Source organism: Cypionkella sp., assembly GCF_030652235.1.
Classification (GTDB): Bacteria; Pseudomonadota; Alphaproteobacteria; order Rhodobacterales; family Rhodobacteraceae; genus Cypionkella.
In genome coordinates this window covers 1-41,642 of sequence record NZ_JAUSBA010000073.1, presented here as the reverse complement: position 1 = coordinate 41,642, position 41,642 = coordinate 1, and the positions used below count along the sequence as shown (strand labels likewise).

The 41,642-nt window shown below is 58.9% G+C and carries 58 protein-coding genes, 1 tRNA gene and 2 pseudogenes; 14 read left to right on the top strand and 47 right to left on the bottom strand.

The features are described 5' to 3' along the window. Nucleotides 1-140: pseudogene (locus tag Q7V03_RS23425) on the top strand (ATP-binding protein); the annotation flags it as partial. Further along, on the top strand, nt 139-450 hold the full coding sequence (locus Q7V03_RS23420; protein ID WP_304927978.1) for a hypothetical protein: 312 nt from the start codon (nt 139-141) through the stop codon (nt 448-450). The pseudogene Q7V03_RS23425 and the gene Q7V03_RS23420, both read left to right, overlap by 2 nt. A 123-nt stretch (nt 451-573) precedes the next feature. On the opposite strand, the gene Q7V03_RS23415 is transcribed toward Q7V03_RS23420, so the two are convergent. The 4 genes from Q7V03_RS23415 to Q7V03_RS23400 all read right to left on the bottom strand — a co-directional run bounded on the left by Q7V03_RS23415 (nt 574) and on the right by Q7V03_RS23400 (nt 4,353). Next, nucleotides 574-650 (bottom strand) — tRNA-Arg (locus tag Q7V03_RS23415). 107 nt (nt 651-757) lie between these two features. Then, nucleotides 758-2,179: a HAMP domain-containing sensor histidine kinase gene (locus Q7V03_RS23410; protein WP_304927976.1), complete on the bottom strand. Its 1,422-nt coding sequence runs from the start codon at nt 2,177-2,179 to the stop codon at nt 758-760. A gap of 68 nt (nt 2,180-2,247) precedes the next feature. Next, entirely contained in the window at nt 2,248-3,657 is a 1,410-nt protein-coding gene (locus tag Q7V03_RS23405; RefSeq protein ID WP_304927975.1) for an NAD(P)/FAD-dependent oxidoreductase, read from the bottom strand. Continuing rightward, nucleotides 3,658-4,353 (bottom strand): TVP38/TMEM64 family protein, encoded by a 696-nt coding sequence (locus tag Q7V03_RS23400; RefSeq protein ID WP_304927974.1) that lies wholly within the window; start codon nt 4,351-4,353, stop codon nt 3,658-3,660. Between the two features lie 262 nt (nt 4,354-4,615). Here Q7V03_RS23400 and rpmH point away from each other — a divergent pair, with 262 nt between their 5' ends. The 7 genes from rpmH to yihA all read left to right on the top strand — a co-directional run bounded on the left by rpmH (nt 4,616) and on the right by yihA (nt 10,496). After that, nucleotides 4,616-4,750: a 50S ribosomal protein L34 gene (gene rpmH, locus Q7V03_RS23395; RefSeq protein ID WP_008032609.1), complete on the top strand. Its 135-nt coding sequence runs from the start codon at nt 4,616-4,618 to the stop codon at nt 4,748-4,750. A 40-nt stretch (nt 4,751-4,790) separates the two neighbouring features. Next, nucleotides 4,791-5,204: a ribonuclease P protein component gene (rnpA, locus tag Q7V03_RS23390; protein ID WP_304927973.1), complete on the top strand. Its 414-nt coding sequence runs from the start codon at nt 4,791-4,793 to the stop codon at nt 5,202-5,204. Then, on the top strand, nt 5,201-5,449 hold the full coding sequence (gene yidD, locus Q7V03_RS23385) for a membrane protein insertion efficiency factor YidD (RefSeq protein WP_304927972.1): 249 nt from the start codon (nt 5,201-5,203) through the stop codon (nt 5,447-5,449). The genes rnpA and yidD overlap by 4 nt, the downstream gene beginning before the upstream one ends. Before the next feature lie 163 nt (nt 5,450-5,612). Next, a complete protein-coding gene (locus Q7V03_RS23380) occupies nt 5,613-7,157 on the top strand; it encodes a bifunctional diguanylate cyclase/phosphodiesterase (protein ID WP_304927971.1) in 1,545 nt (514 codons plus the stop codon). A gap of 137 nt (nt 7,158-7,294) precedes the next feature. Further along, nucleotides 7,295-9,100 carry a membrane protein insertase YidC gene (gene yidC / locus Q7V03_RS23375; protein WP_304927970.1) on the top strand — a complete coding sequence of 602 codons (1,806 nt, stop codon included), beginning with the start codon at nt 7,295-7,297 and terminating at the stop codon, nt 9,098-9,100. Beyond that, complete coding sequence (locus Q7V03_RS23370) at nt 9,097-9,843, top strand: MOSC domain-containing protein (protein WP_304927969.1); 747 nt, start codon at nt 9,097-9,099, stop codon at nt 9,841-9,843. Before yidC ends, Q7V03_RS23370 begins: the two co-directional genes overlap by 4 nt. Beyond that, nucleotides 9,840-10,496 (top strand): ribosome biogenesis GTP-binding protein YihA/YsxC, encoded by a 657-nt coding sequence (yihA, locus tag Q7V03_RS23365; RefSeq protein ID WP_304927968.1) that lies wholly within the window; start codon nt 9,840-9,842, stop codon nt 10,494-10,496. The genes Q7V03_RS23370 and yihA overlap by 4 nt, the downstream gene beginning before the upstream one ends. Before the next feature lie 50 nt (nt 10,497-10,546). Here yihA and Q7V03_RS23360 read toward each other — a convergent pair whose 3' ends face one another. Beyond that, on the bottom strand, nt 10,547-11,278 hold the full coding sequence (locus Q7V03_RS23360; protein WP_304927967.1) for an SDR family NAD(P)-dependent oxidoreductase: 732 nt from the start codon (nt 11,276-11,278) through the stop codon (nt 10,547-10,549). 226 nt (nt 11,279-11,504) lie between these two features. On the opposite strand from Q7V03_RS23360, the gene argB reads away from it, so the two are divergent. The 4 genes from argB (at nt 11,505) to Q7V03_RS23340 (ending at nt 14,458) form a co-directional block, all read left to right on the top strand. Next, nucleotides 11,505-12,383, top strand: a complete 879-nt coding sequence (gene argB, locus Q7V03_RS23355; RefSeq protein WP_304927977.1) for an acetylglutamate kinase — start codon at nt 11,505-11,507, stop codon at nt 12,381-12,383. A 139-nt stretch (nt 12,384-12,522) separates the two neighbouring features. Then, on the top strand, nt 12,523-13,311 hold the full coding sequence (locus Q7V03_RS23350) for a sterol desaturase family protein (protein WP_304927966.1): 789 nt from the start codon (nt 12,523-12,525) through the stop codon (nt 13,309-13,311). After that, a complete protein-coding gene (locus tag Q7V03_RS23345) occupies nt 13,254-13,958 on the top strand; it encodes a ferredoxin (RefSeq protein ID WP_304927965.1) in 705 nt (234 codons plus the stop codon). The genes Q7V03_RS23350 and Q7V03_RS23345 overlap by 58 nt, the downstream gene beginning before the upstream one ends. Continuing rightward, on the top strand, nt 13,955-14,458 hold the full coding sequence (locus tag Q7V03_RS23340) for a histidine phosphatase family protein (RefSeq protein ID WP_304927964.1): 504 nt from the start codon (nt 13,955-13,957) through the stop codon (nt 14,456-14,458). The genes Q7V03_RS23345 and Q7V03_RS23340 overlap by 4 nt, the downstream gene beginning before the upstream one ends. Before the next feature lie 149 nt (nt 14,459-14,607). Here the strand turns inward: Q7V03_RS23340 and Q7V03_RS23335 are convergent, their stop codons facing one another. The 18 genes from Q7V03_RS23335 to Q7V03_RS23250 form a co-directional block, all read right to left on the bottom strand. Further along, complete coding sequence (locus Q7V03_RS23335; RefSeq protein ID WP_304927963.1) at nt 14,608-15,387, bottom strand: amino acid ABC transporter ATP-binding protein; 780 nt, start codon at nt 15,385-15,387, stop codon at nt 14,608-14,610. A gap of 15 nt (nt 15,388-15,402) precedes the next feature. Next, the gene (locus Q7V03_RS23330) at nt 15,403-16,845 is read right to left on the bottom strand and encodes an amino acid ABC transporter permease (RefSeq protein WP_304927962.1); all 1,443 of its coding nucleotides are present in this window, start codon (nt 16,843-16,845) and stop codon (nt 15,403-15,405) included. Between the two features lies 1 nt (nt 16,846). Continuing rightward, nucleotides 16,847-18,109: an amino acid ABC transporter permease gene (locus tag Q7V03_RS23325; RefSeq protein ID WP_304927961.1), complete on the bottom strand. Its 1,263-nt coding sequence runs from the start codon at nt 18,107-18,109 to the stop codon at nt 16,847-16,849. Nucleotides 18,110-18,253: 144 nt separating this feature from the next. Then, nucleotides 18,254-19,270: an amino acid ABC transporter substrate-binding protein gene (locus Q7V03_RS23320; protein WP_304927960.1), complete on the bottom strand. Its 1,017-nt coding sequence runs from the start codon at nt 19,268-19,270 to the stop codon at nt 18,254-18,256. A 231-nt stretch (nt 19,271-19,501) separates the two neighbouring features. Continuing rightward, nucleotides 19,502-20,209, bottom strand: a complete 708-nt coding sequence (locus Q7V03_RS23315; RefSeq protein WP_304927959.1) for an ATP12 family chaperone protein — start codon at nt 20,207-20,209, stop codon at nt 19,502-19,504. Nucleotides 20,210-20,222: 13 nt separating this feature from the next. Continuing rightward, complete coding sequence (locus tag Q7V03_RS23310; protein ID WP_304927958.1) at nt 20,223-21,263, bottom strand: RluA family pseudouridine synthase; 1,041 nt, start codon at nt 21,261-21,263, stop codon at nt 20,223-20,225. Further along, nucleotides 21,260-21,610 (bottom strand): CrcB family protein, encoded by a 351-nt coding sequence (locus tag Q7V03_RS23305; protein WP_304927957.1) that lies wholly within the window; start codon nt 21,608-21,610, stop codon nt 21,260-21,262. The genes Q7V03_RS23310 and Q7V03_RS23305 overlap by 4 nt, the downstream gene beginning before the upstream one ends. Before the next feature lie 124 nt (nt 21,611-21,734). Then, entirely contained in the window at nt 21,735-23,045 is a 1,311-nt protein-coding gene (locus Q7V03_RS23300) for a replication-associated recombination protein A (RefSeq protein WP_304927956.1), read from the bottom strand. Nucleotides 23,046-23,175: 130 nt separating this feature from the next. Beyond that, nucleotides 23,176-23,766: an acyl-homoserine-lactone synthase gene (locus Q7V03_RS23295; RefSeq protein WP_304927955.1), complete on the bottom strand. Its 591-nt coding sequence runs from the start codon at nt 23,764-23,766 to the stop codon at nt 23,176-23,178. Between the two features lie 51 nt (nt 23,767-23,817). Beyond that, nucleotides 23,818-24,429, bottom strand: a complete 612-nt coding sequence (locus Q7V03_RS23290) for an autoinducer binding domain-containing protein (RefSeq protein ID WP_304927954.1) — start codon at nt 24,427-24,429, stop codon at nt 23,818-23,820. 248 nt (nt 24,430-24,677) lie between these two features. After that, entirely contained in the window at nt 24,678-25,097 is a 420-nt protein-coding gene (gene rplQ / locus Q7V03_RS23285) for a 50S ribosomal protein L17 (protein WP_054006343.1), read from the bottom strand. Nucleotides 25,098-25,234: 137 nt separating this feature from the next. Then, a complete protein-coding gene (locus Q7V03_RS23280) occupies nt 25,235-26,251 on the bottom strand; it encodes a DNA-directed RNA polymerase subunit alpha (RefSeq protein WP_054006342.1) in 1,017 nt (338 codons plus the stop codon). A gap of 114 nt (nt 26,252-26,365) precedes the next feature. After that, nucleotides 26,366-26,761 carry a 30S ribosomal protein S11 gene (gene rpsK, locus Q7V03_RS23275; protein ID WP_054006341.1) on the bottom strand — a complete coding sequence of 132 codons (396 nt, stop codon included), beginning with the start codon at nt 26,759-26,761 and terminating at the stop codon, nt 26,366-26,368. A 15-nt stretch (nt 26,762-26,776) separates the two neighbouring features. Next, the gene (rpsM, locus tag Q7V03_RS23270; RefSeq protein WP_299480831.1) at nt 26,777-27,145 is read right to left on the bottom strand and encodes a 30S ribosomal protein S13; all 369 of its coding nucleotides are present in this window, start codon (nt 27,143-27,145) and stop codon (nt 26,777-26,779) included. A gap of 185 nt (nt 27,146-27,330) precedes the next feature. Then, complete coding sequence (locus Q7V03_RS23265) at nt 27,331-27,915, bottom strand: adenylate kinase (protein ID WP_304927953.1); 585 nt, start codon at nt 27,913-27,915, stop codon at nt 27,331-27,333. A gap of 63 nt (nt 27,916-27,978) precedes the next feature. After that, nucleotides 27,979-29,340, bottom strand: a complete 1,362-nt coding sequence (gene secY, locus Q7V03_RS23260) for a preprotein translocase subunit SecY (RefSeq protein WP_304927952.1) — start codon at nt 29,338-29,340, stop codon at nt 27,979-27,981. A 116-nt stretch (nt 29,341-29,456) separates the two neighbouring features. Further along, nucleotides 29,457-29,951, bottom strand: coding sequence for a 50S ribosomal protein L15 (gene rplO, locus Q7V03_RS23255; protein ID WP_304927951.1), 495 nt, complete (start codon nt 29,949-29,951; stop codon nt 29,457-29,459). 119 nt (nt 29,952-30,070) lie between these two features. Then, a complete protein-coding gene (locus Q7V03_RS23250; RefSeq protein WP_304927950.1) occupies nt 30,071-30,391 on the bottom strand; it encodes a hypothetical protein in 321 nt (106 codons plus the stop codon). A gap of 134 nt (nt 30,392-30,525) precedes the next feature. Here Q7V03_RS23250 and Q7V03_RS23245 point away from each other — a divergent pair, with 134 nt between their 5' ends. Continuing rightward, nucleotides 30,526-31,029 (top strand): hypothetical protein, encoded by a 504-nt coding sequence (locus Q7V03_RS23245; RefSeq protein WP_304927949.1) that lies wholly within the window; start codon nt 30,526-30,528, stop codon nt 31,027-31,029. 143 nt (nt 31,030-31,172) lie between these two features. Here Q7V03_RS23245 and rpmD read toward each other — a convergent pair whose 3' ends face one another. The 24 genes and pseudogenes from rpmD to tuf all read right to left on the bottom strand — a co-directional run. Further along, nucleotides 31,173-31,361: a 50S ribosomal protein L30 gene (gene rpmD, locus Q7V03_RS23240; protein WP_299480910.1), complete on the bottom strand. Its 189-nt coding sequence runs from the start codon at nt 31,359-31,361 to the stop codon at nt 31,173-31,175. Nucleotides 31,362-31,375: 14 nt separating this feature from the next. Further along, a complete protein-coding gene (rpsE, locus tag Q7V03_RS23235; protein WP_054006334.1) occupies nt 31,376-31,954 on the bottom strand; it encodes a 30S ribosomal protein S5 in 579 nt (192 codons plus the stop codon). A gap of 11 nt (nt 31,955-31,965) precedes the next feature. Next, nucleotides 31,966-32,325 (bottom strand): 50S ribosomal protein L18, encoded by a 360-nt coding sequence (rplR, locus tag Q7V03_RS23230; RefSeq protein ID WP_304927948.1) that lies wholly within the window; start codon nt 32,323-32,325, stop codon nt 31,966-31,968. A gap of 11 nt (nt 32,326-32,336) precedes the next feature. Then, complete coding sequence (gene rplF, locus Q7V03_RS23225) at nt 32,337-32,870, bottom strand: 50S ribosomal protein L6 (protein ID WP_304927947.1); 534 nt, start codon at nt 32,868-32,870, stop codon at nt 32,337-32,339. A gap of 10 nt (nt 32,871-32,880) precedes the next feature. After that, a complete protein-coding gene (gene rpsH / locus Q7V03_RS23220) occupies nt 32,881-33,279 on the bottom strand; it encodes a 30S ribosomal protein S8 (RefSeq protein ID WP_304927946.1) in 399 nt (132 codons plus the stop codon). A 12-nt stretch (nt 33,280-33,291) separates the two neighbouring features. Further along, complete coding sequence (rpsN, locus tag Q7V03_RS23215) at nt 33,292-33,597, bottom strand: 30S ribosomal protein S14 (protein ID WP_284326654.1); 306 nt, start codon at nt 33,595-33,597, stop codon at nt 33,292-33,294. A 19-nt stretch (nt 33,598-33,616) separates the two neighbouring features. Continuing rightward, the gene (gene rplE, locus Q7V03_RS23210; RefSeq protein ID WP_304927945.1) at nt 33,617-34,177 is read right to left on the bottom strand and encodes a 50S ribosomal protein L5; all 561 of its coding nucleotides are present in this window, start codon (nt 34,175-34,177) and stop codon (nt 33,617-33,619) included. Beyond that, complete coding sequence (rplX, locus tag Q7V03_RS23205; RefSeq protein ID WP_054006327.1) at nt 34,177-34,482, bottom strand: 50S ribosomal protein L24; 306 nt, start codon at nt 34,480-34,482, stop codon at nt 34,177-34,179. The genes rplE and rplX overlap by 1 nt, the downstream gene beginning before the upstream one ends. Then, nucleotides 34,482-34,850 (bottom strand): 50S ribosomal protein L14, encoded by a 369-nt coding sequence (gene rplN, locus Q7V03_RS23200; protein ID WP_013066055.1) that lies wholly within the window; start codon nt 34,848-34,850, stop codon nt 34,482-34,484. Before rplN ends, rplX begins: the two co-directional genes overlap by 1 nt. Before the next feature lie 69 nt (nt 34,851-34,919). Then, on the bottom strand, nt 34,920-35,153 hold the full coding sequence (gene rpsQ / locus Q7V03_RS23195) for a 30S ribosomal protein S17 (protein WP_054006326.1): 234 nt from the start codon (nt 35,151-35,153) through the stop codon (nt 34,920-34,922). A 12-nt stretch (nt 35,154-35,165) separates the two neighbouring features. Beyond that, nucleotides 35,166-35,369, bottom strand: coding sequence for a 50S ribosomal protein L29 (gene rpmC, locus Q7V03_RS23190; protein WP_299480763.1), 204 nt, complete (start codon nt 35,367-35,369; stop codon nt 35,166-35,168). Between the two features lie 174 nt (nt 35,370-35,543). Then, nucleotides 35,544-35,876 carry a hypothetical protein gene (locus Q7V03_RS23185; protein WP_304927944.1) on the bottom strand — a complete coding sequence of 111 codons (333 nt, stop codon included), beginning with the start codon at nt 35,874-35,876 and terminating at the stop codon, nt 35,544-35,546. 25 nt (nt 35,877-35,901) lie between these two features. Further along, nucleotides 35,902-36,117: a type II toxin-antitoxin system BrnA family antitoxin gene (brnA, locus tag Q7V03_RS23180; RefSeq protein WP_304927943.1), complete on the bottom strand. Its 216-nt coding sequence runs from the start codon at nt 36,115-36,117 to the stop codon at nt 35,902-35,904. Further along, nucleotides 36,104-36,367, bottom strand: coding sequence for a BrnT family toxin (locus Q7V03_RS23175; RefSeq protein ID WP_304927942.1), 264 nt, complete (start codon nt 36,365-36,367; stop codon nt 36,104-36,106). The genes brnA and Q7V03_RS23175 overlap by 14 nt, the downstream gene beginning before the upstream one ends. A 173-nt stretch (nt 36,368-36,540) precedes the next feature. Next, nucleotides 36,541-36,954, bottom strand: coding sequence for a 50S ribosomal protein L16 (gene rplP / locus Q7V03_RS23170; RefSeq protein WP_054006322.1), 414 nt, complete (start codon nt 36,952-36,954; stop codon nt 36,541-36,543). Nucleotides 36,955-36,966: 12 nt separating this feature from the next. Next, a complete protein-coding gene (rpsC, locus tag Q7V03_RS23165) occupies nt 36,967-37,683 on the bottom strand; it encodes a 30S ribosomal protein S3 (protein WP_054006321.1) in 717 nt (238 codons plus the stop codon). Further along, entirely contained in the window at nt 37,683-38,063 is a 381-nt protein-coding gene (rplV, locus tag Q7V03_RS23160; protein WP_054006320.1) for a 50S ribosomal protein L22, read from the bottom strand. Before rplV ends, rpsC begins: the two co-directional genes overlap by 1 nt. 3 nt (nt 38,064-38,066) lie before the next feature. After that, complete coding sequence (gene rpsS / locus Q7V03_RS23155; RefSeq protein ID WP_054006319.1) at nt 38,067-38,345, bottom strand: 30S ribosomal protein S19; 279 nt, start codon at nt 38,343-38,345, stop codon at nt 38,067-38,069. A gap of 3 nt (nt 38,346-38,348) precedes the next feature. Further along, nucleotides 38,349-39,185, bottom strand: coding sequence for a 50S ribosomal protein L2 (gene rplB / locus Q7V03_RS23150; RefSeq protein WP_054006318.1), 837 nt, complete (start codon nt 39,183-39,185; stop codon nt 38,349-38,351). Between the two features lie 163 nt (nt 39,186-39,348). Then, entirely contained in the window at nt 39,349-39,645 is a 297-nt protein-coding gene (locus Q7V03_RS23145) for a 50S ribosomal protein L23 (protein WP_054006317.1), read from the bottom strand. Next, entirely contained in the window at nt 39,642-40,262 is a 621-nt protein-coding gene (gene rplD / locus Q7V03_RS23140; RefSeq protein ID WP_299509890.1) for a 50S ribosomal protein L4, read from the bottom strand. The genes Q7V03_RS23145 and rplD overlap by 4 nt, the downstream gene beginning before the upstream one ends. Beyond that, nucleotides 40,259-40,987: a 50S ribosomal protein L3 gene (gene rplC / locus Q7V03_RS23135; RefSeq protein ID WP_304927941.1), complete on the bottom strand. Its 729-nt coding sequence runs from the start codon at nt 40,985-40,987 to the stop codon at nt 40,259-40,261. The genes rplD and rplC overlap by 4 nt, the downstream gene beginning before the upstream one ends. Before the next feature lie 14 nt (nt 40,988-41,001). Continuing rightward, a complete protein-coding gene (rpsJ, locus tag Q7V03_RS23130) occupies nt 41,002-41,310 on the bottom strand; it encodes a 30S ribosomal protein S10 (RefSeq protein WP_054006329.1) in 309 nt (102 codons plus the stop codon). A 163-nt stretch (nt 41,311-41,473) separates the two neighbouring features. Further along, nucleotides 41,474-41,642 (bottom strand): annotated as a pseudogene (gene tuf, locus Q7V03_RS23125) (elongation factor Tu); the annotation flags it as partial.

Below are 41,642 nucleotides of genomic sequence, written 5' to 3'. Positions count from 1 at the left end.
CCTACAAGGATCTTTCGGGTTTTGACTTCGCCGCCAGCGAGATCAATGAGGCCACCGTCCGGACCCTGCACCGCTGCGAGTTCATGGACGGAGCGCAGAACGTGGTCCTCATCGGCGGTCCCGGAACCGGCAAGACCCATGCTCGATGCGACGCCGCGCGTAGGGCCGTTTATCCTGACCCGTGCAGATGGCCGACCGTGGCACACAGACAAGGATAATAAACAGTTGGCGAAGGAATGGCATCGCCGCATGGCATCCGCTGGCTTCTACCCCGCTGGATCGGAAAACATGACCAAAGAGGAGAAGAAAGAGTGCCTGCGGTTCAATGATCAGCGCGGCACTGCGGTAACGCTCTTGTCTGATGCCGGTGCAACTATTCCACAGATTTGCTCGATCACGGGCCATACCCTGCAATCGGCAACCCGCATTTTGACCAAGATATGGCAATGACGGAGGCGCTTTCGGTGGCTGCAATTCGGCTATTTGAGAACGCACCGGAAACAGCTTTTGCAAACCACACCTGTGCCCGCAGGCGGCGTCACTAAGATAATGAAAGGATAACAGGATGTTAAGTGGTGGACCCAGAGCGATTCGAACGCCCGACCCTCAGATTCGTAGTCTGATGCTCTATCCAGCTGAGCTATGGATCCACTCTTGCGGCTGGATTTAGCCTCCCCTGCCGGGCATTGCAAGGGCGAATACGCAGCGAAATGCAACTTGATGCACAATCCCCTGTATTCCTCTGAGCAGAGCGGGATCAGACCGCAGAGCCGATGGTTTTCGGCAAATGCACCAGAAACTCGGTGCCATCGGCATCACTGCGTGCCAGTTCCAGCCGCCCGCCATGACCGCGGATCAGCTCGGCGGCAATCGCCAGACCCAAGCCGATGCCGCCTTTGCGCGCGCCACCCTGAAACGCCTCAAACAGATGCTCACGGGCCTTTTCTGGCAGGCCGGGTCCGGTGTCACCCACCCTGATCCACCATTCCGAAGCACTTTCCCCGGCGGAGATTTCGATGCTGCCCTCGGCCCCCGTCGCCTCGATCGCTTGCCGCGCGTTGCGCACAAGGTTGGACAGCACGCGGAACAACTGGTCATAATCGGCATGGATCACCAGCGCCTCGGGCACTTCGATCAGGCAGGTCACCGGGCCTTCGCCGGCCAAGCCCTCACCCTCGGCGACATCCTCGGCCAAGGTCGCCAAGGCCACCTCGCGCAACTGCGGCGCAGGTTCCTCGGCCTTGCCAAACGCCAAAGTCGATTCGCACAACGCCACGGCGCGGGCGATGGAGCCGACCAGTTTGGGCGCCGCGCGCGCCACCATCGGATCGGTGCTGCCCTCGATCCGGTCGGCAAACAGCTGCGCCGTGGTCAGAATGTTGCGCAGATCGTGGCTGATTTTGGCGACTGCCCCACCCAGCTGTGCAAGGCGTTCCTTTTGCCGCAACGAACCCGTCAGCTGGGTTTGCATCGCATGCATGGCTTCCTCGGCATCGCGCAGCTCCACCACCGAGGCGGTGGGCTCGATCACCCGGCGGGCATCCTCGGGTGCTTCGGCATAGGCGGTCATATGGTTGACCACCCGGCGGATCGGCAACACGATCAAACGCTGCACCGCGAGGAACAGAAAGAATGCGGTGACGCCCGAGATCAGCGCCGACAGCAGCAAAATCCGCCCACCGTAATCCAGCATAGCGTCGCGCATTGGCGCGGAATCCATTGTGATTTCAATCAGAAGCCCCGCCGATTGCACCGGATACCCGATCACCCGGATGATCTGGTCATCGGGATCGAAAAGGCAGGCAAAGGCATCACGAATAAGCGTCCAAGGCCCGGCCTCACGCAGATCGAAAGTGTCCGAAATCGGCGTTGGCAGCGGCGAGGACAGCACCAGTTGGCGCACCTCATTGCGGCGCAGCACGACGTTATAGACCTCGGCATTGGCCAGCAGTTCTTTTTCCAGAGCGGGCGTCACCATATCTTCGGCGGCCAACTGCGCTAGCGAGGCGATCTGAGCTTTCTCCAACCGCAGGGTCAGGAAATCGGCGCGGAATCGGGCGATGGAAGGCACAAAGATCAACACTTCGGCCAGCATGACAAAAGCCACGGTCAGTAGCAGAAACCGCCCCGACAGGGTGTTTATGAATCCGCCCCGCCTTGCTGCCACGCTTTTGGTCATCCTCTGTGTAGAAATACTCTGCGGGGTCCAGCGGTGCAAAACCCCCGGCGTGTCATGCCGCAGACGCCTTAAGGCAGGAGGCGCTGCACCAGCCGCACCACCCGCTTCACGACCATGTTATCAAAGAGTTTCGGTGAGAAATAGGCCCCAGCTGCACGCTTGGAAATCTCGCCACGCGTCGGATAAGGCGCAATCATCCCAGCCAGCGCGCCGACCTTCAGGCCCGAGGTCATGGCCAGTGCCCAAAGCCCGATCAACTCGCCCGCCCCAGCACCAACAAGGGTAACGCCCACCGGACGGTCTTTCAGCAGCATCAGCTTGAGAAAGCCTGCGGTTTTGCCATCGGTTACTGCGCGGTCGTTGTGCGAAAATTCTTGCCGGATCACCTGAACGCCCGGATATTTGGCGCGCGCTTCTGCCTCGGTCAGCCCGATCTGCGCCAGTTCGGGGTCTGTGTAGGTGACCATTGGTACCACAGAAGCCTGCTTTGCGGGCAGACAGAACAGCATTTGCTTGATCACCACCCCCGCATGAGCCCCGGCAACATGGGTGAATTGCAGGCCGCCTGCGACATCGCCCACCGCATAAATCCGGCGGTTGCTGCTGCGCAGATTGGCGCCCACCGTCACCCCCTTATCGCTGTAAGCCACGCCTGCGGCAGGCAAATTCAGCTTTGCGATGGCAGGCGTGCGCCCGGTGGCAATCAGCAGATGCGATCCGGTCAGCGTGGTGCCATCATTCAGAACCGCTTCCAGCCCCTGCGGCGTGGGCAGCAGACGGGCGATGTCGCGGCCCTCCAGCACCTCGACGCCCTCGGCGCGCAGGGTGGTGAGGACGACCGCAACCGCCTCGGGGTCGGCACGGCTGAGCACACGGCTGCGCGCGATCACCGTCACAGCGCAACCCAAGCGCCGATGCGCCTGCGCCATTTCGATCGCAATCGGGCCGCCGCCGAGGATCAACAGATGATCCGGCCGCTCGGTCTGCGCAAAAATCGTCTCATTGGTCAGGTAGGGGATCGCCTCTAGCCCCGGCAGCTGTGGGATCGTCGGATGCGAACCGGTGGCGATCACAAACCGCCGGGCGCGGATGACCTTACCGCCCGCCTCCACCTCGCGCGGAGAGGTAAAGCGGGCATAAGCGCGGATCACTTGCACGCCAAAACCCTCAAAGCGTTCCTGACTGTCCAACGGAGCAATCTGCGCGATCACGACGGCAACCTGTGCTTTGACGGCGGCGAAGTCGATCTGCGGCGCGGCGCCCTGCACGCCCGGTGCGCCCATACGGATCACCTGCGCCGCGCGGCCCGCCGCCAGCAGCGCCTTTGACGGCACGCAGCCATAGTTCAGACAATCGCCGCCCATCGCGGCGCCCTCGATCAGCACCACGCGCGCGCCCATCTGCGCCGCCCCTGCCGCGACAGAAAGCCCGCCCGAACCTGCACCAATAATGCAGATATCCGTCGAAATCCGCTGCATTCAACCGCCTTTCTTGCGTTTTTTCAACAGGATAGGCAAAGCCGACAAAGCCGCAAGCCCCAGCAAGGGCAGCAGCACGGGGGCAGAGAAAATCACCCCCAAATCGGGCCGCTCGCCGCGCTCAAACACCTCACTCAGCCCTGCTCCGACCGAGGTGAACACCAAGGCCGCCGGAATAATGCCGAAAAATGTCGTCACTGCAAACGGCAAAAGCCGCACCCCCACCATCGCGGGCAGCAAATTGGCCAGCACGAAGGGCAGCGCAGGCACCAGCCGCATGATCAACAAAGCCGACCATTGGTTTTCGCGCAACGCGGTTTGCAGACGCGAGGCTGACCCGCTTTGCAGACGCTCGGCCAAGCTCGCGCCAAAACCCGCCCGGGCCGCCAGAAAGATGCACACCGCACCGATGCTCGCCGCCAGTACGTTATAGAATGTGCCGGGGAACATGCCGAACAAGAAGCCGCCCGTCAGCGAGGCGATCGTCGCACCGGGCAGGCTGAGGCCGACAATCACAATATAGACCGCGATAAAACCAAGGCTTGCCCACAGGAAATGCGCGTCGCGGTAGGCCAGCAGCGCCTCGCGGTTCTCGGCCAACGTCTCAAACGACAACCGCTCACGCAGAAACATCGCCCCGGCAATCGCGGCGCAGAGAATCAGCACAATCGGGATCAGGCGGGCGCATCGTGTCATTGTCTTCCTTTACGCCATGATGGTCGGATTGGCCCGGCCATGCCAGCCGTCTCACGCCAGCTTGATCAGGTTCGGCAAATCGGCGATCTAAAGGCGCGGATTTGTAACAGTTTGCCCTGTCCGACGCGCGATGATCGGCAAATGTTGCAGAAATCGCGCAGGACCCGCGTTGACTTACCGCTGATCCGCCCCTAAAGACCGGGCTTCAAGTTTACGCCGTCGAATCTTTAGGGTTCGCCGTGCCCGTCTGATGGAGACCGCGATGAAGCGCACTTTTCAACCGTCGAACCTGGTTCGCGCCCGCCGCCACGGCTTCCGCGCTCGTATGGCAACCAAGGGTGGCCGTCTTGTGCTGGCAGCCCGCCGCGCCAAGGGCCGCAAGAAGTTGTCGGCTTAATTTCTGACTGACCCTGCGGGGTCGGATGCAGGAGTAGACTATGACACCGCCGAAGGGATCGGACGTTGGCACCACCGCCGAAGCGCCCGAAACGCCTCCGGCGGTTTGTGTTTGTGTTGAGACCATGAAGAACCGCCCGGATTATCTGCGAACCGCGCAGGGTCGTAGGCAGGGCACCGGCAGCTTTTTGTTGCAGGGCCGTGCACGCGGCGATGAACAGGCCCTGGTGCGGATCGGCTTTACCGCCTCAAAGAAAATCGGCAACGCAGTGGCGCGCAATCGGGCCAAACGGCGGATGCGGGCCTTGGCGCGCGAGGTGCTGCCGGAACTGGCGCGGCCCGGTTGGGATTATGTGCTGGTCGCCAAGCCAGAGGCCACAATAGCGCGCGATTACAAAGATATGCTGGCCGATCTCGCCACCGCTTTGGCCTCGGTACACAAGGCGCGACCGTGACACCGCTGGCGCGCATCGTGGCCCTGCCCGTGCGCGCCTATCGGTTGGTGCTGTCGCCGTGGCTTGGCCACGGCTGCCGCTTTCAACCCACCTGCTCGGCCTACGCAATGGAGGCGTTAGAGCGGCATGGGGCTGCGAAAGGGGGCTATTTGATGGTGCATCGGATTTGCCGCTGCCACCCTTGGGGGGGGCAAGGCTATGATCCGGTGCCGGGTGCTGACCCTGATTTTGACGCCAAGCTCTAGAGCATGGCGCTGGCCGCTTTGGCATCGGATGGTTAACAAACCATGGAACAAATCATGAAAATCCTCTGCAACTTTGGCGTGAGAATTAACTTTCCGATCAGAGTGTTTGCCTAGTCTTGTCGCATCGGGGTCGCGTTGCCCCGCAGCAGATAAGGCTGATCCGATGGTTTCACGTTTTTTCACCGCAGTCTCCGCCGCGTTCTCCCACATCGGCGCGCTGATGCGCAGGCCAGAGGCGTTCGTGTTCCTGCCCGCTCTGACCCTCGCCGCATTCTGGCTGGGCGGTGAGCGGGATTTGATCCTGACCGCCCTTGGCGCGCCGCTGCTGTTTGCAATCTCGGGCGCAGTGCGGCACCAAAAAACCCCGCCCGATCCATCGCTGGTGCTGGAAGGTCTGTCGCTGCGCGCCCAGATCGTCGGCACTTTGGACGCGACTTTAAGCGAATCACATCTTAGCGGGCGCTCAACTGCATGTCTGGTGCTGCAATTCGATCTGGCAGAGCGGATGGTCGAACAACACGGTCGCGCGGCCCAGACCGAGGTGTTGGCGCGCTCGGCAGAACGGATTTGCGCTGCGTTGCGCGCGGGAGATGTGGTGGCACGTTTGGAAGGCGGTGGCTTTGCGGTGGCGCTGGCCCCGGTGCGGCGGCTGGATATTGAAACGGTGGTGCAGGTGGCGGCCCGACTGCAGTCAGCGCTGTCGGCGCCGATCAGCCTGAACGCGGCGCGCATTTATGCCACATGCTCGATCGGCTTTTGTCTCGGCAGCCGCGCGCCAGAACCCAGCGGGGCAAGCCTGCTGAACGCAGCACAGATTGCCGCCGACGATGCTTTGCGCCACGGTCCCAGCGCCATTCGCAGCTTTTCCGAAGATATGGCCGCCACCCGCGCCGACCGTGACGCGCTGCGTGATGAGTTGGAACATGCACTCGACGAAGGCCAGATCCGCCCGCATTTTCAGCCGCAAATCTCGACCCATACCGGGGCAATCACCGGGTTTGAGGCTTTGGCGCGCTGGTATCACCCCGATAAGGGATTGATTCCGCCTGCTGAATTCCTGCCGATGATCGAGGATGCGGGGTTAAGCGAGCGTCTCGGTGAGGTGATTTTGTACCACGCCCTCTCGGCCCTCGCCCGCTGGGATCGCGCCGGGCTGAATGTGCCAACGGTGGCGGTGAATTTCTCCTCACCAGAACTGCGCAACCCGCGTCTGGCCGAAAAGTTAAAATGGGAGCTCGACCGCTTTGATCTAGACCCCAAGCGGCTGTCGGTTGAGGTGCTGGAAAACGTCGTAGCCCAAACCGACAATGACATCATCGTCTCAAACATCGCGGCACTGGCGGCCTTGGGCTGCGGCATTGATCTGGACGATTTCGGCACCGGCAACGCCTCGATCACTTCGATCCGCCGCTTTGCGGTGCGGCGTATCAAAATCGACCGCAGCTTTGTCACTCGGCTGGATGAGGACCGCGAACAGCAAAAGATGGTGGCCGCGATCTTGTCGATGGCCGAGCGGTTGGGGCTGGAAACCTTGGCTGAAGGGGTTGAGACACCCGGTGAACACGCCATGCTGTCACAATTGGGTTGCGGAGATGTGCAAGGGTTCGGCATCTCCCGGCCTATGCCGGTGGATGAGACGATGGACTGGATCGACCGTCATCGCGCCAAGGTCGGGGCGATTCCGCGAATCGGCTCACGCGGCCGATAGGGGTGAATCGATGCGCACACCGCGAATTGCGCGGCAATCCCCGTGCGAGCCCTGCGAAAAGGGGAAAACCGCTTGACCTTTGCGCCCCCCTATCGTTGAACCACGCCTGACCCTGAACAGGAATGGTGCTTGTCCCGATGGACGATCAAAACAAGAATCTCATCCTCGCAACCGTGCTTAGCTTTCTGGTGATCCTTGGCTGGTTCGTCGCAGGCCCGATGCTTTTTCCGCAATGGTTTCCCGCCGAAACCCAAGCACCGCTGACCCCGGTTGCAGTCACGCCCGACGCTCCGGCCACTGCGGCCCCGGCTGGCGCTGTCGCCTCAACCCAGCCTTTGCCGGAAGCGCCGCGCCTCACCATCGACACCCCGAAACTCTCGGGCTCGATCTCGATGCTGGGTGGTCGGTTCGACGATCTGTCGTTGAAAACCTACCATGAGACGATCGAGCCGAACTCGCCGACCGTCAAATTGCTCTCCCCTGTCGGCCAGACCACGCCCTATTACGCGGTGTTTGGCTGGGCTCCGGGTGTGGGTTTGACCGCCGAAGACGTGCCGGGTGCTACGACTGAGTGGAAAATCGCTTCGGGCGGGACCCTTTCCGCAGGCAAGCCTGTGGCATTGCAATGGGAAAACACCAAGGGCCTGAAGTTCCTGCGCACTATCGCGGTGGACGAGGATTTCATGTTCACCGTGACAGATTCGGTGCAAAATACCGGAACTTCTGCGGCAAACCTCTACTCTTACGGTCAGATCATCCGTCAAGGCCTGCCTGCGTTGCAAGGCATCTATGTCGTGCATGAAGGCTTGGTGCGGCGCACAGACGGTGGCCTTGAAGAACTTAACTACTCCAAGTTTGCGTCGATGACGCCGAATGAACGCGAGGGCTACCCGGCGCAAGTGACCGAGGCCACGCAGGATGGTTGGATCGGCTTCACCGATCACTACTGGATGACCACTCTCGTCCCCGAGCAAGGCAAGCCCTACACGGCTGTTGCAAAGTATCTGCCCGGATCGGACATCTATCAGGCCGAAGTGCGGCAGCCGCTGATGACCGTCGCCCCCGGTGCGACGATGGAAACCACCACCCGGATGTTCGCCGGTGCCAAAGAATGGGAAGCCATTCGCGGCTATCAGGACAAAGCGGGTATCCCCGGATTCATTGACTCGATCGACTGGGGCTGGTTCTACTTTCTGACCAAACCGATTTTCGCCGTACTGCACTGGCTGCATGGGCTGATCGGCAACATGGGTCTTGCGATCATCGGCCTGACCTTCTTTTTGAAACTTCTGGTGCTGCCGCTGGCCTATAAATCCTATGTCTCAATGGCACGGATGAAGGAATTGCAGCCCGAGATGGAGGCGCTGAAAGAGCGCGCCGGCGACGATAAGCAAAAGCTGCAAAAGGAAATGATGGCGCTATACAAAGAGCGCAAAGTCAATCCGGCAGCGGGCTGTTTGCCAATCCTGATCCAGATCCCGATCTTTTTCTCGCTTTATAAAGTGATTTTCGTCACGATTGAGTTGCGGCAATCGCCGTTCTTCGGCTGGATTCGCGACCTTTCCGCGCCGGACACCTCGTCGATCTACAACCTGTTCGGCCTACTGCCTTGGTCCTCCCCCGAGCCGCACACCCTGCTCGCCACGATCTTCATCGGTGTGTTGCCGATTCTGTTGGGCATCACCATGTGGCTTCAGCAAAAACTGAACCCGGCTCCCGCCGATCCGGTGCAGCAACAACTGTTCGCTTGGATGCCGTTCGTGTTCATGTTTATGCTGGGCGGCTTCGCCAGTGGTCTGGTGATTTACTGGATCACCAACAACACGATCACTTTCGCACAGCAATATCTGATCATGCGCAGCCACGGCCATAAACCGGATCTGTTCGGCAATATCAAATCAGGCTTCAGCAAGAAAAAACCCGTCGAGGTCGGCAAAAAATGACCAAGCGGCTGGCGCAAATTTGCCGCCACCCAATTAAGGGACACGGACGCGAAGCCCTCGCGTCCGTTCGTCTTTTGGCAGGAGAGTGTCTGGCGTGGGATCGGCATTGGGCGGTGGCGCATGAAGCGGCGCAACTCGTACCCGGCTGGAATCGCTGCGTGAATTTCGCGCGTGGGGCCAAGGCTCCAGCGCTGATGGCGATCACCTCTTGCTTAGATGAGACGACCGCCACTGTCACCCTAAACCATCCAGAGCGCGGGGAGATCAGCTTTCGCCCGGATGAACCCGCCGATCTGCCTCGGTTTCTAGACTGGGTGACGCCGCTGAACCCAGCCGGCCGCGCGCAGCCCGTGGCGATTGTCACAGCAGGGCGCGGCATGACGGATACCGCCCTGCCCGCGTTGTCGATCCTATCCACCGCATCGCTGGCCGATCTGTCAGCGCGGATGGGGATTGCAATGTCGAAAGATCGCTGGCGTGGCAATCTTTGGCTGGATGGGGCGGAACCTTGGGCCGAATTGAACTGGATCGGCAAACACTTAGCCATCGGCGGCGCGGTTTTGAAGATTGAAGAACGCATAGAGCGGTGCAGCGCCACCACCGTTGATCCTGAAACTGGCCGCCCGAACGCACCGACGCTGGTGGCGTTGAACCAGCATTTCGGCCATCAGGATTTCGGCGTCTATGCCGTGGTTGTGGAAAGCGGGCCGATTGCGGTCGGCGATGAATGGAGATTGGCATGACGAGCCTAGAGTTCACCTTGGCCCCCGAGCCGGAATTTTCCTCGCGTGAGGCCGGCCGCTTGCTGTTCGCAGGCCCGGTTGATTTCGTCAAAGGCGTGGTCGCAATGTCGGGTCTGCCCGAACCGGATCGGTTGGAGGTTTGCTTTGCAGGCCGCTCGAATGTCGGAAAATCCAGCCTGATCAATGCTCTGACGGGGCGTAAAAACCTCGCCCGCGCCTCAAACACGCCGGGACGGACGCAAGAGATTAACTATTTCGCCTTGGGCGAGATGAACCGTTTCCTCGTCGATTTGCCCGGCTATGGCTATGCTGAAGCGCCGAAGCCCATTGTTGCGAAGTGGCAGGCGCTGCTGAAGGCCTATCTGGCAGGACGGCAAACCCTGCGCAGGGCGTTTGTTTTGATCGACACAAGGCATGGCGTGAAGGCTGTGGATGAGGAGATCATGGATCTGCTCGACCGCTCGGCTGTAACGTTTCAGGTCGTGATGACGAAGATGGACAAAGTCTCGGCTGCCGAGCGCGACGCCAATATCGAGCAGGTCAAAGGCGCATTGGCTAAGCACCCGGCGGCCTATCCTGAGTTGGTGGTGACCAGTTCGGAAAAGGGCGATGGCATTGAGACTTTGCGGGCGATTATCGCAACCTTGGTCTAACAAGCGGTTTCTGCGAAGAAATCGTGCCGGAATTCGCGCGAACTCCGGTTTCAGACGTGCTGGCCGCCGTTGATTTGAATCTCGGTGCCAGAGATATAGCTCGACTGTTCGGAACACAGAAACCAGATCGCGTCGGCAACCTCTTTCGGCTGGCCCAAGCGGCGCATTGGCAGTTGATTGACGATCTTATCGGTGCCCGGCGACAGGATCGCGGTTTCCACCTCTCCAGGCGCTATCGCGTTCACCCGCACGCCGAGCGGGCCGAAATCATGCGCCATCTCACGGGTCAGCGCCGCTAACGCAGCTTTTGAGGTCGAATACGCGGCCCCGGCGAAGGGATGCACCCGGCTTCCAGCGATCGAGGTGACGTTGACGACCGAGCCCCTTGCGGCGACAAGTTCGGTTTGCAGGCCGCGGGCGAGGATGACTGACGCGAAGAAGTTGACGTGGAACACCTGCCCCCAGGTCCGCAAGTCGGTCTCTAGCGTGTTCAGCCGCTTGCCGCCCTCGCCCTTCGGAGAGATTCCGGCGTTGTTGACCAAAGCGTGGAGTTTTCCGTTCAACTTGGCCTTGATTGTCTCCATCGCAGCGATGGTTTTGTTGGGGTCAGCCAGATCGATCTGGATGTGGTTTTCCTCGCCCCCGGGCCACGGGCAGCGCGGATCAAAGGGGTGGCGCGAGCAGGTCAGCACGCGCCAGCCTTCGCCCCCGAACCGTTTGACGGTGGCGTGGCCGATTCCCCGGCTTGCTCCGGTCAGGACGAGGGTTTTCTGCTCGGACATCGTGAACTCCTGCTTTGGGGTCAAGCTACGGCATTGGGGGACGAATGCAAGGGTGTCCACGCGTGGCACCTTGCAGCGTCTTAGGGATTTCAAGCACTTAGCTTGCGGTGATTTGCCGAAAATTAAGCTCTGCCCCGACACAAAAGCTTTGCTTGGCAGGGGGGGGCAAAGGGGCTATCAGGCAAAAAATCCTGGAGTCTTCCCCATGCAAAAGCAGACCCTGACCATGAGTGATGCGATCAACACCGCAAAGATGCTGTCCGAGGCCCTGCCCTATCTGCAACGCTTTGAAGGCGCAGTGGTGGTGGTGAAATTCGGTGGCAATGCGATGGGCGACGATGCCGCGATGGCGGAATTTGCCCGCGATGTGGTGCTGATGCGGCAGGTCGGGGTGAATCCGGTGGTGGTGCATGGCGGCGGGCCGATGATCAACGAAATGCTGGCCAAACTGGGCATCAAATCGGAATTCGTGAGCGGCAAACGGGTGACCGACAAGGCAACGGTGCAGGTTGTCGAAATGGTGCTGTCGGGCCTGGTCAACAAGCGCATCGTGCAGGCGATCATGGATGCCGGTGGCCGCGCGGTGGGGATTTCCGGCAAGGATGATGACCTGATGGTCTGCGTCGCTGATGACCCGGAATTGGGATTTGTCGGCCGCCCGGTGGAGATGAATGTGCAGGTTTTGCGCGATTTGTACAACGCCGGGATCATTCCGGTGGTCGCGCCAGTGGCGACCGGCATGGCCGATAATGAGACGTTCAACGTCAATGGCGACACCGCAGCGGGCGCGATTGCGGGGGCGTTGCAGGCGGATCGTTTGCTGTTGTTGACCGACGTGCCGGGGGTGAAAAACGCGGCTGGAGAGGTGATGACGCAGATCACTCCGGAAGAAATTCGGCAGATGACGGCGGATGGGGTGATCTCGGGCGGGATGATTCCGAAGACCGAGACGGCGCTGATGGCGATTGAGGCGGGGACACGGGCGGTGACGATTCTGGATGGGCGGATTCCGAATGCCTGTCTGTTGGAACTGTTCACCGATCACGGCGCGGGCTCGCAAATTCGATCCAGCACGCCGCGCGTCAAGCCGCATGTAAAGCGCTAAGGCATTTCATACTGGCTTAAATACTCCCGCCGGGGGCATCTGTTGCCAGCCAAAGGAGCCTCCGGCGGGAGCATTTCAACCAAGATGAAATTGCTTGTCTTCATGATTTGTCGACTTAAGCTGATGCGTGGAGGCTGCGATGAAATATGAAGTTTTGCTGCGCTTGTCGGTGTTTTTGAGCCTGTTTGTGGTGTTTGCGGGGCTGGAGGGTTTGGCGCCAAAACGCACGCGGGTGCTGGGGCGCGGGCGGCGCTGGTTTACCAATCTGTCGATAACGGTGTTGAACACGCTGGCTTTGCGGGCGCTGGCGATTGTGTTGCCATTTCTGGCGGTTGGCGCGGCGGTGGATGCGTGGTCAATGGGCTGGGGCGTGCTGAATCGGGTGGCGTGGCCGCTGTGGGTTGAGGTGTTGATCGCGCTGCTGGTTTTGGATTTTGCGATCTGGGCGCAGCATTGGTTGACGCATAAGGTGCCGCTGTTCTGGCGGTTTCACCGGATGCACCACGCCGACCGCGATATGGATGTGACAACGGCTTTGCGGTTTCATCCGGTGGAGATTTTGGCCTCGATGGGCCTGAAGATTGGGCTGATTTACGCTTTGGGGCCGCAGGCAGTGGCGGTGGTTTTGTTTGAGATTTTGCTCAATGGGACGGCTTTGTTCAACCATGCCAATTTGCGATTGCCGCTTTGGCTGGATCGGGTGTTGCGGTTGGTTTTGGTGACGCCAGACATGCACCGGGTGCATCATTCGGTTGTGCGCGCCGAGCATGACAGTAATTTTGGCTTTGCCTTGTCGGTCTGGGACCGGATTTTTCGCACCTATTGCGCGCAACCTGCGGCGGGGCATCAGGACATGGTGGTGGGGCTGCAATGGCAAGACGAGAAACCGGCGCGATTGGGGTGGAGCCTGTGGCTGCCGTTTCGTTAGGCGCGATTGAGGGCTTGGCGGCGCGGCATCATCTGGCAGTGTTGGGCGGGTTTTGTTGTGAGGATGAGGTTGGGTTGCCTGCGGGCACACGCTCGGTTTTGCTGCTTGGGCCTTTAGAGCCGGGGTATTGGGCGCATGTGAAGGGCCAGGCGGAATGGTTGGAATATATTGTTGCAGGTAAGACCGATCCGATTGATCGCTGGTCGCGGCGGGTGATTGGCGGGATGGCGTGTGACTTGGGCGCGAAGGCGCTGTTTCCGTTTGGCGGAGCACCTTATCATCCGTTTTATCAATGGGCTTTGCGAACCGGGCGGGTTTGGGACAGCCCGGTGCGGTTGTTGGTGCAGGCGGAACAGGGGTTGATGGTGTCGTTTCGCGGGGCGCTGGCGATGAAGCAACGGGTGGAGGTTCCGGTTGCGGTGTCGCCTTGCGAGGGTTGCGCGCGGCCTTGTTTGGCGGCCTGTCCGGTGGGGGCGTTAGGGGAATCGGGCTATGATGTGCCTGCCTGTCGCGGCTATTTGAGCGGGCCAAGTGGCGGGGATTGTCTGAATTTTGGTTGCGCTGTGAGACGGGCTTGCCCGGTGTCGCAAGGCTATGCAAGACTGGCGGAACACTCGGCCTATCACATGGGAACATTCCACACATGAAACGCCTTATTTTGACCCGCCACGCCAAGTCTGCTTGGGACGATCCGCTTAGCCCTGACCATGACCGACCTTTGAATGACCGAGGCCGTGCTGCGGCGGCGGATCTGGGGCAGTGGCTAGCCTCGCGCGGGTATGTGCCGCAGAAGGTGTTGTGTTCTGATGCGGTCAGGACTCGGCAAACTTGGTCGGGGATTGCGCCTGCATTGCCTGCAACGCCGTTGATGGAGTTGAAGCCCGCTTTGTATCATGCCGGAGTCGATGTGATGCTGGCGGTTTTGCGGCATGCGCAGGCGGATGTGGTGATGATGATCGGGCACAATCCGGGCATCGCCGAGTTTGCCGAAAAATTGGTAGCGACAGCGCCGCTGAATGCGGAGTTTGGGCGCTATCCTACGGGTGCGACTTTGGTGGTCGATTTCGCGATCGATGCTTGGGATGAGGTTGGATTTGGGCAGGGTGTGACGGTGGATTTTGTCATCCCGCGTGAGATGGCGGTTTAGGGGCGGTCCCGCGCTGGGGCTGCCTGAGGAATGCCATTAGATCAATATGTTAGATTTTAGTAGTAAGGAATTGTTAATGAAAAAGGCGCCCAGCGAGGGGCGCCTTTTTTTGTTTTTGGGGGTGGCGTGGTGGGGTTTCACCCCACCCTTCAATGCCCGAGGATTTGGCTGAGGAACAGCTTGGTCCGTTCCGATTGCGGGTTGTTGAAGAACTCGCGCGGCTCATTTTGCTCGACGATCTGACCTTGGTCCATGAAGATCACCCGGTTGGCGACAGCTTGCGCAAAGCCCATTTCGTGGGTGACGCAGAGCATGGTCATGCCTTCTTCGGCCAGCGAAATCATGGTGTCGAGCACCTCTTTGATCATCTCGGGGTCCAGGGCCGAGGTTGGCTCGTCAAACAGCATGATGCGGGGTTTCATGCACAAAGACCGCGCGATGGCGACGCGCTGTTGTTGGCCGCCGGAGAGCTGGCCGGGGTATTTGTGCGCCTGCTCGGGGATTTTCACCTTGTGCAGGAAATACATCGCGGTTTCTTCAGCCTCGCGCTTGGGCACCTTACGGACCCAGATCGGGGCCAGCGTCAGGTTTTCAAGGATCGTCAGATGCGGGAACAGGTTGAAGTGCTGGAACACCATGCCAACTTCCGAGCGCACCTTGTCGATGTTCTTGAGGTCTGAGGTCAGCTCGGTGCCGTCGACGATGATCTGGCCCTGCTGGTGTTCTTCCAGCCGATTGATGCAGCGGATCAGGGTGGATTTGCCCGAGCCAGAAGGGCCGCAGATGACGATACGTTCGCCCTTGTTCACCGTCATGTTGATGTCGCGCAGCACGTGGAAGGTGCCGTACCACTTGTTCATATTGGTGATCTGGATGGCGATTTCATCCGAGACTTGCATTTTGCTGCGGTCGATTGCGGGTTCTGCCATGATGTAAGTCCCTTATTAACTGTGATCGGTCTTCAGCTTGTTCTCCAGATACATCGAGTATCGGGACATGCCGAAGCAGACGATGAAGAAGATGCCGCCGACGAAAATGTAAGGCTCCCAGTAGATGCCTTTCCACGCGATGTCGGCGCGCACGATGGTGGTGATGCCGCGCAGCGGATCGGCAAGGCCGACAAAGGACACCAGCGTGGTGTCTTTGAACAGACCGATGAAGGTGGACACAATGCCGGGGATCGAGATTTTCAACGCTTGCGGCATGATGATCAGCCGCTGCGCCTGCCAGTAATCCAGCCCCAAAGCGTCGGCGGCTTCATACTGACCACGCGGTAGGGCTGCGAGGCCGCCACGCACCACTTCGGCATTATAGGCGGCCGAGAAGATGGTGACGAGGATCACGACGCGCAGGATCAAATCGAAATTGGTCTGCGGTGGCAGGAAGTATTGCAGCAGCAAAGACGCGGTGAACAGCATGGTGATCAGCGGCACGCCCCGCACGAACTCGATGAAACCAACCGAGAGGGTTTTGATCAACAACATGTCAGACCGCCGACCAAGCGCCAGCAGGATGCCCAGCGGCAGCGAGATCGATATCGAGGCCACACCGATCACGAAGGCCAACAGGAAACCGCCGAATTTGTCGGAGTCGACTTCGATAAGTTCAAACGGCAGCAGGGCTTGCCACGCCTCAGAGACATAGGATTGCAGCAACAACCACCACAAGCAGGCGGCGATAAAGCCGATACTGGCCCCCATCACCGGGCCAAGTTTTGGTGCGACAAACCCGTAGACCACAGCCAGAACCATGAAGCCGATCAGCGCCACGATTGGCCCCCAGACCGCGCCGCCCCAAAGTAGCCAAAGGGCCACGAACGGGAACAGCAGGGTAACGATCAGCAGTAGGCGTGGCTTGGTTGCGGCGATGGCGGTCAGCGCGGCCATGACAGCAGCCGCGAAAACGGTGTGGGCCGAAAATCCGTCTGCGCCGATCAGGCACAGCACCATCAGCACGCCAACCACGCCGCACATTTTTGCCACAGCGCCTTTGTTGTCAGAATAAAGCACCGGGGCCAATGCGACGAACAGCAACGCGAAGGTCAAGATCGGACGCCACCACAGCTCTGGCGGGTAAAAGCCGAAGATGAACTGATGCCACCGCTCGCGGATCATCGCCCAGCAAGCACCCGAAGCGTCGGGGCCAGCATTTGCGGCGACAACGGCGCGGCAATCGGCCATTGAGTTGGCATCGCTCCACACGCCATTGGCCAGCCACGGCCATGACAGGGCGATGAGTTGGTAGAGGGTCCAGATCGCCAGCAGCGTCAGGATGGTGTTGAACGGGCCGGAGAACAGGTTCTCGCGTATCCAGCGGATTGCGCCGGTTTGCGAGGCGGGCGGGGCTTGCGGGGCAAGCATGTCGCGGCGGACGTAGAGCAGGGACATCCTAACGCTCCTTCAGTTTGACAGAGGCGTTATAGGCGTTCATCACCGCAGAGATGATCAGGCTGATGATCAAATAGATCAACATCATCAAGGTCATACATTCCAACTCGCGCCCGGTTTGGTTCAGGGTGATGCCGCCCAGAGTGCCGCGCAGATCAAGGTAGCTGACGGCGATGCCCAGCGAGGTGTCCTTGGTCAGCGACAGATATTGCGAGATCAGCGGCGGGATGATCACCCGCAGGGCTTGCGGCAGGATCACGAGGCTCATGATGCGACCGGGGCGGATGCCGAGGGCGGCAGAGGCCTCGGACTGGCCGCGACTGATGGCTTGAATGCCGGCGCGGACGGTTTCTGCGATCACCGAGGCGTAGTAAAGGGTGAGGGCGATGGTCAGAGCGGTAAATGAATGGGCGATGTTGATGCCGCCGTTAAAGTTGAAGCCCTTGAACACCGGATATTCCCAATGCAGGCCCATGGCGAACAGTAGGGCCACAACCGGCACGCACAGGATCAGCAGGGATTTCCACCAGATCGTGGGGCGGATACCGGTGGCTTCCTGGACGACTTTGGTGCGGCGGCGCAACAGGATATTGGCGTAGATCGAGGCTGCTATCACCACGATGACGGCGATCAGCGACAGGCTGATCGGCAGGAAGCCCAGATGCACGGTCGGCAGCGGATTGGTCAGCAACGGTGCGGGCACGTTGGTTCCGCGGTTGGTGACAGCGATGGTGTCGAAGAAATTCATATGCGCGGCAGAGGTTTGGCCTTCGACGATTTTGAAGTCTCGCGGCGCGGGCCGGGTTTCTGAGAACACCACATAGACAAGGATGATCCAAAGCAGCAGGGGGATGTTGCGGAAGATCTCGATGTAAATCGTCATCAGGCGGGCGACGAGCCAGTTTTTCGACAGCCGCAGCACGCCGATGATCACGCCGAGGATCGTCGAGAAGAAACAGCCGACCAAGGCGACGACGAGCGTATTGCCCAAGCCCACCAGAAGGGCGCGGAAGTGGGTGTCATCATTGGTGTACGGGATTAAGTGCTGATCAATATCGTAGCCCGCACGGTTCCACAGGAAGCCAAAGTTGATGTCTTTGTCCTTGGCGGCGAGATTCTCGATGGTGTTGTTGGCCAGCCACGCGACACCCATCAGGAACAGGATCAGAACGATCACCTGGATGGTGTAGCTGCGGTAGCGGGTGTCGTAAATCAACATGCCCAACCGAAAGTTTGCTTTCGGTGGCTCGGTCACGAGCGTCATATGTATTCCCCCTGCCCTACCGCTGCCGGACTTTTGCCAGTCGTTTGGGGTGGTTCCCTGCGGTCAGGTGATGTGCCGGATCAAGATGAAGTGATCTTGGTTAAGAGTAGGGCGCGGTTTCACCCGCGCCCTGATGGTCAGATACTACCGGAACGGCGGCGCGTATTGCAGCCCACCTTGGGTCCACAATGCGTTCAGGCCGCGTGCCAGACCGATTGGGGTCGAGGTGCCGATGTTGGTTTCAAAGATCTCGCCATAGTTGCCGGATGCAGCGATGGCGCGCTTGGCCCATTCTTTATCAAGCCCCATCATAGCACCCATGTCGCCTTCAAGGCCAAGCAGACGCTTGACTTCTGGGTCGGTGGTCGAGGTGCCAACGGTGTCGATATTGGCTTTGGTGATGCCTTTTTCTTCAGCTTCGAGCAAAGCGTAATAGGTCCAACGGACGATATCGCCCCAGTTGTTGTCGCCGTGACGCACGACCGGGCCGAGCGGCTCTTTCGAGATGATTTCCGGCAGGATGATGTGATCAGCCGGGTTTGCGAGCGAAGCGCGCGATGCAGCCAGACCAGATGCGTCGGTGGTGTAGGCGTCGCAAGCACCGGCATCGTACTGACGCAAAGCTTCCGAGTCGTCGCCGACGGTGACCGGGGTGTAGCTGATGTTGTTCGACTTGAAGAAGTCGGCCAAGTTCAGTTCGGTGGTCGTGCCAGTCTGGATACAGACAGTCGCGCCGTCGAGTTCTTTGGCCGAGGACACGCCCAGCTCTTTTTTCACCATGAAGCCTTGGCCGTCATAGTAGTTCACCGCGACAAAATCGAACTTGAGGTCGGTATCGCGCGAGAAGGTCCAGGTCGAGTTGCGGATCAGCACGTCAACTTCGCCAGAAGCCAGTGCGGTGAAGCGAGTCTCGCCGGTGGTGGGGACGTATTTGACTTTCGACGCGTCGCCGAGAACGGCGGCAGCGATGGCTTTGCACAGATCAACGTCGAAGCCGACGTAAGCGCCGGTTGCATCCGGTGCGCCAAAGCCGGTCAGACCGACGTTTGCGCCGCAGATCAGCTCGCCACGGGCTTTCACGTCATCCAGTGTGCCGGCAAATGCCGACCCTGCCAAGACTGTGGTGGCCGCGAGTGCGCCGAAGAATACGGATTTTTTCATTCTTACCTCTTGCTGTTTCCGCCCGTTTTTCGGGCGAAGGTTATATGTCCCGCATGATATGCGGGTACGCTCCCTATGACGAACGGAGCCGCCAGTGTCGTCCATACTTGGCATAGCTGCGCAATCGGTCAAGCAAAACTGCCAATATAACGGATTTTGCCGCGATCATAACGCTTTGGGGCAGTCAGACCGACAGAATGTGCAAAGAAGCGGCAAGATGGGAGAAGATTGTTACCCGCACAAAGCGAAGAATCGTGCCGCCTCGACCAATGCCTGCCGTTTAAGCGATTCTAGCGCGGCTGCGTCTTCATCGACGCCCCAAAGCTCGTTCTGCCAGGTCTCGTCGATTCGGCTTAAACGCCAGGCTTCGTCCAGCGACAAGCGGCCTCGGGTGACAGCAAGGGCGAGGATCAACGAGCCGGAAATCGCGATCAAGTCATGCACGGCAGCAAGTTGGAACGGCGTGAAAGCGTGGACCTGCGCCGTCAGCTTGGCAATGGAGGTTTCCGGCTGTCGGATGTGCATCACGCCTGCGGTGGCGATCAAGGGCGCGCGCAGGGCGGCGGTGGACCAGTCCAACAGCGGATCCCAGGCATCGGCTTGAAGGTCGATCAGTTCTTGCGGGCCGGTGGCGCGGTAGCAAAGCAGATCGGTTTCGCCGTAGCGGGCGAGGTCCTGCGCCACGGCGGCGAATTGGATGGCCACATTGTCGATGGCGGAATTGGCGGCGCGGGTGGCGGGCATGGTTTCAGGCTTCACCCGGCCTTGTTGGGCATCCCACTCGGTGGCGATGACTTCGGCCATCGCCATGGTCGGCAAAACCAGCAGGCGCTTGGCCGGCGTTTTCACCGCGCGCCCGTCAAGGGTTACGGTGAAACCGCCGTCGCAAGGGCTAGCCACGGCTTGTTTCCAAAAGCGTTTCGCGGTCCACGCGCTCACCTGCCCGCTCCGCTTATTCAAAGCCCGAGAACGGATCGGCGGGTACTTGATTTTCGCCCCAGTCGAGCGTCTTCCACGTGCGGGCCATATGTTCGGGCAGAGGCGCGGTGAAGGTCATCATTTTCTTCAGGATCGGGTGTTCGATGGTCAGCATGCGAGCGTGCAGGTGCAGCTTGCGGCTGATGTCGCCGCCAATGCTGGCGCCCCAGCCGTCGCCCATGTTCTCGGTGCCAGAGACGCCGTATTTGCTGTCGCCCAAAATTGGATGCCCCATCTCGGCCATATGGGCGCGAAGTTGGTGGGTACGACCAGTCACCGGTTCCAACGCCATCCACGACAGGCGGGAACCGAGGAACCACAGCGTGAAATAATCGGTCTGGGCGCGCTTGGCGTCGGGGTGTTCGGCCATTTTGGCGGGATGGATACAGATCATCTTTTCGTCGCCGTGACGACCGCCGCCGGATTTTTGCAAGCCGTATTTGATCGAGCCCTGACGGGGGTGCGGCACACCTGCGACGGCGGCCCAGTAGATTTTTCGGGTCAGGCGGTGGCGCAGGGCTTCTGACAGCGCGCGCGCCACGCGGTCGGTGCGGGCGAGCATCAACAAGCCCGAAGTGTCTTTATCCAAGCGGTGTACCAACTTGGGGCGCTCTTTATAGCCGAATTTCAAAGCTTCAGTCAGGCCATCGACATGGCGATCGCCTTGGCCGGAACCGCCTTGGCTGGGCAGGCCGGGGGGCTTGTTGAGGATGATGATATGCTCATCCTTCCACAGCACGGCGTTCTGGATCATCTTTTCATCGGCCGCCGAATAGCTGCCAGCGCGGCGTTGGACCGGGGCTGCGGCATCGGGCAGCGGCGGAATGCGGACAGTTTGGCCGGGGGATATGTGATCGGATGCCTTGGCCCGCGCAGAATCGACGCGGACTTGGCCCGTGCGGCACATCTTTTCGACATGGCCTTGGGTGACTTGCGGAAAGCGCTTTTTGAACCAGCGGTCAAGGCGCTGTTCGCCTTCATTTTCGGTGACAGTGATCAGTTGAACGTCGCTCATACGAGGGCTCCACGGGCTAGGGCTGCGCCAAGGGCGACGGCTATGAGAGAGAGGGTGACGGAGGCCAGCGTGTAGACTGCGGCCTGCGGGATTTGGCCGGATTGCCAGAGTTTGAGGCTGTCGAGGCTGAAGGCGGAGAAGGTGGTGAAGCCGCCTAGAACGCCAGCCATCAGAAGGGGGGACAGGTTGGTGCGCGCCAAGGTAACAAAGCAGATGCCCATGACAAAGCTGCCCGCGATATTGACGAGGGCGGTGGCCCAGGGTGCGCCGAGGCTGGAGATGCACAGGTGGCGCAAAACCGAGCCAATGGCGCCGCCGAGGGCGACTTGGGAAAGTGTGTAGAACATCAGGTTTCATTGGGCGCAGGCGGGGGATTTGTCAACTGCCGCTCATCGCTTGCTTACGCGCGCTGTTCGCTGACGTCGCGCAGGTGACAAGCGTGGAAGCCTGAGAGGGCTGAGGAGCGGCGGGCTAGTCGGTGTTTCGCTTGGCGCGAAGTTTGACGAAATAGTCGATGCGTTTTTTGAGTTCACGCTCGAAGCCGCGTTCGGGCGGGGTGTAGTAGATTGGGCGCTTCATATCGTCAGGGAAGTAGTTTTGACCCGAGAAGCTGTCTTCGGCGTCGTGGTCATAGGCATAGCCCGCACCGTAGCCGATGTCTTTCATCAGTTTGGTGGGTGCGTTGCGGATGTGCAGCGGCGGCGGTTGGCTGCCGGTTTCACGGGCGCTCGCGCGGGCGGCTTTGTAAGCTAGGTAAACCGCATTGGATTTGGGCGCGAGAGCGAGGTAGACAAGGGCTTGCGCAAGGGCCAGTTCGCCTTCGGGCGACCCGAGGCGCTCAAAAGTGTTCCACGATTCGAGGCAGATTTGCTGGGCTTGCGGGTCGGCGAGGCCGATGTCCTCAACAGCCATGCGGGTGATGCGGCGGGCGAGGAACCGCGGGTCTTCGCCGCCTTCCAGCATCCTTGCGAACCAATAAAGCGCAGCGTCGGGATCAGAGCCGCGCACCGATTTGTGCAAGGCCGAGATCAGGTTATAATGCTCTTCGCCGGATTTGTCGTATTTCGACGCACGCCGCATCAGGCGGGTGGCGAGGGTGTCGCGGGTCAGCGGTTTGTCAAGTTTCCACGCGGTGACCTGTTCGATCAGGTTCAGAAGCGCGCGGCCATCGCCGTCGGCCATCTCGATCAGCGCCTCACGCGCATCGCCGTTCAGGGGGAGGGCGCGGTTCAGGTCTTTCTCGGCGCGTTGGGCGAGCAGTTCCAGATCAATCAGATTGAGGCGTTCAAGGATGATCACTTGGGCGCGGGACAACAGAGCGGCGTTGAGCTCGAAGCTGGGGTTTTCGGTGGTGGCCCCGACCAGAAGGATGGTGCCGTCTTCCATATAGGGCAGGAAGCCGTCTTGCTGGGCTTTGTTAAAGCGATGGATTTCATCAACAAACAGCAGTGTTCCTTGGCCGTTTTGGCGGCGAATTTTGGCGGATTCGAACATTTTGCGCAGATCGGGCACACCGGTGAAGATCGCTGAGATTTGCACGAAGGCGAGGTCGGATTGGTGTGCGAGAAGCCGAGCGATGGTGGTCTTTCCCACACCGGGCGGGCCCCAGAGGATCAATGAGGACAGGCTGTGCGCGTTCAACATAGCACCAAGCGGTCCATCGGGGCCGAGGACATGGCCTTGACCAATCACCTCGGACAGGGTGCGCGGACGCAGCCGATCCGCCAAAGGGCGCGGGGCCGCGGGCTGTGGTTTTCCGGGGGTGTCGAAAAGGTCTGACATCGTCTTAGTTTACGCGGCAAAGCAGGGCGGGGGAAGGCGAATTGCGCCCTGCCCTGCTGCCAGACTGCGATGGCAGGTCTGTGGGCGGCCCTGCTCCCCACAGGCCGCCGCAGGTTGGCTTGGTGTTTGGTCAGTGTTTGGTCAGGCTGAAATCCATCTCGACCACTTGGTTGTCGATGGCGTCGATCTCCATCACCGGGCCCATCGCTTTCATCTTCACGCCCACTCGGTCGGCCCAACGCGGCCAAGTTGCGGCAAGCAGAGTCAGGCAATGCGTCGCCCCCAAGCTGCGCACAGTGTCGCCGAGTTGCGCGATCAGCTGGGCATGCACCCGGCGGCGGATCGAGGATGGCACGTCATGGGCGACGAACAGCCGGCTCGATTCCCAGATGTGATCGGCCACCGGGGCCTGATCGGTCAAAAGACTGGCCGGGATGGTATCCAGCAGACCGCGCTGCGCATCGCGGATCATATAGCTGTAGATGCCACATTTCGCAGTGGTCGGGGTCAGGCGGTTGCCCGCCATAACCCGGCCCTGATCATCATGCACGACAACCCAGCGGCTGGCCGGAGTGTCGTACTGATCGTATTCCATCCCCAAAGCCTCGGGCAGGTCCCATTTGTTATGAACGATGAATAACTCGCGCCGAGCGCGAAGCATGTTCGCGAATAACTCTCCATGGTTGTGGAGGTTGGCAAAGGAAAGTGTGGTGGTGAGCATGGTGGTCTCCGTTATGTTCAGATGGCAGTCAGAACATCGCGGAGGGGGTTGTCAGATCAGCCGATAATCCTTTGCACGCTGAATGGCTTCGGCTGTGGTGCGCGCCATCAGGCGCACGCGCGCCGATGTGATACGCGCCTTGAGCGCACTTTCTGAAATACCCAGTTTCGCCGCAGCGGCAGTAAACCGGTCCCCCCCAGCGATACAGCGCAGAGCCTCGATCTGAGCCTTGGTCAGCTCTTCAGGCGGCTCTGTCACGTCGTGCAGCCGATGCACAATGGTGGCAATGGCTGCAATTTCGTGATCCTCGAATTCGCGGTCAGCCCGCGCAAACGAGGCGATGGTTCGTGATTTGACCGGGCCACAGGCAATTGTGGCGCCATAGTTCAGACCGTATCTTGCGGCCTCGGTGAACAGGCCAAACGGGTCAGGCAGGGCACTATCGCTCCAACGGATGGTGCCTGTGGCACTGAAGCCCCAGGCTACCATTGGATCGCGCAGGACGTAGCCTTTTTCGGTGTAGTAGTCGAGCCAGCGCTGGTCATAGGTCTGGAACGTGAACAAGGGCGCTGTGAAACGGATATGCAACCCGACAAAGTAGCCCGCCGGGGCCATAAGCGAAAGTTGGTGCAACTCGACATCTATACCTAGCTTTACTGACATATTTCTTCGATCTCTCGATTCATTTACAACTGTAGGCAGTTCGGCGGGTGGCGACTATAAGCGGATCAGCAACAAGCTGTTTCCAATTTACCATCAATCCGCAGATTGATTGCGAAGGGAAGCGGCGTTTGAGATTTAGTCTACACTGCCGTGGTTAACGCAACGGCAACGCAGCCCACGCAATCTTTCGATAACAAAAAAAACCCGCCAGAGAAGGCGGGTTTCTTCACACATTCTATGGGTTCAGCTTACGCTTCAAACGCATCCTCGGCAGCGGTGCGGGCGTGGTCTGCGGCACCTTTGGCGTTCGGATCACGATCCACGAATTCGATGATTGCCATAGGAGCCATGTCGCCATATCGGAAACCGGCCTTCAGCACGCGGACGTAACCGCCCTGACGATCCTGGTAGCGCGGGCCAAGGATTTCGAACAGGCGCGCGGTGTGGATGTCTTGCTTCAGCTGCGAGTGCGCCTGACGACGGGCGTGCAGATCGCCGCGCTTGGCCAAGGTGATCAGCTTTTCGATGATCGGGCGCAGTTCTTTGGCTTTCGGCAGAGTGGTTTTGATCTGCTCGTGCTCGATCAACGAACCTGCCATGTTGGCGAACATCGCTTTGCGGTGTTCGTGGGTGCGGTTTAGCTTGCGGTAACCATTGGCGTGACGCATTGGAATCTCCTATTCGCTATGTTTTACTTTGTCCGGCAGGGCCTACGATTGGTCCCGCTCACCTTGGGGCTTGCGCCCTGTTATTCCCCGGCAGTCCGGGCATTTGTGGTTGGGCGGTGTTACCACCGCCCCTATTCTTAAAACTGGTCTTCGAAACGCTTGGCCAGATCTTCGATGTTTTCCGGCGGCCAGTCTTCGACCTCCATGCCCAGATGCAGACCCATGCCCGACAGCACTTCCTTGATTTCGTTCAAGGATTTGCGGCCAAAGTTCGGGGTGCGCAGCATCTCGGCTTCGGTTTTCTGGATCAGATCGCCGATGTAGACGATGTTGTCATTCTTCAGGCAGTTTGCCGAACGCACCGACAATTCCAACTCGTCCACTTTCTTCAAAAGCAGCGGGTTGAATTCAAGACCAGCATCTTCGACGCCTTTGCCCGCAGCTTCCGGCTCGTCGAAGTTGACGAACACGGCCAGCTGGTCTTGCAGAATCCGCGCGGCATAAGCCACAGCGTCTTCCGGGGTCAGCGAGCCATCGGTTTCTATTTTCATCGTCAGCTTGTCATAGTCCAGCACCTGACCTTCGCGGGTCGGGGTTACTTCGTAGGACACTTTTTTCACCGGCGAATAGATCGCGTCGATCGGGATCAGGCCGATGGGCGCATCTTCCGGGCGGTTTTTGTCAGCGGCGACATAGCCTTTGCCGGTGTTCACGGTCAGTTCCATGAACACATCAGCGCCGTCGTCGAGGTGGCAGATGACGTGGTCTTTGTTCAGGATTTCGATGCCATTGGTTTCCGAGATGTCGCCAGCGGTGACAACGCCCGGACCTTTGGCGGAAATCGAAAGGCGTTTTGGCCCATCCACATCCATCTTAATCGAAACGCCCTTCAGGTTCAGCACGATGTCGGTGACATCTTCGCGCACGCCTGCGACCGAGGAGAACTCGTGCAGAACGTTGTCGATTTGCACGCTGGTGATAGCGCCGCCTTGCAGCGACGACATCAGCACGCGGCGCAGCGCGTTGCCCAAGGTCAGGCCAAAGCCGCGCTCTAGCGGTTCGGCGAACACGGTGGCGGTGCGTTGTGCATCGGCCCCCGGCTTCACGACCAGTTGCGTCGGTTTAATCAGTTCTAGCCAATTTTTGTGGATCATGTGACCGCCTCCATACTTGTCTTCTGCTCATGTCCTAAGCAGAGGACGCCCGAGGTTCAGAAATGCAGAAATCGGGCCGTGCAGACATCGCACGACCCGACCTGTAGTGATACTTTAGACGCGACGGCGCTTCGGCGGACGGCAGCCGTTGTGTGCCAGCGGAGTCACGTCACGGATCGAGGTGACGTTCAGGCCCACTGCGGCCAGAGCGCGCAGTGCGGACTCACGGCCCGAACCCGGACCTTGCACTTCGACTTCGACGGTCTTCATGCCATGCTCTTGCGCTTTGCGGCCAGCATCTTCTGCTGCCATTTGCGCCGCGTAAGGCGTGGATTTACGCGAGCCTTTGAAGCCCATGGTGCCCGAGGACGACCAGGAAATCGCGTTGCCCTGAACGTCGGAGATCAGGATTTTGGTGTTGTTAAACGAAGAGTTCACGTGAACCACGCCAGCGGCGATGTTCTTGCGTTCTTTTTTCTTCGTGCGGGATGCTTTGGTATCGCGTGCCATATCTAAACGCCCCTCTTATTTCTTCTTGCCAGCAATGGCCTTAGCGGGGCCTTTGCGGGTGCGAGCGTTGGTGTGGGTGCGCTGACCGCGGACCGGAAGGCCCTTACGATGACGCAGGCCACGATAGCAGCCGAGGTCCATCAGACGCTTGATGTTCATCGAGGTTTCGCGGCGCAGATCGCCTTCAACCGTGACGTTTGCGTCGATGAATTCGCGAATCTGCAGCACTTCGGCATCCGAAAGCTGGTTTACGCGACGCGCACGGTCGATGCCGACAGATGCGCAGATTTGCTCTGCGATATGCGGGCCAACGCCGGTGATATAGGTGAGCGCGATCGGAACCCGTTTCGCGGTAGGGATGTTAACGCCAGCAATACGTGCCAAACGTGTATTCCTTCATGGTTGCGGTTCCGTAGTGCCAGAACCTTTTTTCACAACACCGCCTTTTGGTCGAAACCGGAGGGCGATTCGAATCCTTAACGAATAAGGAATCCCGCAAGCGATTCCGCTGCGGGACGCCGTGCTTTATGGGCTTTTGATCATAGCGTCAAGGGTAGCGGGTGGCTAAATTACGCTTTGTCAAGAACTTTGGCAATCGCAGCCGCAACCACGTCCATTTCCGCCATGCCGTCGACTTGGCGCAGGTCTTTTTTCGCCCAGTAGTAGCCGATCAGGGGTGCTGTGTTCTTGTAAAACTCGCGCAGGCGCAACTCGAACACCTCTGGCGTGTCATCACGACGGACAGGCTGCCCCTTGGCCTGCATCTCCTCGGCGCGGCGGACAATGCGGCCCATCAGTGCTGCATCATCAACCACCAGCTCGATCACCGCATCAAGGCTTTGGCCGTGACTGGCCAGCAGATCAGCCAAGGCGTCGGCCTGCGGCAGGGTGCGGGGGAAGCCGTCAAAGATGAAGCCCCCTGCAGAAGGCTGAGACAGTTTCTCGGCGATCAAACCGATCACGATGTCATCGGTGACAAGTTGCCCCTTATCCATCACCTCGGCGACGCGCTTGCCCATTTCGGTGCCGCTGGTCTTGGCCTCGCGCAGCATGTCACCGGTGGACAACTGCACCATGGCGCGCTCTTCCACCAAGCGCTTGGCTTGCGTGCCCTTGCCAGCACCGGGTGGCCCGAGGAGGATGATATTTGCCATGGGTCGCCTTTCTATCAAAGAAAAGGCCCGGCGGGTTGCGCCGGGCCTAAAGTCATAGCCCGTTCAACGCCGCGCGGGCGGACGGTTGGCCGTGCTGCGCTTTTTGCCGCGCAGCTGAGATTTCTCAATCAGGCCTTCGTATTGATGCGCCAGCAGATGCGACTGGATCTGGTTGATGGTGTCCATCGTCACCGACACCACGATCAGCACCGAGGTGCCACCGAAGTAGAACGGAATCGAGAACTGGCTGATCAGGATCTCGGGCAGCAAGCAGACGAGGGCCAGATAGGCCGCCCCCAGCACCAAGATGCGGTTGACGACATAATCGAGATATTCCTCGGTTTTTTTGCCCGGACGAATACCCGGGATGAAGCCATTCTGGTTCTTCAGGTTATCGGCCACTTCGTCGGTCTTGAATGAGACGTTTGCGGTGTAGAAATACGCGAAGAATACGATCATCGACACAAAGAACAACAGATAGAGCGGCTGACCATGCCCGAAATACGCGAGGATCGTCGACATGATCGGCCCAGTATTCTCACCCGAGAAGGTCGCAATCGTGGTTGGCAGCAGCAAAAGCGACGAGGCGAAAATAGCCGGAATCACGCCTGCCGGGTTGACCTTGATCGGCAAATGGCTTGACCCACCATCATAGACCTTCATACCGACTTGGCGGCGGGGGTATTGGATGTGGATCTTGCGCAGGGCGCGTTCCATGAACACCACAAAGGCGATAACGGCGACGACCATCACCAAAACCCCAAGGATCACCGGGGTTGAGATCACGCCTGCGCGGCCCTGGCTGAAGAACTGCGCCAAAGCATGCGGGATTTCCGCGACGATACCTGTAAAGATGATCAGCGAGGTGCCGTTGCCGATGCCGCGCGCGGTGATCTGCTCACCCAGCCACATCAGAAACATCGTGCCCGCGACCAGGGTGATCACGCAAGAGACGACGAAATACATGCCGGGGGTATGGGCAAGGCCACCCGCTTCGATGGATTTGGCGATGCCGAAACCTTGCAGGATCGCCAGACAGACGGTGCCGTAGCGCGTCCACTGGTTCATCTTCTTGCGGCCCGCGTCGCCTTCTTTCTTCATCTGCTCCAGCGCCGGGATCATCGACGCCAACAGCTGAATGATGATCGAGGCGGAAATATAGGGCATAATCCCCAAGGCAAAGATGCCCATGCGCTTGATGGCGCCGCCGGTGAACATTGACAGCATACCGCCAATGCCCTGCCCCGCGTCATCCATGAAGTTGCGCAACGCCGTGCCGTCAATGCCCGGAACCGGCACATAAGTGCCAAGACGGTAGACCATGAGCAGGCCAATGGTGAAGAAAATCCGGCTACGGAGATCCGTCGCCTTGCCTAGCGTACCCCAGCTGAGGTTCGCGGCCATCTGTTCGGCAGCTGAAGCCATGCCCAGTTCTTTCTGCGTAAGCCCGATATGGGAAGCGCCGCCAAACCGTTTCGGGTCGGCGGCGCGGGAAACATAAGCCGATGTAAGCGGTCTAGCAACCGCTCACAAGGCGTTAGTTATGCTTTACGGACCGCTTTGGTGAAAGCTGGCAAGGTCGGCGCCACGGTCAGGGTGCCGCCAGCGGCTACAACAGCTTCAACAGCGGCTGCGGAGGCCCCGGTGACGTTCAGTTTGACCGCCGAAGTGATCGAACCTTTGTTCAGGATGCGGATGCCGTCGCGCTTGTGGCCGGTGAGGCCCGCGTCAACCAGCATATCCTCGGTGATCTCAACTTTCGCGTCGAGTTTGCCCAGACCGATGAATTTCTCGATCAGGCCGAGGTTGATCACCGCAAAGCGATCTTGGTTCGGCTTGTTGAAGCCGCGCTTCGGCAGACGGCGATACAAAGGCATCTGGCCGCCTTCGTAGCCGCCAATAGCGACGCCCGAACGCGATTTCTGACCCTTGATACCACGACCAGCGGTCTTGCCCGAGCCCGAACCCGGACCACGCGCCACGCGCTTTTGCTTTTTGGTTGCACCCGGATTGTCGTGCAGTTCATTCAACTTCATGTCGCATACTCCTATGCCGGAAAGCTTCTCCCTGCGACGGGGAGGGCAACGCGGCTGTTGTTGATTCTTATGCCGATAGGTGGGGCATTGCGGGCGTATAGAGGGGAGGCGACCCGCGATCAAGCCTTATTGCTGTATCTGTTACGGATGCTATCCGCGGGGACACCGAGAACTCGGTATAGGCTGGTCATCATCCAAAGTTTCTCCGCCAAGAGCATGATCGCCAGCCAATAGGCTGGCAGCGTGTGCAGCCAAAATACAGAAAATGGTATGATGATGAGCATTTCGTTGGCAGAGAGTAGCTTAGCAATTCCCATACTCAAAAGGACGGCGATGCATACTGCGAACATTTGCAAAACGATGAAAATCGGCAGTGCCATAGCAGGGAGGCGCAGCACATATTCAAACTGCCTCTTTGCCAAATTCAGATACCAATGCATTTCAGCTTCCAATGTTTGCGACCTACCCGTGTGCTGGGTTTCTACGAGGAGTCGCTGAACGGCAAACATTGTCAATATAGACTCCCCCCGCAAATCCTGCGTATCTGCGGGCTGTTTTGCACGGGGGCTATCACATGGCGGTGGATACCAATTATCGGGCGGGGATTAAGCTGCTGTTCAAGAATGAATGGGGCAGCTTGGTCGCGACCTTTGCGCGGTTTGAATATGCGCTGAAGCTGGCGGGGTATTTGAAATATGAAAAACCCGGCACTTCGGCCGAGGCGGGCTGGGCCGGGTTTGCCGGCGATCTCGGCGATGGGTTTCTGGCGCATTGCCGGGCGTTGCCAGAGGTTCAGGTGCTGTTCAACGCGCCGCCTCGGCTGTTGAAGGTGGACCGGGATCAAGCGGTGTCTTGGAAAAAGGCGCGGGCGGTGAATTCGGTTTCGGATTTCTTTTTGGTAGTTCAGGACGTGCGGGGCAGTCTGTTCCACGGCGATGCCAAGGTGCATGGCGAGCGCGACGGCGAGCGGATCGAGGCGGCTCAGGTGGTGTTGGATGAGGCTTGGGGTTGGGCTTTGCAGGATAAGGGTAATGCGCGGCTGGTGCGGTTTTGTGAGGCTTTTCGGTTTACGCAGTAGGGTTTGGGGGTGGTGCGTTGGTGAGCGGTGCGTGCGAGCACGCACCCTACAATGATCCCCGGCGTTGCAAATGCAAAACGCCCCGACCTTGCGGCGGGGCGTTTTTTGGTAGGGTGCGTGATGTCACGCACCGTTTCCTTGGCTTAACCGCGCTCTTCGATGATCGTCACAAGATGCGAGATCTTGTTGACCATGCCACGGATGGAAGGCGTGTCTTCCAGTTCGCGGGTGCGGTTCATTTTGTTCAGTCCAAGACCTTTCAGGGTCGCGGTCTGTTTGGCCGGGCGGCGGGCAGCCGAAGCCACCTGCTTGACCACGATGGTCTTTTTCACAGCGTCGGTCATGTTCAAGCCTCCACAACTTCAGCGGCGGGCTTGTTCAGGATCTCTGCCACTTTCTTGCCACGGCGTGCCGCGACTTGACGAGGAGAGGTTTCCGACTTCAGCCCGTCGATGGTGGCGCGGATCATGTTGTAGGGGTTCTGCGAGCCGATGGACTTTGCCACCACGTCTTGCAGGCCCAACATCTCAAACACAGCGCGCATCGGACCACCGGCGATGATGCCAGTACCGGCAACAGCCGTCCGCATCACCACTTTACCGGCGCCATGACGGCCTTCCATGTCGTGGTGCAGGGTGCGGGCGTCTTTCAGCGGCACGCGAATAAGCTGGCGCTTGGCCTGCTCGGTCGCCTTGCGGATCGCTTCCGGAACTTCCTTAGCCTTGCCCTTGCCGAAACCGACACGGCCTTTTTGATCGCCGACGACCACAAGTGCTGCAAAGCCAAAGCGTTTGCCGCCCTTCACGGTTTTCGACACCCGGTTGATCGCGACCAAGCGGTCAGCGAATTCCGGGGTTTCTTCCGGCCGGTTATCGCGGCGATCATTGCCACCACGATTGTCCCGACGGTTATCACGTTCTGCCATTTTTCAACTCCTCAGAACTGCAATCCACCTTCACGGGCAGCCTCGGCCAAAGCCTTGATCTTACCGTGAAAGAGGAAACCGCCGCGGTCGAAGTAGCACACTTCAACACCGGCCTTTTTGGCCCGCTCGGCGATTGCCGAACCGATTTTCGTCGCTGCTTGGACGTTGTTCTTGCCGACGACACCGAATTCCTTCTCCAGCGTGGAGGCGGAGGCGATGGTGACGCCCTTCACATCGTCGATCAGCTGCACGCTGATGTTTTTGTTCGAGCGGTGCACCGACAGGCGCAGGCGCCCATGCGATGTCGCTTTGATTTTGTTCCGAACGCGCTGACGGCGCTTGAGGAACAGGTCTCTCTTGGTGTTTGCCATGATTGTGTCCCTTACTTCTTCTTGCCTTCTTTGCGGAACACGAACTCGCCCTTATAGCGGATGCCTTTGCCCTTGTAGGGCTCGGGCTTGCGCCATTCGCGGATGTTCGCAGCGACCTGACCAACGAGTTGTTGGTCAATGCCTTCCACAATGATTTCGGTGTTCTTCGGCGAAGTCACGGTGACCCCGTCTGGAACGGCGAAGTTGACTTCATGGCTGTAGCCAAGCGACAGTTTCAGGATGTTGCCATTCATCGCAGCGCGGTAACCCACGCCTTGAATTTCCAGCTCTTTCTTGAAACCAGCGGTGACGCCAGTGACGAGGTTTTCAACCATCGACCGCGCCATGCCCCACTGCTGACGCGCGCGCTTCGAAGTGCCACGCGGGGTCACTTTGATGCTGCCTTCGTCGATCGTGAGCGTCACGTCGTCGGTTGCGGTGAAGCTGCGGGTGCCTTTCGGACCTTTCACTTCGATGGTTTGACCTGACACGGACGCCGAAACGCCATTGATCAGTTCTACGGGTTTTTTGCCGATACGAGACATGCCACCCTCCTCAGAACACGGTGCAAAGCACTTCGCCGCCAACATTGGCTGCGCGCGCATTTGCATCTGACATCACGCCTTTTGGCGTGGACACGATGGAGATACCGAGACCGTTACGCACGGTCGGAATTTCCTTAACCGACATGTACACACGACGGCCGGGCTTGGACACGCGCTTAACTTCGCGGATCACAGGCACGCCTTCGAAGTACTTCAGGCTGATCACCAGCTCGCCTTGACCGTTATCGGTCTTGGCGCGCTCGAAACCGCGGATGTAGCCTTCGCTTACGAGCACGTCCAGCACCCAGGCGCGCAGTTTCGAGGCAGGGGTCGACACTGTCGATTTGCCACGCATTTGCGCGTTACGGATACGGGTAAGCATGTCGCCGATAGGATCGTTCATCATCATTTGGCGACCTCCTTACCAGCTCGACTTGACCATGCCGGGGATCTGGCCGAACGAGGCGAGATCACGCAGCATGATGCGCGAGAGTTTAAGCTTGCGATAATACGCATGCGGACGGCCGGTCAGTTGGCAACGATTGTGCAAACGGACAGCCGACGAGTTGCGGGGCAGCTCGGCCAGCTTGATGGTCGCTTTGAAGCGCTCATCCACCGGTTTCGCTTGGTCGTTGATCACCGCTTTCAGTGCTGCGCGCTTGGAAGCATGTTGCTTCACCAGCTTCTCGCGCTTCACTTCGCGGTTCACCATGGATTTTTTTGCCATTGTCAGGTTCCTCGCGCGATCAAGAAGTGAAGGGCATGTTGAATTGCTTCAACAGTGCCTTCGCTTCCGCATCGGTCTTAGCGGTGGTGCAGATGATGATGTCCATGCCGAGCACTTCATCGACTTTGTCGAATTCGATTTCGGGGAACACCAGTTGCTCTTTCAGACCCATAGCATAGTTGCCACGGCCATCGAACGATGTCGGCTTCAGCCCGCGGAAGTCGCGAACCCGTGGCAAAGCAATGGTCACCAGACGGTCGAGGAATTCGTACATCCGGTCGCCGCGCAGGGTCACTTTACAGCCAAGCGGCATTTCTTCCCGCACACGGAAACCAGCAATGCTGTTTTTCGCATGAGTGATGACTGCCTTTTGACCGGCGATGAGAGTCATCTCTTCGGCGGCTTTCTTGACCTTTTTGGTGTCCTTGACGGCTTCACCAACGCCCATGTTCAGCACGATTTTGTCGAGCTTGGGCAGTTGCATCGCGTTCTTGTAGCCGAACTCTTCCATAAGGGCTGCGCAGATGCGCGCCTTATAGTCAGCCTTCAGACGCGGCGTGTAGGTGGCTTGGTCGAGCATCAGATCGCCTCCCCAGTGGTCTTGGCGAAGCGCACTTTCTTGTCGCCTTCCATACGGAAGCCAACGCGGGTTGCTTTGCCTTTGCTGTCCAGCAATGCGAGATTCGACAAATCAATCGGCATCGGCTTTGCGATGCGACCGCCTTGCGAGGTCTGGCTTTGCTTGGTGTGACGGATCGCCATATTGGCGCCATCGACGATGGCCTTGTTGGCGGTCGGGTTCACAGACGAAATCTCGCCCTTTGCGCCCTTGTCCTTGCCGGTCAAGATGACGACGGTGTCGCCCTTTTTAAGCTTCGCAGCCATCAGAGCACCTCCGGAGCCAGCGAGATGATTTTCATGAAGTTCTTCGCGCGGAGTTCACGCACCACTGGCCCGAAGATACGCGTGCCGACTGGTTCACCCTGATTGTTCAGGATGACAGCAGCGTTGCGGTCAAAACGAATAGCGGTGCCGTCTTCACGGCGAACTTCTTTGGCGGTGCGAACAACAACGGCTTTACGCACGTCGCCTTTTTTCACACGGCCTTTCGGAATGGCTTCCTTGACCGACACCACGATGATGTCGCCCACGGATGCATAGCGGCGGTGTGAGCCGCCCAGAACCTTGATGCACTGAACCCGGCGAGCGCCGGAGTTATCAGCAACATCCAGATTGGTCTGCATCTGGATCATTTGGTTTCTCCCGACCTTTGGGCATCATTGCCCAGGGTTTCGTATTCAGAAAAAGACGAAAGTCGTTGCTTATGCAGCAACGACCACCGTCCAGCGTTTGGTCTTCGAGATCGGTGCACATTCTTCAATGCGGACAGAATCCCCGGTCTTGTAGGTGTTGTTCTCGTCGTGCGCGCGATATTTCTTAGACTTACGAATGGTCTTGTGAAACAGCGGGTGCTTGAAGCGGCGCTCCACCAGAACGGTGATGGTTTGCTCGTTCTTGTCCGAGGTTACGACGCCTTGCAGGATACGTTTCGGCATGGTGTCTACTCCTCAGTTCGCAGCCGCGGTTGCGGCTTTCTGGTTCAGCACGGTCATGATGCGTGCCACTTCGCGGCGAACAGCGCGCATACGCGAGGTGTTTTCCAGCTGGTTGGTTGCTGCCTGGAAGCGCAGGTTGAACGCTTCTTTCTTGAGGGCCACAAGGCTCTCACGCAGCTGCTCGGGCGATTTGCCCAATAGTTCCTTGGCGGTCATGCGCCTGTTCCTTTTTCAATCACCAGAGCGCCCCTACCTTGCGGCAAGGTCACGCTGAACCCGGTGGATCAATGTAAAACCACCGATTCCGAGTCGCCTCGGAGCCGTGGATGGCTGCGTATAGGGGATGGGGGGGGATAGGGCAAGCGGTTTGTGGAGGAAAAGGCGCGCAGGCTATTGCCGCACCAGTCTTGAACGGAACTCAATGAAAACAGCCAAAATGCCAAGCGGGATACCGATCACAACAGCCTTCATCATACCATTGACCCACACCCACGCCGCGAACTGTGCGATGCGGTATGAGCGTGACGCTTGAACTGTAGGGGGGCAGTAAATTCCATTGAGGACGTTCCCGCTGCAACCAGGAAGCTGAATCAACATCCAACAGGCACCAGCAACTTCAACCGCTAGCAACATCAGGGCCAAGCCGAGAAACATCCATTTCGACAGCCTGCTATGGCATTGAAAGGCAAAGATTGCGGCCACCAAGACGAAGGGAACTAGCATGCTGATCCCATTTGCGCGCCACGGCTCACCGCAACTTCTCAGCAATCCACATCTTGATCACCGATTGCCGGGTAACACCCAGATGGCGGGCCTCGCGGTCAAGGCCATCAACCACCCAAGCCGGGAAGTCCACGTTTACGCGGCGCGGCTCTTGATTGGGGCGGCGGGCTTTGGACCAGTCGATATGGGCGCTGATGTCTTCGCCCGCGTCGAATTTCTCGTCCAACTCATGTGCTTTCATAGTAACCAATCTCCTCTTTCCGCGCCCTTCGAACCGAGATGATCCGCACCGCTTCACCCCGGTGCGTGCAGATCGCGGTCCAGTGCTTTTCGCCAATTCGACCAATCGCAAAGAAGCGCGCTTCATCTTTCGTCGTGGCCGCTGCTTGCAGCAAACGTTCGTCCTGCCACAAGGACTGCGCTGCAACGAAGTCTATTCCGTGTTTGGCCAGATTGGAGGCGCTTTTGGCGCGGTCATATTCAAACTCCATGAGGCAATATGGTATAGAAATTATCCTTTTTCAAGGCTGGAGAAGTCCCCTGCCCCAAAAGCAAAACCCCCGCTGTTTCCAGCGGGGGTTTTATTCTGAACCGGGTGACGGCCCGCGCGTTTCCGAGGAAACCCGCTACACCGCACTGGTTTTTGCGCCTTAGCGCAAAAACCTTACCAGTCTTCGCGTGCCACGACGCGGGTGGTGACCGGAAGTTTCATCGCACCCAGACGCAGGGCTTCACGGGCGATGATCTCGGACACGCCGTCGATCTCGAACATGATGCGGCCCGGTTTGACCTTGGCTGCCCAATAGTCGGTCGAGCCTTTACCTTTACCCATCCGCACTTCGGTAGGCTTGGACGAGACCGGAACATCCGGGAAAATCCGGATCCAGACGCGGCCTTGGCGTTTCATGTGGCGGGTGATCGCGCGGCGGGCCGCTTCGATCTGGCGGGCCGTCACACGCTCTGGCTCGGTGGCTTTCAGCGCAAAGGAGCCGAAGTTCAGCAAAAAGCCGCCCTTCGCTTCGCCGTGGATACGGCCTTTGTGCTGCTTGCGGAACTTAGTCCGTTTTGGTTGCAACATCTGTGTTCTCCCTTACGCGCGTTCGCGGTCGCGGCGAGGCGAACGCGGTGCTGCACCTTCTTGCGCTTCGGCAAGACGGCGATCATGGGCTTGCGGATCATGCTCAAGGATTTCGCCTTTGAAGATCCAGACCTTCACCCCGATGATGCCATAGGCAGTCGTGGCTTCGGACAGAGCATAGTCGATGTCAGCGCGCAGGGTGTGCAACGGCACACGGCCTTCACGATACCATTCGGTCCGCGCGATCTCGGCGCCGCCAAGACGGCCACCAACGTTCACACGGATGCCGAGGGCACCCATCCGCATCGCGTTCTGCACGCCACGCTTCATGGCGCGACGGAAGGACACCCGGCGCTCCATTTGCTGTGCGATCGATTCCGCGACGAGTTGCGCGTCGACTTCCGGCTTGCGCACTTCGACGATGTTCAGGTGAACATCCGACTTGGTGAATGCCGCCAGTTTCTTGCGCAGGGTTTCGATATCGGCGCCTTTTTTGCCGATGATCACGCCCGGACGTGCGGTGTGAATGGTCACACGGCACTTTTTGTGCGGACGCTCGATGATCACGCGGCTGATGCCAGCTTGCTTACACTCTTCATGCACAAACGCGCGCATTTTGAGGTCTTCAAGCAGCAGGTTGCCGTAGTCTTTCGATTCAGCGAACCAGCGGCTATCCCAGGTGCGGTTGACCTGAAGACGCATGCCGATCGGATTGACCTTCTGACCCATTATGCAGACTCCCCGACTTGACGCACAATGATCGTCAGCTCGCTGAACGGTTTCATGATTTTGCCGAAACGGCCACGCGCACGCGGGCGGCCACGTTTCATCACCAGGTTTTTGCCAACCCAGGATTCAGCCACGATCAGGCTGTCCACGTCGAGGTTGTGGTTGTTTTCCGCGTTGGCAATCGCCGACTGCAGGCACTTCTTCACGTCACCAGCGATGCGGCGCTTCGAGAAAGTCAAATCAGCCAGAGCCTTTTCAACTTTCTTGCCGCGGATCAGACCGGCGACGAGATTCAGTTTTTGCGGCGAGGTACGCAGCATCCGGCTGATCGCCATCGCTTCGTTTTCCGCCACGCGACGGGGGTTCTTTTCCGTGCTCATGGCTTATTTCCTCTTGGCTTTTTTGTCGGCCGAGTGGCCATAATAGGTCCGGGTCGGCGAATATTCACCAAACTTTTGACCAATCATCTCTTCGGTCACATTCACCGGGATGTGCTTTTTGCCGTTATACACAGCAAAAGTCAGCCCAACGAATTGCGGCAGAATAGTCGAGCGACGCGACCAGATCTTGATCACTTCGTTCTTGCCCGAGGCTTTCGCAGTTTCTGCCTTTTTCAAGACATAACCGTCGACGAACGGGCCCTTCCAAATAGAACGTGCCATTTATCAGCGCCCTTTCTTCGCGTTACGCGACCGGACGATCAACTTGTCCGAAGCCTTGGCCTTACGGGTCTTGTTACCCTTGGTGCCCTTGCCCCATGGCGTCACCGGATGGCGGCCGCCCGAGGTCCGACCTTCACCACCACCATGCGGGTGGTCGATCGGGTTCATTGCAACACCGCGCACAGTCGGGCGAACGCCCTTGTGACGCATACGGCCTGCTTTACCGAAGTTCTGGTTCGAGTTGTCGGGGTTGGACACAGCACCGATGGTGGCCATGCATTCCTGACGCACCAGACGCAATTCGCCCGAAGACAAACGGATCTGCGCGTAACCACCGTCACGACCCACGAACTGAGCGTAGGTGCCGGCAGCGCGTGCCAACTGGCCGCCCTTGCCTGCCTTAAGCTCGACGTTGTGGATGATCGTACCGATGGGCATGCCCGAGAACGGCATCGCATTGCCCGGCTTCACGTCGGTCTTGGCGCCAGCGATAACAGAATCGCCAATTGCCAAACGCTGCGGCGCCAGAATGTACGAAAGTTCGCCATCCGCGTAACGGATCAGAGCGATAAAGGCGGTACGGTTCGGATCGTATTCAATCCGCTCAACGACCGCTGCAATATCGAATTTTGTGCGCCTGAAATCGACCACGCGGTAGAGACGCTTGGCGCCCCCGCCCTTGTGCCACATCGTGATACGTCCGGTGTTGTTCCGGCCACCTGTCTTGGTCAAACCCTCAGTAAGGGCTTTGACCGGGCGGCCTTTCCACAATTCCGAACGGTCGATCAGAACCAACCCGCGTTGGCCAGGCGTCGTCGGCTTATACGACTTAAGTGCCATGCTTTCTGTCTTCCGTCATTGGATGGGTCTTATAGGTTAGACCCAAGGTTATAGGGCTCCGTAGATCCCCGAGATAAGGTGCTTTCTGGTCGGACCAAATCGCACCGATTCCGTAAAATCCCACGGCCCCGGAGAACCGGGGCCGTGGGATTCGCTGCCAATATCAGAGGCCCGTCGAAACGTCGATAGAGTTTCCGGCTTCCAGCGTGACATAGGCTTTCTTCTTGTCGCTACGCTCACCAGCGCGGCCACGGAACTTCTTGGCCTTGCCTTTGGTGATCGTGGTGTTGACTGCTTTCACCTTCACAGAGAAGATGTTTTCAATCGCTTCTTTGATCTGCGGCTTGGTCGCATCCATCGACACCTGAAAAACAAACGCGTTGTTTTCCTGAGCCATAGTGGCTTTTTCGGTGATCACTGGCTTTTTGATCAGGTCGTAGTGTTGCGGTTTAATGCTCATTTCAGACGAGCCTCCAAAGCTTCGATACCCGCTTTGGTGATCACCAAGGTGTCACGCTTCAGGATATCATAGACGTTTGCGCCCATGGTCGGCAGCACGTCGATACCTTCGATGTTGCGAGCAGCCAGCGCGAAATTCGCGTCAACGCTTGCACCGTCGATGATCAGAACGCGCTTCCAGCCCAATTCCTGGACGTGTTTTGCGAGGATCGAGGTTTTGGCTTCGGCCATAGTCGCCATGTCCAAAATCACCAACTCGCCAGCTTTTGCCTTCGCGGACAAAGCGTGACGCAGACCCAGAGCGCGGAATTTCTTCGGCAGATCATGGGCGTGCGAACGCGGTTGCGGGCCTTTAACAACGCCACCGTGACGGAAGATCGGAGCCTTCTTGGAACCGTGACGTGCGCCGCCGGTGCCTTTTTGCTTGTAGATCTTCTTGGTCGAGTAGGACACTTCGGCGCGGGTCAGCGTCGAGTGGGTGCCTGCTTGCATCCGGGCGCGCTGCCAACGGACGACACGGTGCAGAACGTCTGCGCGCGGGTCGAGGCCGAACAGAGCTTCGTCGAGGTCGATGGTACCAGCTTTGCCGCCATCAAGTGTGATTACGTCAAGTTTCATGCTTCACCCCCTTCAACTGCCATTTCGACAGCCGGAGCAGTGGTTTGTGCCGCCATACGGATCGCCGCAGGCAAAGGCAGACCAGCCGGAGCCGCTTTCTTCACTGCGTCTTTGATCGTGACCCAGCCGCCTTTGGTGCCGGGAACTGCGCCTTTGATCATCAGCAAGCCACGCTCGGCATCCGTGCGGATGACTTGCAGGTTCTGGGTGGTGCAGCGCACAGCGCCCATGTGACCAGCCATTTTCTTGCCTTTGAAGACCTTGCCCGGATCCTGACACTGCCCCGTAGAGCCGTGCGAACGGTGCGAAACCGACACACCGTGGGAAGCCCGAAGACCGCCAAAGTTGTGACGCTTCATGGCACCTTGAAAGCCTTTACCGTTGGTGGTGCCAGCGATGTCAACGAACTGACCTGCAAGGTAGTGGTCAGCGGTGATTTCCGCGCCCACTTCGATCAGGTTGGCAGGCGACACGCGGAACTCGGCGATCTTACGCTTCGGCTCAACCGAGGCCTTGGCGAAGTGGCCGCGCATGGCAGCTGTGGTGCGCTTGGCTTTCGCCGCGCCAGCACCCAGCTGAACAGCGGTGTAGCCGTCGCGGTCAACGGTGCGTTGTGCCACGACTTGCAGGTTTTCAAGTTGCAGAACGGTCACCGGAACTTGGGTGCCGTTCTCAAGGAACAGCCGGGTCATGCCCAGCTTTTTAGCGATAACGCCAGAACGCATGTTATCTATCCCCCTTAAACTTTGATCTCGACGTCCACGCCAGCGGCGAGGTCGAGCTTCATCAGCGCGTCCACGGTCTGGGGGGTCGGATCAACGATGTCGAGAAGACGCTTGTGCGTGCGGATTTCCCACTGGTCGCGCGACTTCTTGTCGATGTGCGGACCACGGAGAACCGTGAATTTCTCAATTTTGTTCGGCAGCGGAATCGGCCCGCGCACAGTGGCGCCGGTGCGTTTCGCGGTGCTTACGATTTCTGCAGTGCTGGCGTCCAGCACGCGGTAATCGAAGGCTTTCAACCGAATACGGATGGTTTGACCTTGCATGTGTTCTTCCTTCTGAACGTAGACGGGGCAACAGGCCCGGCCCATAGGTTCACGTTGTTTTCAGTAGTATGGTCTTGAAAGTCTGCGGCGCACCCCGAAAGATGCGCCGCTGGTGGTCCCTTATAGTGCGCGGTCCCCGTTGAAAAGGGGATTCGCGACCTATTTACTTGATGATTTTCGACACCACGCCGGCGCCGACGGTGCGGCCGCCTTCGCGGATGGCGAAGCGCAGTTTTTCTTCCATGGCGATCGGCGCGATCAAGGTCACGTCGAACTTCAGGTTGTCGCCCGGCATCACCATTTCGGTGCCTTCTGGCAGCTCAACGGTTCCG

Excerpts from the sequence above, each read along its gene's own strand:
- rplE (WP_304927945.1), bottom strand. The coding sequence starts at position 34,177 with ATGCTCGACCAAGCCACCTACACGCCGCGTCTGAAGGCTGACTATAAG.
- Q7V03_RS23380 (WP_304927971.1), top strand. The coding sequence starts at position 5,613 with ATGGTTTCACGTTTTTTCACCGCAGTCTCCGCCGCGTTCTCCCACATC.
- rpsH (WP_304927946.1), bottom strand. The coding sequence starts at position 33,279 with ATGATGATGAACGATCCTATCGGCGACATGCTTACCCGTATCCGTAAC.
- rplV (WP_054006320.1), bottom strand. The coding sequence starts at position 38,063 with ATGAGCACGGAAAAGAACCCCCGTCGCGTGGCGGAAAACGAAGCGATG.
- Q7V03_RS23250 (WP_304927950.1), bottom strand. The coding sequence starts at position 30,391 with ATGCATTGGTATCTGAATTTGGCAAAGAGGCAGTTTGAATATGTGCTG.
- Q7V03_RS23405 (WP_304927975.1), bottom strand. The coding sequence starts at position 3,657 with ATGCAGCGGATTTCGACGGATATCTGCATTATTGGTGCAGGTTCGGGC.
- Q7V03_RS23340 (WP_304927964.1), top strand. The coding sequence starts at position 13,955 with ATGAAACGCCTTATTTTGACCCGCCACGCCAAGTCTGCTTGGGACGAT.
- Q7V03_RS23410 (WP_304927976.1), bottom strand. The coding sequence starts at position 2,179 with ATGACCAAAAGCGTGGCAGCAAGGCGGGGCGGATTCATAAACACCCTG.
- brnA (WP_304927943.1), bottom strand. The coding sequence starts at position 36,117 with ATGAAAGCACATGAGTTGGACGAGAAATTCGACGCGGGCGAAGACATC.
- Q7V03_RS23175 (WP_304927942.1), bottom strand. The coding sequence starts at position 36,367 with ATGGAGTTTGAATATGACCGCGCCAAAAGCGCCTCCAATCTGGCCAAA.
- rpsS (WP_054006319.1), bottom strand. The coding sequence starts at position 38,345 with ATGGCACGTTCTATTTGGAAGGGCCCGTTCGTCGACGGTTATGTCTTG.
- rplR (WP_304927948.1), bottom strand. The coding sequence starts at position 32,325 with ATGGCAAACACCAAGAGAGACCTGTTCCTCAAGCGCCGTCAGCGCGTT.
- rplN (WP_013066055.1), bottom strand. The coding sequence starts at position 34,850 with ATGATCCAGATGCAGACCAATCTGGATGTTGCTGATAACTCCGGCGCT.
- rpsN (WP_284326654.1), bottom strand. The coding sequence starts at position 33,597 with ATGGCAAAAAAATCCATGGTGAACCGCGAAGTGAAGCGCGAGAAGCTG.
- Q7V03_RS23145 (WP_054006317.1), bottom strand. The coding sequence starts at position 39,645 with ATGAGCATTAAACCGCAACACTACGACCTGATCAAAAAGCCAGTGATC.
- yihA (WP_304927968.1), top strand. The coding sequence starts at position 9,840 with ATGACGAGCCTAGAGTTCACCTTGGCCCCCGAGCCGGAATTTTCCTCG.
- rplX (WP_054006327.1), bottom strand. The coding sequence starts at position 34,482 with ATGGCTGCGAAGCTTAAAAAGGGCGACACCGTCGTCATCTTGACCGGC.
- Q7V03_RS23300 (WP_304927956.1), bottom strand. The coding sequence starts at position 23,045 with ATGTCAGACCTTTTCGACACCCCCGGAAAACCACAGCCCGCGGCCCCG.
- Q7V03_RS23245 (WP_304927949.1), top strand. The coding sequence starts at position 30,526 with ATGGCGGTGGATACCAATTATCGGGCGGGGATTAAGCTGCTGTTCAAG.
- Q7V03_RS23370 (WP_304927969.1), top strand. The coding sequence starts at position 9,097 with ATGACCAAGCGGCTGGCGCAAATTTGCCGCCACCCAATTAAGGGACAC.
- rpsC (WP_054006321.1), bottom strand. The coding sequence starts at position 37,683 with ATGGGTCAGAAGGTCAATCCGATCGGCATGCGTCTTCAGGTCAACCGC.
- Q7V03_RS23420 (WP_304927978.1), top strand. The coding sequence starts at position 139 with ATGCTCGATGCGACGCCGCGCGTAGGGCCGTTTATCCTGACCCGTGCA.
- Q7V03_RS23185 (WP_304927944.1), bottom strand. The coding sequence starts at position 35,876 with ATGCTAGTTCCCTTCGTCTTGGTGGCCGCAATCTTTGCCTTTCAATGC.
- secY (WP_304927952.1), bottom strand. The coding sequence starts at position 29,340 with ATGGCTTCAGCTGCCGAACAGATGGCCGCGAACCTCAGCTGGGGTACG.
- Q7V03_RS23345 (WP_304927965.1), top strand. The coding sequence starts at position 13,254 with ATGGCAAGACGAGAAACCGGCGCGATTGGGGTGGAGCCTGTGGCTGCC.
- rpsK (WP_054006341.1), bottom strand. The coding sequence starts at position 26,761 with ATGGCACGCGATACCAAAGCATCCCGCACGAAGAAAAAAGAACGCAAG.
- rplO (WP_304927951.1), bottom strand. The coding sequence starts at position 29,951 with ATGAAGTTGAATGAACTGCACGACAATCCGGGTGCAACCAAAAAGCAA.
- yidC (WP_304927970.1), top strand. The coding sequence starts at position 7,295 with ATGGACGATCAAAACAAGAATCTCATCCTCGCAACCGTGCTTAGCTTT.
- Q7V03_RS23320 (WP_304927960.1), bottom strand. The coding sequence starts at position 19,270 with ATGAAAAAATCCGTATTCTTCGGCGCACTCGCGGCCACCACAGTCTTG.
- Q7V03_RS23335 (WP_304927963.1), bottom strand. The coding sequence starts at position 15,387 with ATGGCAGAACCCGCAATCGACCGCAGCAAAATGCAAGTCTCGGATGAA.
- Q7V03_RS23280 (WP_054006342.1), bottom strand. The coding sequence starts at position 26,251 with ATGATCCACAAAAATTGGCTAGAACTGATTAAACCGACGCAACTGGTC.
- rplP (WP_054006322.1), bottom strand. The coding sequence starts at position 36,954 with ATGTTGCAACCAAAACGGACTAAGTTCCGCAAGCAGCACAAAGGCCGT.
- Q7V03_RS23265 (WP_304927953.1), bottom strand. The coding sequence starts at position 27,915 with ATGGCAAATATCATCCTCCTCGGGCCACCCGGTGCTGGCAAGGGCACG.
- Q7V03_RS23350 (WP_304927966.1), top strand. The coding sequence starts at position 12,523 with ATGAAATATGAAGTTTTGCTGCGCTTGTCGGTGTTTTTGAGCCTGTTT.
- Q7V03_RS23360 (WP_304927967.1), bottom strand. The coding sequence starts at position 11,278 with ATGTCCGAGCAGAAAACCCTCGTCCTGACCGGAGCAAGCCGGGGAATC.
- rnpA (WP_304927973.1), top strand. The coding sequence starts at position 4,791 with ATGACACCGCCGAAGGGATCGGACGTTGGCACCACCGCCGAAGCGCCC.
- rplB (WP_054006318.1), bottom strand. The coding sequence starts at position 39,185 with ATGGCACTTAAGTCGTATAAGCCGACGACGCCTGGCCAACGCGGGTTG.
- rplQ (WP_054006343.1), bottom strand. The coding sequence starts at position 25,097 with ATGCGTCACGCCAATGGTTACCGCAAGCTAAACCGCACCCACGAACAC.
- rpsJ (WP_054006329.1), bottom strand. The coding sequence starts at position 41,310 with ATGCAAGGTCAAACCATCCGTATTCGGTTGAAAGCCTTCGATTACCGC.
- rplD (WP_299509890.1), bottom strand. The coding sequence starts at position 40,262 with ATGAAACTTGACGTAATCACACTTGATGGCGGCAAAGCTGGTACCATC.
- Q7V03_RS23330 (WP_304927962.1), bottom strand. The coding sequence starts at position 16,845 with ATGTCCCTGCTCTACGTCCGCCGCGACATGCTTGCCCCGCAAGCCCCG.
- Q7V03_RS23295 (WP_304927955.1), bottom strand. The coding sequence starts at position 23,766 with ATGCTCACCACCACACTTTCCTTTGCCAACCTCCACAACCATGGAGAG.
- Q7V03_RS23305 (WP_304927957.1), bottom strand. The coding sequence starts at position 21,610 with ATGTTCTACACACTTTCCCAAGTCGCCCTCGGCGGCGCCATTGGCTCG.
- Q7V03_RS23325 (WP_304927961.1), bottom strand. The coding sequence starts at position 18,109 with ATGACGCTCGTGACCGAGCCACCGAAAGCAAACTTTCGGTTGGGCATG.
- rpsQ (WP_054006326.1), bottom strand. The coding sequence starts at position 35,153 with ATGCCGAAACGTATCCTGCAAGGCGTCGTAACCTCGGACAAGAACGAG.
- rpmH (WP_008032609.1), top strand. The coding sequence starts at position 4,616 with ATGAAGCGCACTTTTCAACCGTCGAACCTGGTTCGCGCCCGCCGCCAC.
- rpmC (WP_299480763.1), bottom strand. The coding sequence starts at position 35,369 with ATGACCGCCAAGGAACTATTGGGCAAATCGCCCGAGCAGCTGCGTGAG.
- rpsE (WP_054006334.1), bottom strand. The coding sequence starts at position 31,954 with ATGGCAGAACGTGATAACCGTCGGGACAATCGTGGTGGCAATGATCGC.
- rplC (WP_304927941.1), bottom strand. The coding sequence starts at position 40,987 with ATGCGTTCTGGCGTTATCGCTAAAAAGCTGGGCATGACCCGGCTGTTC.
- argB (WP_304927977.1), top strand. The coding sequence starts at position 11,505 with ATGAGTGATGCGATCAACACCGCAAAGATGCTGTCCGAGGCCCTGCCC.
- Q7V03_RS23290 (WP_304927954.1), bottom strand. The coding sequence starts at position 24,429 with ATGTCAGTAAAGCTAGGTATAGATGTCGAGTTGCACCAACTTTCGCTT.
- Q7V03_RS23400 (WP_304927974.1), bottom strand. The coding sequence starts at position 4,353 with ATGACACGATGCGCCCGCCTGATCCCGATTGTGCTGATTCTCTGCGCC.
- rplF (WP_304927947.1), bottom strand. The coding sequence starts at position 32,870 with ATGTCTCGTATCGGCAAAAAACCCGTAGAACTGATCAATGGCGTTTCG.
- Q7V03_RS23310 (WP_304927958.1), bottom strand. The coding sequence starts at position 21,263 with ATGAGCGACGTTCAACTGATCACTGTCACCGAAAATGAAGGCGAACAG.